Source organism: Gluconobacter cadivus (assembly GCF_015244745.1).
Lineage (GTDB): Bacteria > Pseudomonadota > Alphaproteobacteria > Acetobacterales > Acetobacteraceae > Gluconobacter > Gluconobacter cadivus.
In genome coordinates, this window is sequence record NZ_JABCQI010000002.1 from 401,818 (window position 1) to 458,390 (window position 56,573).

Consider the following 56,573-nt stretch of genomic DNA (forward strand, 5'->3'; position numbering starts at 1 on the left):
GCAGGAACAGCGCAACCGCCTCAACGCTCTGAGCAGCAAAACCCGCGGCGATGTCAGCAACTTCCTGAACGGCGGTCTCTGATCCGGTCACTCCGGCCCCTCTCGCGGGGCCGGAATTTCAGGGCGTCAAAGCGCCCTGAAGGCCTGAAGGGCGCGATCCCGCCCATCTTTCAGATCGACGATGGGGCGCGGGTAGGTTTTGCCCAGAATCACTCCCCCCTGCCGCAGATCCGCCTCCTTTGCGGCCCAGGGCTCGAACAGCGCCTTTCCTGACAGACGACGCAGTTCAGGCACCCACTGGCGGATATAATCGCCATCCGGGTCAAACTTTTCAGCCTGTCGCGTCGGGTTAAAAATCCTGAAAAACGGCGTGGCTTCGATGCCCGTCCCCGCAACCCACTGCCAGTTCATGGCATTATTCGCAAAATCCGCATCTACCAGCGTATCGCGGAACCACGCCTCCCCTTCCTTCCAGTCGATCAGCAGATGCTTCGTCAGGAACGATCCCACGATCATCCGCGCCCTGTTATGCATCCAGCCGGTCTGCCAGAGCTGACGCATCCCCGCATCCACGATCGGCACCCCCGTCTGCCCGCGCTGCCACGCCTTCAGATCTGCGGCACTGTTCCGCCAACGCATCCCGGAAAATTTCGGGCTGAGGTTTTCAAACGGCAGTTGCGGCAGGTGATACAGCGTGTAGCGGGCAAATTCCCGCCATCCGAGCTCTGACAGGAAAATCCGCGGGCCATCCGTATGCGCGCCATGTTTCTGCAACGCCGCCCAAACCTGACGGGGTGAGACCGCACCGGACGCAAGATAAGGTGACAGACGCGACGTTCCTTCCTCCGCCACCCTGTCCCGTCCTCTCGGATACTCTGCCACGGCATCTTTCAGAAAATCCTCAAGATGCTCCCGCCCTTCCGCTTCTCCCGGCTCCCAAGTTTTCCGGAACCCCGCCGCCCAGTCCGGAGCCTGCGGACAAAGATCCGCTTCATTCAGCCGTTTATTCGGCAGAACAGAGTCCGGAACGTCCTGAAATGACAGCCCGTCCGGCATTCGCAGCGGCTCCGGTACGGTGTGCGTCTGAAGCGCCTTCCAGAATGAACCGCAGACTTTATAGAATCCGCTCTGCTTCGTGCGCACAGTGTCCGGATCGAGCAGAACCGTTCCCCAGTGCGCCCGGACCTCACAGCCCTGCCGTTCCAGAGCCCGCCGGATCCGATCGTCCTGCGCCCGTTCGCGTTCATGCAAACGATGGTGCCAGTGCACCGATGCCGCATCTATGTGCCGCGCAAGCTGCGGAAGCAGATCCTCGGCAGACCCCGCAAGCGTCAGCAACGTCCCCCCCCGGCGTTCTAGGTGTGCCCGCAGATCGGCCAAAGCCCCATGAAGCCACCACCGCAACGCCGCTCCAGCCGGATGCAGGGCCGGGGTCACGTCATCAAGAACATACACACAGATGAGCGGCCGACCGGACGACGACGCCTCATGCAGCGCAGGATGATCTGCCAGACGCAGATCGTCCCGAAACCAGACGATGGCTGGCCGGGTCTGCCGGGGGGAAGAAGATTGGGTCCGGGAACGGGGCATGGATCCTCACAAAAAGGGGAAATTCTTCATAAAGCGCCCCACAGCGCCATTCGTTCAGAACGAATGAAACGACTTCAATCCGGACCGGAGAGAGCCCGAAAAAATTTCTCCCAAGGCCGCGAACCATTGTCATGAAATGTCGTTTAGATGGCGAAACGCTCTTCAAGAGGATTTTCTTCATGTCCACCAAGTTCATTGCACGTATTGCCCTTTCGCTGGCCCTGCTTTCGGGTTCGGCTGTCACGCTGTCTGCCTGCAACACCGTGCGCGGCGCTGGTCAGGACGTGAGTTCCGTCGGTCACAACGTTACCCGCGGCGCAACCGCAACGCAGGGCGCGATTGACCGTCACACGGGCGTTTCCCCCTGATTTTCGCGAAAACCCCACTTCGGGCTTTCAGAACCGCCGGTCCCCGACCGGCGGTTTTTTTGTATCGGCACGTTCTGACTGCGGCTTCGGAAACAGGGCTGTGTAGATTTTTGCTTGTCATTCCTGTCCGGACGGTTCCATAGTTCGAATTGAACACAGACGTTCTCAGGGCGGGGTGAAACTCCCCACCGGCGGTATTGGCGGATTTCTCCGCCTCAGCCCGCGAGCGCCTTCCGGATTTCGGTTCGGAAGGGACAAGCAGATCCGGTGAGACTCCGGAGCCGACGGTCATAGTCCGGATGGAAGAGAACGCAGCACTTGTCCGGTCGCGGGCAGGTTGGGCGCGTGTCGCCCCGCCTGTTTTCCGTTCCGGCTGAGGGCGGCGTGCGCCTTGCGGATGTCCCGATTGTAACGGGACCAGAAGACGCAACTTGCCTGACCAGACCACCCTTTCCGACACAGTAGCACCGAGCGCCATTCGCGACGGATTTCGCGCAACCATCTCGCAGGCTGTCGAGACCTTCGGAGCTACAGCACCCAACCCGTCCGTCGGGTGCGCGCTGCTGGATGCGGAAGGGCGTGTCCTGACGGTCGGCGTTCATCCACGGGCGGGGCAGCCCCATGCCGAAGCCATGGCTCTGGCGCAGGCCCGGGCGGCAGGCATTTTGGATCAGGCACGGGTGGCTCTTGTCACGCTGGAGCCGTGCAATCATACCGGGCGCACCCCTCCGTGCAGCGAAGCCCTTCGCAACAGCCCGGTTCAGGAAGTCTGGATTGGTGGAGCCGATCCAAACCCCCAGGCGTCTGGCGGAGCGGAGCGACTGCGCGAAATGCCCGGTGCAAAACGCGTGGTCATGCTGGCGGACCGGCCGGACATGGCCGATCTGGCGCGGGACTGCCGCGCTCTTCTGGCCCCTTTCGCAAGCCGCGTCGTCCGGCACCGCCCATGGATCAGCGTCAAGCAGGCGCTGGACGAACACGGCTCCATGGTGCCGCCGCCGGGGCAGAAAACCTTCACATCTCCGGACTCGCTCGTCCTCGCGCATCGCCTGCGCCGGGCGACGGATGCGATCATCACCGGGATCGGCACCGTTCTGGCAGACCGCCCGCGCTTCACAGTCCGGCATGTCCCGGACCATGAGGGGTGCAAGCCGCGCCTGCTGATCGTCTGCGACCGCCATGGCCGCCTTCCGGCGGACTGGGTTGCGGAGATGACGCAGGCCGGGTTCGAGGTCCTTACCAGTTCCGACCTGCTCTCTGTCCCGGCCCTGCTGGCAGAGCGGGGCGTGAACTGGGCGATGATCGAAGCCGGACCAGCCCTGCTGGCCTCCGTCGCCGAGGCCGGGCTGTGGGACGACTGGCTTACCATTCACAAAACTGCGGACGCTGACCGCATCGATCTGAAATCGCGGGACGAAAGCCCGCTGCGACTGCTGAGGGAAAACGCATGTTCTCTGGAATCATAGAGCGTCTGGGCACAGTCCGCTCAGCATCCGTCCGCGACAAGGCCATGGACCTGACCGTGGAGACCGGCTTTCCCGATCTGGAACTCGGCGAGAGCGTGGCGGTCAATGGCGTGTGTCTGACGGTCGAGACTTTCGATTCAGCGGGCGTGGCCACCTTCCATCTCAGCGGCGAGACGCTCTCCCGCACGCCGCTGGATCAGCTGAAAGCCGGATCCCGCGTCAATCTGGAGCGCGCCGTCGCGGCCAGCACACGCCTTTCGGGCCATATCGTGCAAGGCCATGTGGACGGCGTGGCGACCCTCGCAAGCATCGAGAAAGCAGGAGATTCCTACGCCCTGCGCGTGTTCGTCCCGCAGACGCTGCGCCAGTATGTCGTGGAAAAGGGCTCCATCACCTGCGACGGCATCAGCCTGACGGTGAATGATCTGCATGACAACATCACGCACGGCAATCAGCCCGGCTTCGAAGTCGGCCTGACGATCATCCCGCACACCTGGGAGCACACCAACCTCTCCACGCTGTCGGTCGGGGACCGGATGGATGTGGAAGTCGATGTGTTGTCCAAATATGTCGAGAACCTGCTGCGGTTCTCTCCCAGCCTTGGAAAGGTGGCCTCATGAAGCCGTCCCTGAAAGCCGCCATTGAGGCCATCCGTGCAGGCGGAATGGTCGTCATGGTCGATGACGAAAACCGGGAGAACGAGGGCGATCTGGTCATGGCGGCGCAGTTCGCCACGCCGGAAGCCATCAACTTCATGGTTCGTGAGGCGCGCGGCCTGATCTGCCTGCCACTGGAAGCCGAACAGGCGGACCGTCTGGCCCTGCCCCCCATGGTGGCCCGCAACCGCGACCCGCGTGGCACAGCCTTCACGGTTTCGATCGAAGCGGCAACAGGTGTGACGACCGGCATTTCTGCCGCAGACCGCGCCCGCACGATCGTCATCGCCGCCAACCCCGCGGCCAAGCCAGACGACCTCGTCTCGCCGGGGCATATCTTCCCGCTCCGCGCGCATCCCGAGGGCGTTCTGGGCCGCAACGGTCATACGGAAGGGTCCATCGACATCGCGCGTCTGGCCGGGCTGGAGCCCGCTGGTGTGATCTGCGAGATCATGGCCGATGACGGCAGCATGATGCGCCTGCCGGAACTGCGGAAATATGCCGCCCGCCACAACATGCCCATCGTCAGCATCGCGGACCTTCAGGACTGGTGCCGCGAGCATGGACGTGGCGCCATCACGGGCCACGACCTGATCTGCACGCCCGTTCCGGCTGCGGGCGAAATGGTGGCCGAATCTGCCCTTCCCAGCATTTTCGGCGGTCACGATCTGCGCATCCACGCCTTCCGCGCCGTCGATGGCGTAGAGCATGTCGCGCTGGTGAAGGGCGATCCATCCAAGGGCGTTCCGCTGGTGCGTCTGCATTCGGAATGTGTGACGGGCGATGCGCTCGGCTCCATGCGCTGCGACTGCGGCGCGCAGCTCCGTGAGGCTCTGGAGCGGATTTCGGCATCGGAATCCGGCGTTCTGGTTTACCTGCGGGGCCATGAAGGCCGCGGAATCGGACTGGCCAACAAAATCCGCGCCTACGAACTTCAGGATCATGGCATGGACACGGTGGAGGCCAACGAAGCCCTTGGCCTGCCCGCCGATGCCCGCGAATGGGACGCGGCGGCGGACCTGCTGCGGCATCTGGGCGTGAGTTCGCTCCGCCTTCTGACGAACAACCCGGACAAGGAATCCAACCTCGTCCGCTTCGGCTTTGACGTGCAGTCCAGCGAGCGGCTGGAAATCGCAGCCAATCCTTTCAACCGCGCCTATCTTGCGACCAAACGCACACGGATGGGCCATTTCCTCCAGGAACAGCCGGCATGAGCAAGCATATCCCCGTAGCCCCCGATCTGCGCCTTTCTCCCGCACCGAAAGTGGCCATCATCTCCAGCCGCTTCAACACGAGCATCACCGGCGGCCTGAAGAACGGCGCGCTCGAATGGCTCGAAGAGCGCGGCATCACGGACGTGGACGTCTATGATGCACCGGGCGCATTCGAACTCCCCATTCTGGCACAGCGTCTGGCAAAATCCGGCCAATACGAGGGCGTGATCTGCCTCGGCTGCGTCATCAAGGGCGACACCGCGCATTTCGAATTCATCTCGCTGGGGGCCACCATCGGCATCATGCAGGCCCAGCTTGCCACCGAAGTGCCGATCGCTTTCGGCATCCTGACAACCTACACCGAACAGCAGGCCGTGGACCGCTCCCGCGCAGATGCCGAAAACAAAGGCCGGGAAGCCGCAGCGGCCTGTGTCGAGACACTGGCCTTCCTGCGCAACGTGCCCGCCCGCTCCTGATCCCTGCGGGAAAAGCGCCGCCTGTCAGAAACGTCGGTACACAAGCTCCGGCTTTTCTGACGCTTCCGCCACGGCCTTTTCCACACGGTCATGAAACGGCGAAAGACTACAGACCGGGTCGGTGTTGGCGGCGTCGCCCGTCAGCGCCAGTGCCTGACAGCGGCATCCGCCCCAGTCCTGTTCCTTGCGCTCGCAGGAGCGGCAGGGCTCGGGCATCCAGTCCGTCCCCCGGAACATGTTGAACAGGGGCGAACAGTTCCAGATGTCCGACAGGGTCCCGTCCTGCACATTCGGGAATGCGACATCGGGGATGATCTCCGCCGCGTGACACGGAAGAACGCGCCCTGAGGGCGTGACATTCACGAAGCGCTGCCCCCAGCCGCCCATACAGGGTTTGGGCCGGTCCGCATGATAATCCGGCGTCACATAATCGACCGACAGACCACCTTTCGCACGTTCCGCCTCGACGGCGCGTGTGGCTTCCTGAAGCTGCTCACGACTGGGCAAAAGCGCATCACGGTTTTTCAGCCCCCAGCCATAATACTGGGTATGCGCAATCTCCACACGTCCGGCCCCAAGCTCCCGCGCCAGAGCAAACATCTCGGGAATACGGGCCACATTTTCCCTGTGCACCACGAAATTGAGCGTCATCGGAATACCGGACGCCCGAATAAGCCGCGCCGCCTCAATCTTGCGGGCCTGCGCCCCCTTGAGACCGCCAATCCGCTCGGCACCCGCCTCCGTCACGTCCTGAAAGGACAGCTGGATATGATCCAGCCCGGCCTTGTCCAGCGCCTCCAGCTTCGTTTCGTCCAGCAGAACGCCGGAGGTGATCAGGTTGGAATACAGGTTAAGCTTGCGTGCGAGGGACACCAGTTCGACGAGGTCGGGCCGGGCCATCGGCTCACCGCCGGAGAAATGAACCTGCAACACACCGAGTTCGGCGGCCTGTTCCAGCACGGAGCGCCAACCGACGGTGTCGAGTTCCGCCGCTTTTCGTTCAAGTTCAAGCGGATTGGAGCAATAGGGGCAGGAAAGCGGGCAACGATGCGTCAGTTCAGCCAGAAGGCTCATCGGCGGCGAAGGCAGTGTCATGTGTGCAGGACGTTCTTTTCTGTCAGTTCAGAAAGAAGCGCGAGGACATCCTTCGCGATGACCTCACGCGGGGCGGAAAATTCGTTTGCAAGCTGCTGGATGATGTCGCCGACGCTTCGCTCCCCATCCAGAAGCCGCAGAATATGCGGTGCGGAGCCCTCGATCACAAACGCTTTTTCAGGCGCCTGCACGATCCACAGGTCTCTCACGCGATCGTGCTGGAGCCGATGGCCCCGCGCGAAGGAGAGAACGCTCTCCTCCGCGACACAGGACTGGTCCGTCATGGAACGAAGGCGCCCGGCGGGATGTGGCCGTCCACATAGGCATAATCGAGCGCATCCAGCATGGTCCACAGCACGGAGCATTTGAACTCCAGAGCTTCCAGAACCTCTTTCTGCTGCTCGGGCGTGCGGGCGTTTTCGCGGACATAGGCCAGCGCGAAATCGGAATCCCGCGGCGCCTGCGTCAAACGGGGCGTGAAATAGGCCAGCGTCTTTTCCGACACGAAATCATAGTGCCGCAGCATCCCAGAGACGCGCTCGCTGATGATCGTGGGCGAAAACAGCTCCGTCAGCGAGGACGCGATGGCGGCCAGAATGGAGCGGTCCCGCACGAAGTTCACATAGGCATCGACCGAAAAACGCGTCGCCGGAAGCAGACCGTCGAGGCTTTCCACATAGTCGCGATCCAGCCCCAGACCATCCGTCAGCATCAGCCAGCGCGCGACACCACCCGTTCCGGGCTCCGTACCGTCATGATCCTCAATCCGGCGCCGCCATTCCCGGCGCAGCTCGGCCGTGGGCAGCCGTGCGAGGAGAGTCGCGTCCTTGGCCGGGATGCGAGCCTGATAATAATAGCGGTTCAGCGCCCAGGCCTGAACCTGCGCCCGGTCGAGCTTGCCGTCATGCAGTTTGCGGTGAAAGGGGTGCCGGTTGTGGTACCGCTCGGCACCGATCTGCCGAAGCCTCTCTTCAAGCTGGTCAGGGGTGAGGAGCGTCATGGTGTGTCCAGTCTGAAAGTCATGCCGTCTTCCGCAACCGTCCATCCGGCGCGTTCGACGCTTTTGCGTTCGGGGCTGTCTTCGAACAGAATCGGGTTGGAGTTGTTGATATGAATCAAGACCTTGCGAGGTTTTTCGCACATCGTGAAACATTCAACGGGGCCGCCGGCGTCATTGACCGAAACATGCCCCATCCGCTGGCCGCTCTTGGGACTCAGCCCGGCACGGATCATTTCGTCGTCCCGCCACAGCGTTCCGTCGAAGAAAACGAGATCCGCCGCAGCCACCCGCTCCACGATCTCTGGCGTGATATGCGCACAGCCGGGGATGAAAAGCAGCGTTTTCAGCCCGTCCGTTATAGACAGACCCAGCGTTTCGTCGGGCTTTGAGCCTGCGGCCTCTGCATAAAGCGGAGCCTTACCCGGCACGGCGAAGGCCGTCAGCAGCAGCCCCGAGGGAATCCCGTCCTTGTTCATCAGGGACATGGGCTCGTTGAGAAGCAGCGGGATGCGCGGCACGATCTCAGGGTCGAGCGCGCCGAACATCGGATTGTCCGCCAGTTGCCGAAGCGTCGAGTCGCTACCCATCAGTCTGAAGGGTTCGCGCTCGCGCAGCGTCAGAAGCCCCGTAATGGCGTCGATTTCGCCGCAGGTCAGAACGACGCCCTGAATAGGCGTTCCGCGCAGGCTGCCCTGATGATGCAGGGCCGGGGTCTCGATGATTTGCTGGCGCAGATCGGGCGCGGCGTTGAGAATGAACCAGCGTTTTCCGTCGGCGCTGACGGCGATGGAGGCCTGGGTCCGGGCTTTCGCGCCCTGTCGCGTGCGGGCGGCCACACAGCCGGGCGCTGCGGAATTCCACTGCGGAAAACCGCCCCCTGCCGCCGCGCCAAGCACGATGACATCAATCATTTTGTTACAAACCGTCTGAATCGGGCGCCCTGCGGCCCCCATGAATGAAAACGGCCGCTCCGAAGGGGAGCGGCCGTGCCATATTCCTCAAGGACGGGGCCTCGGGGAAGAGGCTTATTTCTTCTCGCCGCAGACATACGAGTTGATTTCTGCGCCCAGCGGGATTTCGGTAACTTTCGGTGTGTTCCAGGCCATGATTTTTCTCCTTGGTCTCCGATAACCGGCAGATGTGACAACAACACATCCACAGGCGCTCCTCATGATTTAGTGACCGGATGCCACTGGAGTTCAAGGGGTTTTTTGGGCAGAACACGTAACTGTGTCCTTTCGCGGACCGTTCTGGTCCGTAAGCTCCGTCTTCGTTGCAGGCAAAAAAACATGTCCGGCCGTCCCATTGCGTCCTCCGCCGACCCTGCCTGTAGCGATACCGCGTCCCCGTCTGGGAGAACTGGTGAAAAACTGCTGCCGGACGGCGATTTTCCGGACCCCACACTCGACCGGAACCTGCTGCGCGACCATCTGAACATCCGGGACATGTGCGTCCTGATCCTGACGATTCTCGCCGTATTCTATTCGCTGTATTTCACGGCCCCCATCCTTCTGCCCTTCGTCTTCGCGCTCGTGCTGAACCTGCTGATGATCGCACCCATGCGTTTCCTGACCCAGCGCCTGCGGCTGCCCCGGCATCTGGCGGGCCTGCTGCTGATTGTCATGATGTTCGGAATCGTGGGCGGAATCGCCACGACGATTTCCGTCCCGGCGGCTGGCTGGATCACCCGTGCGCCGCAGACGCTCCCCGCGTTGCAAAGCAAGCTGGCCGTTCTCAGCGGGCCGATCGACATGATCCAGCACGATTACATGCGTCTGTCGGCGATGTTCAGCGGCCATTCCGGCAACACACATACGGCACATGGCGTCACCGGACCGATCAGCGGGGAGACGGCGCTTTCGCGGCTCGGCTCTTCCGTTCTGGCCGGGACGCGGGAGCTTGCAGGCGGCTTCTTCTCGATGCTGCTGATGCTATTCTTCCTCATGACGGAAGGCGACACGCTTCTGCGCCGCTGCGTCGAGATCATGCCGACCTACGCCAAAAAGCGCCGCCTCGTGGAGATGGCGACGCAGATCGAGCAGAACGTCTCGCTCTATCTCGTGACAATCACCATGATGAATCTGGGTGTAGGGCTGGTGAACATGATCCAGTGCTGGGCGACCGGCATGCCCAACCCACTTCTGTGGGGCGTGCTGGCGTTCCTGCTGAACTACATTCCCATCATCGGGCCGCTCACGGGTGTGGTGGTCTATTTCGTGGTCGGGCTGTTCAGTTTTCCGTCCCTGCTTTACGCGCTCCTGCCGCCGTCGATCTATCTGCTGATCCATGTGCTGGAAGGCGAGACCATCACCCCCATGCTGCTGGCCCGGCGCTTCACGCTCAATCCCGTTTTCGTCATGGGATCGCTGCTGTTCTGGGACTGGATGTGGGGTATTTCGGGCGCCTTCCTGTCCGTGCCGATGCTCGCTGTCTTCAAGATTGTCTGTGACCATATCGAAGTTCTGGCCCCGCTCGGGCATGTTCTGGGTGGACCGACACGACGGACGATCAGTAGTGCTATTGTTGCGCAGCTTCAGTCCGAGCCGTGAGGATCGGGGCGTTGCCCCGCGCCCCACAAAGGGGCTCGCCCCTTTGATCCAGATTCCAAATAAAGCTGTTTCCAAAGGCCCCGGCCTTTGGCGGGTTTCAGGGCAGCGCCCTGAACAGGCTCTGAATATCTGGCCAGAACCGCCCCCTTTACGCTAGACGCTTCGGCAGAACATTCCTGTCCGGTTCATTCTTCCAAGGAGACCCCATGACCCAATTGCCCCGCCGTGGCGTCTGTCTGGTGATCTCGGCCCCGTCTGGCGCGGGCAAGTCCACCATTGCCAACGCCCTGCGCGCTTCAGAGCCAACCCTGCGCCATTCCGTCTCGGTCACGACGCGCGGGCCGCGTCCGGGGGAAGTCGAGGGTGTGCATTACCATTTCCGGGATATCGCGGAATTCCGCCGCATGGCTGCGGATGGCGAACTACTGGAATGGGCGGAAGTCTTCGGTCGGGGCTATGGCACACCGCGCGCACCAGTTGAGGAAGCGCTGAATGCCGGTCATGACATGGTGTTCGATATCGACTGGCAGGGGCACCGCCTTCTGCGCGCGGCCCTACCGGACGATGTGGTGAGCCTGTTCGTTCTGCCGCCGTCTCTGGAAGAACTGGAACGCCGCCTGAACAAACGCGCGTCAGACCATCCCGAAGAAATCGCCAAGCGCATGCAGGCGGCGCTGAACGAGATTTCCCACTGGTCCGAATTCGATCACACGATCATCAATTCGGACCTCGATACCGCTATCTCGCAGGCCCGCTCCGTCCTGACAGCCGCGCGGCTGGCTACGCGACGTCAGCGCAACCTGCCGGACATGGTCGCCAGCTTCAGCCGCTGACTCCACCAGTCTCAGCCGGGGCGCCTGCATCCGGCTGGACGGTCTGCATTGCGGCGGCAAAGGCCGTCGCGGAGGTCATGGCATCCGCCATGGTTGTCGGCATCAGGATGGTGGTGCCGCGGTTCTTGTTCATCTCAAAAATACGGTTGATCTGAAGGATCTGGAGCGCGATCGGCGAGGCTTCGTAAGTCTTGGCCGCCTGCGCCAGTTCATGCGCCACTTCCCGTTCTGCCGAAGCCAGCGTGACGCGGGCAGCACGCTCGCGCTCGGCCTGCGCCTGACGGCTCATGGCATCCTGAAGACTGTCGGGCAGTTGTACGTCGCGGATTTCGACAGCCTGAACTGTAACGCCCCATTCGCGCGTCTTGATCTCGATAAGATCGCGCAATTCGCCGTCGATACGGCGGCGGTCTTCCAGCAGCGTCGCCAGATCCGAACTGCCGACAACCTCGCGCAGCGTCGTGAGCGCGACCATCGAGACCGAACCCTCGTAATTGTCCAGCTCCGTGATGGCCCGCAGCGGATCATGCACCATCCAGAACACGACCGCGTCCACATCCACCGGCGTTGTATCGCGCGTCAGGGTCTGACGCGTATGGACGGGCACCGTGCGGATACGCTGGTCCACAACGGCGTCGATCTGATCGAGAAAGGGCACAATCAGAAACAGGCCCGGACCGCGCAGCCCCTGAATCTTTCCTGCCCGCAGAACCAGAACGCGCTGCCAAGAATTGCACATCTTGAGCGATAGATGCACGAGCAGGGCCAGCACGAAGCCACCGATGACCCAGCCGGGCTGCCGCGTCAGAGCCGTCAGTCCGGCCGAAAGCAAAAAAACGATCGCCGCGATGGAGGCGGAAATCGTGTTGAGAGGCAGTTTCCGATTCATGGATGGCACCAGCGACATGGAAGGAAGGACGGGGAAATCCGGCATGGACATCAGCCTTTGGCAGAGCCGCTCTCGGGCTCGGAGGGAGTGGGAGGCAGACCGAGAAGATCGCGCATGGCGATGACGACCGCTTCGGGATCAAGGCCCGCGGCCTGACTGCGGGCGATGGTGGAGGCCGCGAGCGCGCGGACTTCCGCGGCTTTGAGGGCGCCGTCCGGGTGTGGCGGTGTGGCGCTGACGAAACTGCCCCGCGCCCGCAGCGTCCGGATCGCGCCCAGCCGCTCGAGTTCCGCATAGGCCCGCTGGACGGTGTTGAGATCCACCCGCAGGTGAACGGCGAGCGCGCGCATGGTCGGCAGTCGGTCGTCGGGCTTCAGCAGCCCCGACCCGATAGCGGCCAGCACCCGCTCGCGGATCTGAACGCGCAACGGCAGGGCGCTGGCATCCGAAAGCGGCGTGGGAAAGAGGTATGTTTCTATGTCAGCAGACATGCATACAAGAGTGATCCGCTTTCGGAATGTTCGTCAAGAAGATTCCGTGTCAAAGCACTCTCAAGGCTGTTTGAAACCGCGCAAGGCTTGGGAAGACTCCGGCTTCGTGATATGCGCTGCCGTTCCCAGTGCCTGCGGACAGCCAAGGACCAGACGTCGCATGACAGCGCTCCAGACCGACCCCCCGATCATTACCCGGAACGGAACGGACACGACCGCGCATCATCATACGCCGCTCATCCTCGCCCTCCCGAAAGGCCGCATCCTCAAGGCGCTGGCTCCGGTCCTGACACGCACGGGCATCGAACCCGACCCGGACTGCCTGACCGAAAGCAGCCGCCGCCTGCGCTTTGGCACGTCCGATCCGAATCTGGATGTCGTGCGGGTCCGCTCCTTCGATGTCGCAACCTTCGTGGCCTATGGCGGCGCCGATATCGGCGTCTGCGGCGCGGATGTCCTGATGGAATTCGACTATCCGGATATCTATGCCCCGCTCGATCTGGGCATCGGGGGCTGCCGCATTTGCGTGGCACGCCCCAAGAGCATGGTCGAAGATCCCGCAACGGGTCAGTCCCGTCTGCGGGTTGCCACGAAATACCCGACTATTGCCCGCCGCCACTTCGCCTCCCGCGCCATCAATGCCGAGATCGTGCATCTGAATGGGGCGATGGAACTCGCACCGACGCTAGATCTGGCGAGCGTGATCGTTGATCTGGTCGATACCGGCTCCACCCTGCGCGCCAATGGCCTGATGGAAACCGAGACCATTGCCCATGTCACGAGCCGCCTGATCGTCAACCGCGTCGCGCTCAAGACCCGGCCTGAAGAAATCAGCGCCCTGATCGAGCGTTTCCGTACAGCCCTCGCCACGGAGGGCGCGGTCTGATGAAACGCCTCGATACAACTGCCGCCGACTTTTCCGCAGACTTCGCAACACTCCTCGCAGCGCGTGGAAGTGACGAACGCAGCGTGGCCGAACCGGTCCGTGCGATCCTCGCAGACGTCCGCAGCCGGGGCGACGAGGCCCTGTGCGACTATACCGCCCGGTTTGATCGGTTGACCCTGCCTGCTGAAAAACTCCGTATCAGTGCGGAAGAGATCGCGTCCGAAGCCACGCGCGTGCCCTCGGACCTGATGGACGCCCTCCGCACCGCCGCACGGCGGGTCGAAACGTTCCATGCCGCCCAGATGCCCAAGGATCTGGACTTCACGGACGAAGACGGCATCCGCCTCGGCATGCGCTGGACCCCACTGGATGCGGTCGGGCTCTATGTTCCGGGCGGCAAGGCGGCCTATCCGTCCTCCGTACTGATGAACGCCCTGCCCGCCCGTGTGGCGGGTGTGAAGCGGCTGGCCATGTGTGTCCCGGCCCCGGACGGCGTGCTGAACCCGGTGGTTCTTGCAGCCGCGCAGCTCTGCGGCGTGACGGAAATCTACCGCATTGGCGGCGCTCAGGCCGTGGGCGCCATGGCGTTCGGTACGGACCTCATCGCCCCGGTGGACCGCATCGTCGGGCCGGGCAATGCGTATGTTGCGGAAGCCAAACGGCAGGTCTTTGGACATGTCGGCATCGACAGCATCGCCGGGCCGTCCGAAGTCGTGGTCGTGGCCGATGGGCAGAACGATCCGCGCCTTGTCGCACTCGATCTGCTCGCACAGGCCGAGCATGATGAGCAGGCTCAGGCCATTCTCGTGACGACGGATGCTGCCTTCGCAGAGCGCGCCGCCGAGGCCGTCCGCAAAGAGCTGGAAACCTTGCCCCGTGCCGCCATCGCTTCGAAAAGCTGGGACGATCATGGCGCGATCATCGTCGTGCGTTCGCTTGAGGAAGCCGCCGAGATCGTCAACGCACTGGCACCCGAACATCTGGAAGTCATGCTCGACGCCCCGCGCGATTTCTCGGCGATGGTCCGCCATGCCGGTGCGATCTTCATGGGGCGCAACTGCCCCGAAGCCGTGGGCGATTATGTCGGCGGCCCGAACCACGTCCTGCCGACCAGCCGCACGGCGCGGTTCGCCTCCGGCCTATCGGTGTTCGATTTCATCAAGCGCACCACCACCATCGAAACCGATGCAGCCGGTCTGCGCCGGATCGGACCCGCGGGTGTGGCTCTGGCAACCGCCGAAGGACTGGACGCCCATGCCCTCAGCCTGTCAGCCCGACTGGAGAAGAACTGATGGCCCGCCTGTCGATCGGTGATCGTGTTTCGGACCTGAAGGGCGCGCATGACGGCAGGCTGGTCGATATCGACGGCACCACCGGCTATGTCGAGCAGGCCAATGGCGTGGAAGTCGAATTCCCGCTGAGTCAGCTCAAGCCTTATGAAGAACCGAAAATAGCCGAAGAGCGCACGCTCTCCGGCCCCCTGCGGGACCGCCTCCTGAACCCGGCGCAGAAAGCGCTTTTGGCCTCCATCCCCGCGACGCTGCTGGCCGCTATTGCAAAAAGCTATGACGCGGGGAGCGACGGTCCGGGATCGCGCACGCCGTTTGCGGCCCTTCCGGAGTCCAAACGGCTTGAGGCCATCCGCATCTATCTGCCGTCACTTCCGCAGAGGCTTCTGGCGTCACATATGAATCTGGTCGTCGCCATGCGCGATATTTCCAAACTGTCCTGACGGGCTGAGGCTGCATGCTTTTCGGTCGCGTTGACGGCGGGAAGCATCATTCGTACAAGCCCGCTTTCTGAATCCGCGAAGCCCCATCAGGCGCAGCTTTACTCAGCGCCGGAGGCGCCGCCTTATTATGTCCGTAACTTTTGCCGATCTCGGCCTTACGCCCACAATCCTTGGTGCTCTGGACGACGCAGGCTACGTCAAGCCGACGCCCATTCAGGCCCAGTCCATTCCGTTTCTGCTGGAAGGTCGCGATCTGCTCGGACTGGCGCAGACCGGCACGGGCAAGACGGCCTCTTTCGCGCTTCCTTTGCTGCACCGGCTTGCCGAAACCCCGCGCCCTGCCCCTAAAAATGGCGCGCGCATTCTGGTTCTGGCGCCCACGCGCGAGCTGGTTTCGCAGATTGCAGACGGGTTCGAGAGCTTCAGCCGTCACCAGCCCGTGCGCGTCACCACGATTTTCGGTGGCGTCAGTCAGGTCCATCAGGTCAAGGCGCTTGAAGAGGGCGTGGACATCATCGTCGCTGCACCGGGACGCCTGCTGGACCTGATCGAGCAGGGCCTGTGCGATCTGTCGCAGCTTGAGGCGCTGGTGCTGGATGAAGCCGACCAGATGCTCGACATGGGCTTTGCCAAGCCGATCGAACGCATTGTCGCAACACTCCCCGCAGACCGACACACGGTGCTGTTTTCCGCGACCATGCCGAAATCCATTACGGCCCTCGTCGAGAGCCTCCTGCGCGACCCGGCCAAGGTCGAAATCGCACCGCCCTCCACCACGGTGGACCGCATCGCGCAGTCAGTCATGTTCCTTGATGCGTCCAACAAGAAAGCGGCTCTCCTGTCCCAGCTTCAGACGCCGGGCATCGGTCAGGCCGTCGTCTTCACATTGCAAAAGAACATCGCCAACGAGGTCTGCACCTTCCTGACGGAGTCCGGCATCACGGCGGAAGCGCTGCACGGCAACCGGTCGCAGGGCCAGCGCGAGCGTGCGCTGAATGCATTCCGCGTGGGCGATGTTCAGGTTCTGGTAGCGACCGATATCGCGGCGCGCGGCATTGACGTCGATACGGTCACACATGTCATCAACCACGACCTGCCGAGCCTGCCGGAAAGCTATGTCCACCGGATCGGGCGCACGGGCCGTGCGGGCCGCAGCGGTTTTGCCATCACGCTGTGCGATGCCGAACAGCGCGCCTGGCTCCATGCCGTCGAGCGTGAGATCGGTCGGACTCTGGACGTTCATGACAGCCATGAATGGCACTGCGAAAAGGCCCGGAACTCCACCATGCGGCCGCCCGTGCTCGGCGGCGGTCCGGTCAAGCAGGTCAAGCCGCAGAAGGTGCGCGAACGCCGCATCTGGACTGAGGAAGAAAAGATGGCCGCCCGCGCCGCGGCTCAAGGCGGAGCGCAGGCTGCCGGTAAAGCCTCCTGAAAACCACGCCGAACCGGCATAAAAACCGCAAGAATCCCGGGACAGGGGCCGGTCGCGCTTGACCTTTCGGCTGACAGTCCGCACATAGCGGGCTGGATTTTCTGGCTCCGCACCGGAGCCACTGCCGCGCGCAGATCATTACCCTGTCCCTGAAGCAAGGATTCACATGTCAAAAGAAGACCTGATCGAGTTTACCGGCACCGTCATGGAACTGCTCCCCAACGCCATGTTCCGCGTCACGCTCGACAACGAGCACACCATCCTCGCCCATACGAGCGGCAAGATGCGCAAGAACCGCATCCGTGTTCTGGCCGGTGACCGTGTCAACGTCGAAATGACGCCCTACGACCTGTCCAAGGGCCGGATCACGTTCCGCTTCAAGTAAGACAGTCCGCCGCATGACCGCATCCCCGTCTTCCGCAGAAGGGTCATCCGGCCTTTTGGACCGTCCGAAGCTCGTTCTGGCCTCCGCCTCCCCGCGCCGCCTGAGCCTGCTGGAACAGATCGGCATCGTGCCCGACGCCGTCGTCAGCGCCGATATCGACGAAGAACCGCGCCCCGGCGAACTGCCGCGCCCGCTTGCGCAGCGCCTCGCCCGCCAGAAGGCGGAGCATGTGGCCGCGCAGCGCATGGACGCCGCATTGGTCCTCGGCGCGGATACCGTGGTGTCGGTCGGCCGGCGTGTCCTGCCGAAAGCCGAAGACGAAAAGACGGCCCGCGCCTGCCTGAAGCTGCTGTCGGGCCGTCGGCACAAGGTTCTGACGGCCGTGGTCCTGCGCCCGAGCGCGGGCTGGCAGCAGGGCAATTCCTGCGAGCGGCTGGTGGAAACCTCCGTCATTTTCCATCGCCTGACGGACGCGCAGATCGACGCCCTGATCGCGCAGGGGGACTGGAAGGGCAAAGCGGGCGGTTATGCCATTCAGGGCGCCGCCGCCGCCCATATCCGCCAGATTGGCGGCAGCTATTCCGCCGTTGTGGGGCTGCCTTTGTTTGAAACCGCGCAGCTCCTGCGCGGACAACCGGTGGGCAAGCCTTCAGGCGGCTGGATTGCATGACTGAAATCCGCGCAGCCTGTTCTCCGGGCGAAGTGCGGATTGCCGTCACGGATCATGACACGCTGCTGGACGTCGCACTCTGGCGTCCCGGCTGCCCGGATGGTCTGGAAGACTGGCACGTTGCCCGCGTTCAAAAGACCGCCCCGACCCTCGGTGGCGCATTCGTTCTGTTAGAAGATGGGCAGAGCGGTTTTCTCTCCACACGCGATGCCCTGATAGAAGGCACTCTGATCGCAGCGCGCGTCAGTCGCTCGGCACAGAACGGAAAAGGCCTGCGTCTGCGTCGGGCCGATATGCCTGCCGAAGCGCCTTCCGCTCCGAAACTTCTGGAACGCGGCCCGACCCCGCTGGACGAACTGGCGGACCGCTATTCTGATGCGCCAATTTTCGTGGATGATCCGGGTATTGCCGCAAAACTGCCTGTGCGGCTGCGTCCGCGCCTTCAGCGCTGCCAGCAGGCGTTCGATGGCGCGCTTGAAGCCGATTTCGACAGTCTTGGCAGTTCCGATGCCGATCTGGGCCTGCTGACCGCCAGTTTTTTTCCGACGCCTGCCTTGGTTGCCATCGACCTCGACAGCAGCGGCGCTCCTGACTTCAAGGGGAATGTCGCAGCTTTTCCAGACCTTGCCCGGCAGATGCGTTTGCGGAACCTCTCAGGCACGATTCTGGTCGATCCGGCAGGTGTAAAGACGCGCAAACGCCCCGCTCTGGTCCCCTTCCTGCGCGAGGTCCTGTCCGGCGACCCGCTCAAACCGGAAGTCCTCGGCGCAACGCCATCGGGTCTGCTGGAGCTAACGCGCCCGCGCCGTCGCCCGCCCCTTCATGAACTTCTGTCTTCCCCACAGGGTCTGGCTCTGTCCATCCTGCGGACGATCCTGCGCGAAGACCGCCCCGGACAGACGCTGACGGCCTCGATCAGCCTCATCAAGGCGCTGGAAAGTGATCCTGAAGCTCTCGCTGATTTCACGTCACGGCGCGCGCGGACGTTAGACCTTGTCCTTGACCCCAACGCCTCCCCTGCAAGCTGGAGCCTGTCATGAGCGAGTCCACCTGCCCGATCTGCCACCGCCCCACAGATCCCCAGTTCCGCCCGTTCTGCTCCCGCCACTGTGCAGATGTCGATCTGGGCCGCTGGTTCAGCGGAACATACCGCGTTCCGTCCTTTCGTCAGGACAATCACGAAGAACAGGACGAATATCGCGACGGAGAGGGTTGATCCCACCGCAATCATAAGCTACATCCCATCTCCGCAACGGGGTTCGCCCTGAAGCTCGGTGCCCAAGTAGCTCAGTTGGTAGAGCATGCGACTGAAAATCGCAGTGTCGGTGGTTCGATTCCGCCCTTGGGCACCATTTATTTCCCCTGAAATCGGGTGCATTCCGCCCTATCAGCAGATGGTCGCTCCTCAGAGCGTAGCGCCTGTCAATCCCCAGTTCCGTTCTGCCATATAAGTTGCTCGATCCCGCGTCGCGATCAGGCCATGCACAATGGCTCGCAACGCGCGGAACCAGTCGAGACCCTGCTCGGCGGCTGTGCGGGGGGAGCCAAGAGCAGACAACGTGACGGATTTGGATCAGGATCGGGCCGCAACGTCTGTTTTCGAACTCATCGCATCAGATCGTCAGCGAAGCGTCTCAGGAGCGCCCTCAACTGATCGAGGTCTTCGTCGGTCCAGTCGACGAGAATGCGGTTCGCCAGCCTCTCGCGCGCTGCGTTGAGCAGGTCGACCATTTCCTGCCCCTTTTCTGTCACTGTCGCTTCCCGAACACGCCTGTCCGTCATGGACGGCTTGCGCTCGATGAGGCCCAGTTCCTCCAGCTTGGTCATCTGTCGGCTGATGGTCGTATGATCGCGGCCCGTCCGATCCGCGAGTTCGACAACACCGATCGGACCATAACGCCATACGCGCGCCAAAAGCGGAAACAGGGCCCGATCCAGCGGAATACCGGCCTCTTCGATCAGGCGATCATCCCGACGCGGCCGGTTGATTTCATCGACCAGATCGATGATCGCGGCATGGAGTCCCCGCAGGATCTCAGAATCGTGTGCATTATTCACGTTTTTCGTTGCCTTCGACGCGGAGCCTATATATGTGAATATTACATATTGATTCGCGGAGCTGCCAGTGTCTTTCGATACAGACGTCCTGATCTCGGGTGCGGGGGCTGCGGGCCTGACACTTGCCATCGACCTCGCCCGACGTGGAATTTCGTTCCGACTGATCGAGCAGAATACGCAGCCGTTCAGCGGGTCGCGCGGCAAGGGCATCCAGCCCCGGACGATGGAGATTTTCGAGGATCTCGGCATCGTTGATCGTGTGGCTGCGGCAGGCGGCCCCTATCCGCCGCTGTGTCAGTATCGCCCTGATGGAACCCATAAAATGTCGCTTCTGACGGAAGCAGACGTCTTCCCGACCGCAGCCGAGCCCTATGCGGCGCCACTGATGCTGCCGCAGTTCGCCACCGAAGCCGTCATGCGGGAGCGGCTTGCCGAACTGGGCCATCATCCACATTTTGGGACGCGACTGACAGGGTTTGAACAGGACGCCCAGGGCGTTACGGCGAGGATCGAACAGGACGGCGGCGAGCAGGTTATCCGCGCCCGGTTCCTCGTCGGGACCGATGGTGGCCGCAGCTTCGTGCGTCATGCATTGGCGATCGATTTTCCGGGAGAAGCACTGGGCGTGCGTGCGATCGTTGCCGATGTGCGGCTGGAGGGGTTGGATCGGTCTGTCTGGCATCGGTTCCAGTTCGGCTCACCCGAAACACAGGTGATGATCTGTCCTCTGGCGGGGACGGCCCTGTTCCAGATTCAGGCTCCTGTGGCTCTCGACGGAGAGGTCGATCTGTCTCCGGTCGGGCTGACCGCGCTGATCAAAGACCGGACCGGCAGGGAAGACATTACGGTCCGTTCTGTGTCGTGGTCCTCGGTTTATACGATGAGTGCGCGTCTGGCCGATCGCTATCGGGTCGGGCACGTCTTCCTTGCGGGGGATGCCGCACATGTTCACCCGCCAACCGGCGGGCAGGGCCTCAATACCAGCGTTCAGGACGCCTATAATCTCGGCTGGAAGCTGGCGTCCGTGCTCGCGAGGGCGCCGGAGGCGCTGCTCGACAGTTACGAGGCGGAGCGGCGACCGGTCGCATTGAACATGCTGCGTCTCTCGACGCGGCTGCTTGGGGAAGTCAAGCAGGGCACCATGCGACGCGATCGCGAGGCGCGTCAGCTTGACCTCGGCTATCGCGGTTCATCATTGAACGTGCCCGGTTCGGTGAGCGGCAAAGTGCAGGCGGGCGATCGCGCCCCTGATGCGCCCTGTCGCGGACAGGCCGGGCAGCGGACGCGGCTGTTTTCGGTTTTTCAAGGAGCTCACTGGACCCTGCTCGGTTACGTGGTGCGTGACCGGTCGTTGGCCATCGCAGGTGTTCGGATCGTCACCATTGGCGCGGGGCATGAACTCGTCGATGAAGAAGGCGATATCGCCGAAGCGTACGGTGTCGAACCCGATCAGTGGGTCCTTGTGCGTCCGGACGGTTACATCGCCGGAATTATCCCTTCTGACAATTTGGAGGCGCAGCTTTCGCGCTACCTGGCACACATATTGCCCCCTCGTTGATCGATACATTCGAAAGGTCATGCCGGGGGCGGTTTTGGCATTCAGAAACGCGGTGTCAGATGCACTCCTGCCATCATGCAGCGAACGGAGCCGCCGGCCAGTTCGATGGTTGGGACATCCAGGGGCAAAAGCGTTGCCGAGCGTTCGATGATCCGGATCTGCTCTGGCCGCAGTGCCTTGAGGGCGCGTCGCGACAAGGCCAGAACGCGCCCCTGAGATCCTGAAAGTTCTAAAGCATTTCCAGCAAAATCATTGATTTGGTTAAAGGAGAGATCAATGATTTCACGACCATTTTCGGTCAGTCTGTTTCGGACTTCCTGACGACGGTGCAGGTTGCTGATTGTCTCCAGGCTGATCATTGCAAAACTGGTGCCCACACACATCAGCACATTTGTATGATAAATAAGGCGCCCGGCCTCATCTGCCGCATCAAAAACAATCGGTTCAAAATTGAAATGGGTGCAGAAGCGCTCCATGGCGACTTCGTTGGTCCGGTTGGATTTGGCCGCGTAGGCAATGCGGCTGATATGGTCGAGGACCATGGCCCCGGTCCCTTCAAGAGACAGACCGTCCTGCTCCAGTCCGGAATAATCAATGACATCCTGGACGCGGTATTCGTGTTTGAGCATTTCGATAACGTCTCCGCGTCGCTCACGGCGGCGGTTTGGAGAGAACATCGGGTAAATTGCAATATGGCCACCAGCGTGAGTGGAGAACCAGTTATTGGGAAAGACGGAATCCGGCGTTTCTATTGTTTCATCTTCGAACAGATGAACCTTCACACCGAGCTGTTCCAAGGCTTCTGCCGCCCGGGTGACCTCGGCATGAGCCTGTGTCGCAATTTCTGAAGTCGTCCGCGTACCGTCCCGCGTCTGAAAGACGTTATCCTGTTCCGTTTCCGGATTGGGATGGAAATGGTGCGGTCGGATCATGACCACCGCTCTCGGGGCCTGAACTGAGAAGGACGTCATGACAATATTCCCCTGAAATGCTCTGGAATGACTGAGTTCAGACCTGATTGAGAAGACCGAAGAGGTTACGGGGGTCTTCCGGCTCGGCCACAAGGTCGATTTCCGTATAAAAATCTGTGCCCAGAATTTTGTCTCTAAGGTAACGCAGTGCAGAGAAATCCTCCGTGGCGAAACCCACCGAATCAAAGATCGTGATGTCCTGTTCGGAGCGGCGGCCCTGAACGTCTCCGGTCATGACCTGCCAGAGTTCCGTCACGGGGAAATCTTGCGGCATCTGCTGAATTTCACCTTCAATACGGGTCTGTTCAGGATATTCTACAAAAACGCGTCCACGGTTCAAAAGCGCGGCCTGCAACTCGGTTTTTCCCGGACAGTCGCCACCGACGGCATTGATGTGAACGCCCGCGCCGATCATGTTATCAGACAGGATCGTGGCCTTCAGTTTGTCAGCCGTCACGGTCGTGATGATATCGGCGCTCGATACGGCATCCTGACTGCTGTTTGCGACGATGATATCGAGCCCACTGGTCTGCATGTTCCGACAGAATTTTTCCGTTGCGGCAGACTCCACATCGTAAACTCTGAGATGCGTAATGCCGCACAGCGCCTTGAAGGCCGTCGCCTGAAATTCAGACTGCGCGCCGAGACCGATGATGGCCATCACCCGGCTGTTGGGCCGGGCCAGGCAGCGAGCCGCCACTGCAGACGTCGCGGCCGTTCGCAGAGCGGTGAGCAAGGTCATCTCAGAAAGCATGAGCGGATAGCCGGACTGCACATCTGACAGCACACCGAATGCCGTAACGGTCTGGAGGCCTTTGCGCGTATTCCTAGGATGACCGTTAACATACTTGAAGCTATAGAGCGCATCATCGGCCGTTGGCATCAGTTCAATCACACCATCGCGGGAATGGCTCGCCACGCGCGGCGTCTTGTCGAATTCCGGCCAACGGCGGAAGTCTTCTTCGACATAAGTGGCCAGTTCCGTCAGAAATGTTTCTACCCCAACCGAACGTATCAGCTGGATAAGGTTTTCGACGCCGACATACTGGACCATGATCTCTCCTGCTTTCTGCTGTGGGATAATGGTGCCTTCACGATATGCTGGTTAACATGATCAATATGATATAAAATATGAAAAAAAATCAGTCATATTGCTCGATAGTATATAGCATAATAACGTATGTATATTTTTGACGACCTTGATCGTACCCTTATCTCCATTCTGCGTGAGGATGGGCGGGCACCTGTCGCCAAGCTTGCATCCATCATCGGCGTATCACGCGCGACTGTTCAGGCGCGGCTGGATCGCCTGTTGGAAAATGGCTCCATTTTAGGGTTTACCGTTCGAGCGCGTGAACATCACGACGACATCAGGGCCATTATGCTGATTGAGGTTTCTGGAAAATCGACCACCTCAGTGATCCGCGCCCTGCGATCCATTCCGGAGCTTTATACGCTTCACACAACGAATGGTGCTTGGGATCTTATTGCGGAAATTCGGACAGATACCCTTCAGAATTTCGATCGTGTTCTGAGGGAAGTTCGTATGACCGATGGTATTCTCAATTCAGAGACCAGCCTCATGCTCAGTTCTATTTAGGAGCAACAGTTCCTCAAGTTTATGGGGCTCGTTTATTTCGGCCCTCGTTCGCGGGAATCGTGGTTAGCGATGATGTCGCTTGGGTTGGCACGACAGGAGGTTGATACCAGCAGAATCGTCAAAACGGTCCGGATGCGCCGTGAGAGGCATGGACACGACATCGTTGATCCGATGATCAACATAGACGAACTTCCAATAATGAAGCCGGGCATCAAACCAAGGGTTGTCATCAAACATTTTGTCCCACTCCAGCAGATCACGCCGCAATGGCGATCCGACGCCGTTGCTCTGTGTCCAGACCGCCGACTTGCAAATCGAGACACGTTCGACGCGCACGATCAGCCGCCCGTTGAGAGATGCCTTTCCATCAAGCTCCTCGTTAAGCACAATGTTGAGGTTATGGGTTAACTCCTCCAACGATTCCGGCTTGGCTCCTGCGAAGGCCGTGCCGCCGATAGCAACGGCAAAAATCAGGCTGAGAAAAACGCGGATCATTGATTTTGTCCTTTCGGAAATAACATAGCCTCGTCATAGCGGCGCGCACCACCGGCCAGTGTTTATTCCCAAGAAGGCAAAAACAGCTAAAAATTATCCGCAAAACAGGTAAAAACCGTCATTCCGTTTTTTATCAAAATGGGCGACTTATCAAAGTTGCCTGCGCTCAGTCAGATTGCAAAGCCATAAAAACGGCGGTGTCGATCATCCTGTTCGAGAAACCCCATTCGTTATCATACCAGCTACAGACATGAACCATTTCACCGTTCCGGATGAGGGATGTCTGTGTCGCGTCGAAATTGGAGGATGCGAGACTGTGATTGAAGTCGCTGCTAACCAGCATGGCGTCGCTATAATCCAATATGCCTGCAAGAGCCCCTGTGGCCGCATCGCGGAAGACGGCATTGACCTCATCTACGGATGACGGCGCGCGCGACGGCATGAAATCGAGTGCGACCATCGAGACATTCGGTGTCGGCACACGCAATGACGATCCGGAAAGCCGGCCCTTGAGATGTGGCAGGACAAGATCGATCGCTTTGGCTGCGCCTGTGGAGGTTGGCACCATATTCAATCCGGCGGCGCGGGCGCGCCGCAGGTCCCGATGTCTGCGGTCCACGATCTGCTGGTCGCCGGTGTAGGAATGAACGGTCAGCATGTAACCGCATTCGATTCCGAATGCTTCGTCGACGATCTTTACAAGCGGCGCGAGACAGTTGGTTGTGCATGAACCATTCGAGACAACGGTCATGCCCGGCCTGAGAGCCTCATGATTTACGCCATACACGATCGTGGCATCCACATCACTCGCAGGCGCAGAGATAAGAACTTTTCGCGCTCCCGCCTGTAACAGGGGTTGTACGGCCTGTTTCGATGTAAACAGTCCCGAGCATTCCATGGCGACATCCACGCCATCAAGGTTCAGCGCCGCTGGATCACGCTCTGAGGAAATGCGGATCGGTCCGTAAGTCCGGCCCTGTGCCTCGATCGTCAGATGGTCGCCTTCAAGACGGACCTTCCCTGAAAACCTGCCGTGAATGCTGTCGTAAACCAGCATGTGAACCTTGTCTTCGACACTGCCAGGACCATTGATGACAACGGGAACGATGTCGGTCCGACCGCTCTCGATAATGCTTCTCAGGGTCAGACGCCCTATCCGTCCAAATCCATTGATCCCGATCTTGACTGTCACGATACCGTCTCCGTTTGGGGGCCCGATGTCAGGGCCTGTTTTTATGTGAGGGAGGAGGAACCTGTGCTTACAGGCCGATGCGGTTGAGGGGTTTGCCCGCCATGAGATTCCGCTCGATCTGCTCAAGCGAGACGCCCCGGGTTTCGGGAACGAACTTCATCGTCACGAAAATAAAGACGAGATTGAGCAGCGCGTAGAGCCAGAAGGTCTGGGCATTTCCCATCGCCGTGAGAAGCGACAGGAATGTAAGACCAACAATCATGTTGGTGCCCCAGTTGGTGAAGGTGGAGCAGGCGATACCGAAGTCTCGCCCCTTGATGGGCTGCACTTCAGAGCACAGGATCCACACCAGAGGCCCGGCGGAAAAGGCAAACCCGACGATGAAGCACAGCAGCATCGCAACGGCTGCGTAACGCGCCAGATCGCTGTCGCCCGTACCGAAATAGAGCAGCATGCCGACCGTAAACATGCCCAGCGCCATCATGACGAAGCCTGCAATCAACATCGGCCGACGGCCCCAGCGATCGACATATCCGATGGCGATAAAGGTGGAGAGCTCATTGACCAGCCCCACGATGACCGTGCCCCAGAGCGCGGCGCTGGTGCCGAAACCCGCCATCTCGAAGATGTGGGGCGCGTAATACATGACCACATTAATGCCGGTGAACTGCTGGATCGCCTGAAGCGCTACGCCCAGATAGACCGCACGGCGGAAATTGGGGTTCTTTTTGAAGAGTGTGTAGCCACCGTCAGACTGAGCAAGCTGCTCGCGGATCTCGACGATTTCGTCACGGGCATGCGCATCATTGCCGCGCAGACCGTGCAGGACGTCAAAGGCCTCGTCGTGCCGTCCACGCAGGACCAGCCAACGCGGGCTGTCCGGCAGGAACAACACGCCAATCAAAAACAGTACGCCCGGAATTCCCACAATTCCGAGCATCCAGCGCCACGACCCGGAATAGGCCAAAAGCGCATCGGAAATGAACGCCACCAGAATGCCGACCGTAATCATGAGTTGATAGACGGAAATCAGGGCGCCACGATGCTGCTGATGCGCGATTTCCGAAATATAGAGCGGTGCCGTAAAGCTTGCGACACCGATCGCCAGACCGAGGACAACACGTCCGCCGATCAGCAGGGCGACGGAAGGTGCCAGAGCGCACAGCGCCGAGCCGGAAATGAAGAGCAGCGCCGAAATGATCAGCAGCTTTTTGCGCCCTAAAACATAGGAGAGCCGACCGCCAAACAGCGCCCCCAGTGCCGCGCCGACCATCATGCCGGAGACGATGCACTCCTTGCCGAAATCATTGACCTGAAACTCGATCCCGATGAATTTCAACGCTCCGGATATAACTCCAAGGTCCAGCCCGAACATCAGACCCGCTACCGCAGCCAGTGTGGCTACGAGGGCACTTCTGCCGTTGAGTGAAACGCGCGGAATGCTTTGTACGACGCCAACGTCACTCATGACCATCTTCCTCTTCTTGATCGTCTTGTATGATCGGAAGAAATACTTCGGCAGGCATGGATTCCGAACCCTGCATGGATGCCGTTACTTTAATCTGAACTGTAAAACTTACATATTCGGGTAATTTGGACCGTCCCCGCCCTGCGGCGGTGTCCAGACGATGTTCTGGGATGGGTCCTTGATGTCGCAGGTCTTGCAGTGCACGCAGTTCTGGAAATTGATCTGAAAGCGCGGCTTCCCCGCGTCTTCGACAATCTCGTAAACCCCGGCCGGGCAGTAGCGCTGTGCAGGTTCGGCATAGACCGGCAGATTTACCGTGATCGGAAGATCAGGATTCCTGAGCTTCAGATGACAGGGCTGGCCTTCATGATGATTGGTGAACGAAAAGGCCACATTGGTTGCGCGGTCGAAGCTGAGCTTTCCATCTGGTTTCGGATAGGCAATGGGCGAAAAATCCGCAGCCTTTCCCGTCGCCGCGGCATCGGTTTTGTGATGGTGCAACGTCCCGAACAAAGGTGCTCCGGTCACGGACGCCGTCCACATATCCAGACCGCCCAGCACAATCCCGCCCACAAGCCCGTATTTTTCCCAGAGTGGCTTGACGTTGCGCACGCGCCTGAGGTCGCGGGCGATTGGTCCCTCCCTCAGGGCTGTTTCATAAGCTCTGAGTTCATCGCCGCTCCGCCCTTTTCGGATTGCCGCATAAGCGGCTTCGGCAGCATGTATCCCTGAATAAATGGCGTTGTGGCTGCCCTTGATGCGCGGAACATTTACAAGCCCCGCCGAGCAGCCCAGCAGCGCACCCCCGGGGAAAACGACTTTCGGGATGGACTGCCATCCCCCTTCCGAAATAGCGCGGGCGCCATACGCAATCCGCTTTCCACCTTCCAGCAGCCCGGCCATCAGCGGGTGATGCTTGAAACGCTGGAATTCCCGGTATGGGTCCAGATAGGGATTTTCGTAGCTCAGATGCACGACGAACCCGACACAGACCTGATTGTTGTCGAGGTGATAGATGAACGCGCCACCACCGGCATTGCGTCCCAGCGGCCACCCCATCGTGTGAACGACCGTGCCGGGTTTGTGCTTTGCGGGGTTCACCTCCCAGATTTCCTTCAGGCCGATCCCGAATTTTTGCGGTTCCCGACCGTCCGACAGGCCGTAACGCTTCATGATTTGAAGCGATAAAGACCCGCGCGCACCTTCGGCGATCAACACATATTTTCCGGCGATGATCATGCCGGGTTCGTAATTTTCTCCCGGCGTACCGTCGGCATTACGACCGAATTCTCCGGCGACCACGCCCCGGATCTCGCCACTGTCGCCATAAACAAGTTCACTGGCCGCCATACCGGGAAAAATCTCGACACCCAGCGCTTCTGCCGTCTCGGCAAGCCAGCGACAGACATTCCCCAGCGACACGATATAATTGCCGTGATTGTTCATGAAGGGCGGCATGAGCCAGTTGGGCAGACGTGTCTGTTCCTTCTCGCCGAGGACGTAAAAACTGTCTGTCTGCACCGGCACGCTGATCGGCGCGTTCATGTTCCGCCATTTCGGTAGCAGAACATCAAGCGCGCAGGGATCAATAATCGCCCCGGAGAGAATGTGCGCGCCAATCTCGGATCCCTTGTCTAGCACGACGACGGACATATTCGGATCAAGCTGCTTGAGACGGATGGCCGCGGACAGGCCTGCCGGGCCGCCACCGACGATGACGACGTCATACTCCATGCTTTCGCGTTCAATGGCCGTCATGAGCGTTCTCCCTGTCCGAAGGTGATGCCGAGGCTGCGCATGGTCAGATCTTTGCCGTCAGTTCGGGCAGGATGGTGAACAGATCCCCGACCAGTCCGTAATCGGCGACCTGAAAGATCGGGGCGTCCTCATCCTTGTTGATCGCCACGATCACGCGGGAATCCTTCATGCCGGCGAGATGCTGGATGGCGCCCGAGATGCCGACCGCAATGTAAAGGTCCGGCGCCACGACCTTGCCGGTCTGGCCGACCTGCCAGTCATTGGGCGCATATCCGGCATCAACTGCCGCACGACTTGCGCCAACGGCGGCGCCCAGCTTGTCCGCAAGGGCAGTAATGGCGTCAAAATTTTCCTTCGATCCGAGACCACGACCACCGGACACGATGCTTTTCGCCGATGTCAGGTCCGGGCGCTCGGAGACGATCGTCTTGTCTTCGACCCACTGCGACAGGCCGGGATCGGCCGGAACGCTGATGATTTCGACAGCAGCACTTCCACCACCCTGAGCGGCCGTGAAGGCCGCCGTGCGGATTGTGAAGACTTTCACCGGATCAGAAGACCGGATCGTCTGGATCGCATTGCCCGCATAAATCGGGCGCTCGAACGTGTCCGCGTCGTGTATGGCGGTCACTTCGGAGAGCACCATAACATCCAGCAGAGCGGCCACGCGCGGCAACACATTCTTGGAAAACGCTGTCGCCCCAGCGGCGATGTGGCTGTAATGCCCCGCCAGCGAAACGATCAGCGCACTTACGGGTTCGGCAAGCCCGTGCGCCAGAGACGCATCGTCCGCCAGAAGAACCTTCGACACACCCGCCAGCTTCGCCGCTTCATCGGCGGCTGCCGCACAGTTCTCTCCCGTGACGAGAACATGCACGTCACCCAGCGTGGCAACTGCCGTCAGGGCCTTGGCCACCGTATTCGTCCAAAGGCGACCCTCGGTGACTTCGGCAAGTAGCAGAACGGACATCACAGGACTCCTGCTTCATTTTTGAGTTTCGACACCAGTTCATCGACGGAGCCGACTTTCACACCCGCCTGACGCTGCGGCGGCTCGACCGTCTTCAGAACCGTCAGACGCGGGCGCACCTCGACGCCCAGCGTGTCGAGCGACAGCTCTTCAAGCGGCTTTTTCTTCGCCTTCATGATGTTGGGCAGCGCGACGTAGCGGGGTTCGTTGAGACGCAGATCCGTCGTCACTACCGCGGGGAGTTTCAGCCGCAGGGTCTGAAGACCGCCATCGACTTCACGCGTCACCACGGCGGACCCGTCCTCGACCGTCAGGGCCGAAGCAAACGTGCCCTGTCCCCAGCCCAGCAGGGCGGCGAGCATCTGGCCGGTCGCGTTCATGTCGTTGTCGATCGCCTGCTTGCCCGCGATCACCAGACCCGGCTTTTCGTTTGCGACGACCTTACTCAGGATTTGCGCCACCGAGAGCGGCTCCAGGTCCACGTTCACGTCATCGGTTGCTGTGACAAGAATGGCGCGGTCCGCACCCATCGCGAGGGCGGTTCGTAGTGTGTCCTTCGCCTGCGCGACGCCGATGGAGACGACGACCACTTCGGCCGCAACCCCTTTTTCCTTGAGACGAATGGCCTCTTCGACCGCGATTTCGTCAAAGGGGTTCATGGACATCTTGACGTTCGCCAGATCGACGCCAGACCCGTCCGGACGGACGCGGATACGGACGTTATAGTCGACGACCCGTTTCACGGGGACGAGGATCTTCATGATACTCTCCGTTCTCAGCAGATATCGCGGAAGCGCTGTATCATCACATCCAGCACTTCGGCCGGATCGCGCTTCCACCAGTTGTTTGCAGAAAAAATCTCGACTTCGCAGAACCCGGCGTAACTCGCGCGCTCCACACTTGCGCGCAGGGCTTTCAGATCCGCCACGCCGTCCCCCATCATCCCGCGATCCAGAAGAAAATCCGTCGTCGGCACGAGCCAGTCACACAGATGGAACCCCATGATGCGTGTCCCGGCCCGTTCGAGCTGACGCGGCAGGTCGGTGTCCCACCAGACGTGATAGACATCGACCGCCACCCCGAGCGTCTCGGAGTTGAGGACATCGCAGATATCGAGCGCATCGCGGACAGTCGGCAGGCAGGAGCGATCGCCGCCATACATCGGATGCAATGGCTCCAGCGCCAGCTTCACCCCCCGGTCAGCCGCGTAATCCAGCACCGCGGACAGGCGATCCGTGACGATGCCGAGGCTCTCCCGGACGCCCTTGGTGCCGGGCTCGACGCCTCCCACCACGATCGTCAGGATTTCCCCTCCCAGCTCCGCCGTTTCGTCGATCGACCGACGGAAATCATCCACGACCCCCTGCCGCCCCTGTGGCGCCAGAGGCCCCACGAGAAACGGCGAACGGCACAGCCCCACGACTTTCACCCCGGCCTGCCGGGCGTGCTGCCCGATGGCCGAAGCCCGGCCCTGAAGTTCCGGACGCCAGAAGACGATGCCGCCGATGCCACGCTCGGCGCAGGCATCGATCGTCCGTTCAGCGGACCATCCTGCCCCCGCGCCCGGGACGTTGTGACCGAGGGTCGCGGTGTTCAGGGCCAGCGCGGAATGATCGTGGGTGAAGTCGCGCATCAGTCGGCTCCATAGAGCGACAGAAGCGACTTCATGCGGCGGACGGCCAGTTCCGGATGCCGGAGCAGTCCACAACCATCCGCCAACCGGAAGATGTCTGTAAAATACGGCAGCGGCCGCATGGCCTGCGCGCCTCCCAGCATGACGAAATGATCCTGGAAACCGTTCAGCCAGGCCAGGAACACGACGCCCGTTTTGTAGTACTGAGTCGGAGCCTTGAAGATCACCCGGGCCAGCGGAACCGTGGGGTCCAGCGCCGCGCGGAAAGCGGCCTTGTCACCCTCACCGAGTTTGCTCACCGCATAGGCGGCCAGCGGTGCCAGCGGATCGAACACGCCCAGAAGCGCATGGCTGTAGCCCTGCTCGTCGCCTTCGATCAGTTCGGGGTAATTGAAGTCGTCCCCGGTATACATCTTCACGCCTGCCGGAAGCAGACGGCGCATCCGGATTTCCTTGTCCTTGTCCAGAAGGGAGATCTTGATGCCGTCCACCTTGGCGACGTTCTGACCGATCATCTCCAGCACGGTTTGCAGCGCCTCATCGAAGCTGTCCGTGCCCCAGTATCCGGCGAGGGCGGGATCGAACGCTTCACCCAGCCAGTGCAGGACGACCGGTTCGTCGCAGGCGGAGAGTGCTTCGCGATACACGCGCAGATAATCCGCCGGTCCTTTCGCGACCCGGACCAGAGCCCGGCTCGCCATCAGGATAATCCGGCCACCGACAGCCTGAATAGCTTCGACCTGTTCCAGATAGGCGCGGATAACCGCATCCACATCCCGCACGCTCGCGGGATCCAGATGGTCGGTGCCGCAGCCATTGACGACATCGGCATCCGGCAGTTCGGCTTTCGTGCGGCGGATCAGTTCCAGCGCCATGGGCCAGTCCAGCCCCATGCCACGCTGGGCCGTGTCCATCGCTTCGGCGATGCCGAGCCCAAGATCCACAAGGTGACGGCGAAACGCCATCGTCCCGTCCCAGTCTATGGCCCCGGGCCCGGACGGCGCGCTGCCCGTATAGGGGTTGGCGACGACATGCGCCGCCGAATAGACGATGCGGGCCGGATTGCGCCCCAGCACGCCTGTTGGCGCGGGGGTTCCGATCAGGTGATAGTCCGTCTTCCGGCCGGTTTCATCGGGAAGAATGATTTTCATGACCGCTCTCAGAAACGCGGCACAAGCATTCCGGCATCAGCCGAAATCACCTGGCCTGTGGTGTAGGGAAGTCCGCCCGAAGCGAGGGTTGCGATGATGCCGCCCATGTCTTCTGGCTCGCCGATACGCGGCAGCAGGGTCAGACCGTCTTCCGCTCTCTGGCGGTACTGGCCGATCACGGCGGCGGTCATGTCTGTCGCGATCAGGCCGGGCTGGACGTCATAGACCGCGATGTTTTCCGGACCCAGCCGCACGGCCAGAGCCTTGGACACCATCGCCGCCGCTGCTTTGGACGCGCAGTACTCCGACCGCTGGACGGCAACCGCCGTGGCGTTGGACGACGTGACATTCACGATGGAATGAAACACGCCGTCGGGACGCGACCGTGACAGGAGCAGCTTTGCAAAAGCCTGCGAGAGAAAGAACAGCGCCTTCGTGTTCACCGTCAGGCACCGGTCCCAGCTCGCTTCGCTCACATCCAGCAGGTCTCCTCGCTGAAGGACGCCTACGCCCGCGTTGTTGACGAGCGTTGTCAGCGGCCCGAGTTCTGCTTCGACCTGCGCCAGTTTTTCCGCATGCACGGCGAGATCCGTGATGTCGAACGGGAGCGCCATGACGGACGCTCCGGTTTCAGACAGACGGCTGACAGCCGAGCGCAGTTCCTCGTCATCGAACGGTCCGTTGACCGCCAGAGCGAAGCCCCGTTTCGCCAGCGCCTGTGCCGTTGCGAAACCGATGCCCCGTGAGGAACCGGTAACGAGGGCGACCTGTCTCATGCCCGTGCGCCTTTACGCAGGAGCTCACGGGCGATGATCATGCGCTGGATCTGGTTGGTGCCTTCATAGATTTGGGTGATCTTGGCATCGCGGTACAGACGCTCGACCTCGAAGCCACGGATATAGCCCGAACCACCGAAGACCTGGACGGCATCGGCGGTACGCGCCACCGCCATGTCTCCGGCAAAGCACTTGGCCATGGAGCAGGAGCGCGTGGCGTCCTGTCCGCGATCGATCTTCGTCGCAGCGGAGTGAACCAGAAGCCGCGCGGCCTCGATGTCCTTGGCCATGTCGGCCAGCAGCCACTGCACGCCCTGAAATTCCGAGATATGCTTGCCGAACTGCTTGCGGGTGCCAGCGTAATCGACAGCCGCTTCGAGACCAGCCTGCGCGATGCCGACCGCCAGAGCCGCGATACCGACGCGCCCCTTGTCGAGCACGCTCATCATCATATGGAAGCCACGGTTCATCTCGCCCAGCAGCGCGTCGCTTCCGAGGCGCACGTCCGAGAAGTCGAGTGCGCCGACCTGGCTCGCGCGCTGGCCCATCTTGTGTTCCTTGGGACCGCGCTCAACGCCCTTGGCATGCAGGTCCACGATGAAAATGGACATGCCCCGATTGCCCGCGTCCTTGTCCGTGCGAGCCAGAACAAAGCCCGTATCGGCGACCGGCGCGTTGTGGATCCAGATCTTGCCGCCATTAAGGACCCAGCCGTCACCGTCACGCACGGCCGTCGTGCGGATACCGGAGACATCCGTCCCGGCCTCGGGTTCCGTGATGCAGTAGGCGACCTTGCGTTTCAGGGAGAGGATATCGGGCAGCATTTTCTGCTGCTCCGGCGTTCCGTGACGCACCAGAAGCGTGGAGATCAGTTCCACCAGACCGCACTGATCCGCCACGCTGGCGTAACCACGGGACAGTTCTTCCATCACGACCGCGTAAGTCAGCGTGTCGAAGCCCGGTCCGCCCAGTTCCTCGGGCACCGCGATGCCGAACAGGCCCAGCTTGCCCATTTCCTCGTAAATTTCCGCCGGGAAGCGCTCCTCACGGTCCAGCGCCTCGGCGGCGGGACGGATGACGTTATCCACGAAAGACCGTGTCGTTTCGCGGACTTCTTCCTGCATTTCGTTCAGAAACATTGCCGACTCCACATGGGTAACTAACTAGATGGTTACTATTGAAAACTGTTAAAGACTACGGCTTTCGCCACACGCACCGATCAATCATTATTGAAGCTTTTCGGGCCGGTCCTAGCGAACCAGAACGGCCCGGAAATCATTGACGTTTGTGCCGGTTGGACCCGGAACAAACAGGTCTCCCAGCGCCTCGAACGCGGTATAGGCGTCGTTCTCCATCAGAAGATCCATAGGGTTGAACCCCCTCTCCCTCAGGCGCTCCATGCTGACACCATCAGCGAAGGCCCCGGCATTGTCTTCCGAACCGTCAATACCATCGGTATCCGCCGCGAGAGCCGCAAACGGCAGGCCCTCCGCCGCCAGCGCAAAAGCCAGAAGGAATTCGGTATTGCGCCCGCCCCGCCCTTTTCCGCGGATCGTCACCGTGGTTTCGCCGCCTGACAGGATCACGACCGGTCGGCGGAAAGGGCGCTTCCTGAGGATGATTTCCCGCACCAGTGCAGCATGAACCTTGCCGACATCCCGGGCTTCACCCTCGATCGCATCGGACAGGATCACAGGGTAGATCCCTGCCTGCCGCACCTTGTCGGCCGCCGCTTCCAGAGACAGATGCGCCGAGGCGATGACGCGAACCTCGTTCCCGCTGAACACCGGATCGGTTGCCAGAGGGGCGCGACCCTCGTCTCCATCCAGCCAGGACTGGATCTTTGCCGGGAGCCGCAGTTTCCACGTCTTTGCCAGAATACGGGCCTCCTCGCGTGTGCCCAGATCCGGAACCGTAGGGCCTGAGGCCACCTGCGCCGGATCGTCGAAAGGGACATCCGACACGACCAGAGACACAACCTTTGCCGGAGCCGCAGCGGCCGCAAGACGGCCGCCCTTGATGCCCGACACCTGCTTGCGGATACTGTTCATGACTGAAATCGGCGCACCGGATGCGAGCAGGACACGGTTGAGTTCGGCCTCGTCCGCAAGTGTCATGCCCGGCGGCGGCGACGGCAGAAGAGCAGAACCGCCCCCACAGATGAGCGCCACGACGAGATCATCCGGCCCCAGTCCCTTCACCGTTTCGAAAAGCACCTCCGTGGCCTTCAGACCCGCTTCGTCCGGTACCGGATGCGAGGCCTCCAGAACCTTGATGAACTGCGTTGGGCAGACATTGCCATAACGCGTGACCACGGCCCCGCTGAGTGGTCCTTTCCAGACGCGCTCGAAAGCCGCTGCCAATTGGGCCGCGCCTTTTCCTGCGCCGACGACAACCGTCCGGCCCTTGGGGGGGGCGGGAAGATGCGCTGCCAGGATCTGCTCCGGCTCTGCCGCGGCAACGGCAGCGTCGAAGAGTTCTGTCAGAAACATACGGTCCTGAAGCATCATGGTCAGTTCCTGTCTGGCTGGCTGGCGCGAGGGAGGACGGTCACAGGGTCAAACCCATGGGTTCATCCCGGAACAGGGCCGCATTCATGTATTTCAGATCTGGCGAAACCTCGAGATGAGCCGTCGCCTGACCCAGAATGTCCCGCTGCAAGTCGATCCCCGGCGCGATTTCAGTGACCGTCAGCTTGCCATCGAGCAGCCTCAGGACGCAACGCTCCGTCACATAAGTGATCTCCTGTCCGGTCTCGGCGGCACGGCGACCGGAGAAACTGACCTGAGACACTTCCGGCACGATTTTCGCGATCTTGCCTTCCCTGTCGATCACCAGACGTCCGTCTTCGATATGCATCTTTGCCCCGGCATTGAAATTGCCCGAGAAAATGATCCGTTTGGCGCGCGCCGTGATGTCAACGAAGCCGCCAGCTCCGGCCGTGCGATGCGGTGTGGCCGCCAGACGGCTGACATTCACCGAACCATTCTGTCCGATTTCAAGGAAGGACAGCAGGGAACAGTCGAAGCCACCCGCCTGAAAATAGGAGAACTGATGGGGTGAGGCGACGAAGGCTTCGGCATTGCTGGCGCAGCCGAACTTGAAGTCCAGCAGGGGGATGCCGCCTACGGCCCCCTGTTCGATCACCCACGTCACCGCGCCATGCCGCCCTTCTTCCAGAAGGATACGCGGAACATTGGCGGAAATACCAAAACCGATATTGACCGCCCAATCCTGTTTCAGTTCCTGCGCCACACGACGGGCCATGACTTTGGATGGTCCGAAATTCGGAATTTCGAACGTGGACAACGGACGGAAAATCTCGCCTGAAATGGCAGGATCATAGGCTGTTGCGGTTGTCTGAAGCTGCTCCGGCGCTTCGACGATCACGTCCACCAGAATACCCGGAACCTTGACGTCATGCGGCTTGAGCGTGCCCTGCGCAGCGACACGGCGGACCTGCGCGATCACCAGACCGCCATTGTTATGCGCCGCCAGGGCCATTTCCATGGCACCCAGCGTGGCGCCTTCCTGCTCGAATGTCAGATTGCCGTTCTCATCCGCCGTCGACGCCCGGATGATCGCCACGTCCGGACGAAGTGCCGGGAAATAGAGCCAGTCTTCGCCCTCGAAATCCATGTGACGGACCAGCGGGTTCTGACGGGCCGTCTCGTTCATCGCGCAGCCGTCGCGCTTGGGGTCCGCGAAGGTATCGAGGCCGACCTTGGTCAGCACGCCGGGGCGCTTCGCCGCACCCTCCCGCAACATGTCAAACACAATACCGGACGGCACATTATAGGCGGCCAGATCCTCTGCCTGAATCCGCTGCCAGATCAGCGGCGGTTCGGCATTGCTTGGGCCCGAGGGATAGGAGCCGCCAATGATTTTCGTGATCATGCCGGGACGGGCGAGATGGTCCACGCCCCTGGTCCCGAACATGTCTCCTGCGGCAATTGGATGGACGGTCGTCAGTTTCGCGGGGGATTTGGTGGCTTCGAAACGTTGTCCAAGGGCTTCGAGAACCGCATCGGGACACAAAAGTCCCGAGGACGAATTGACGGCAACCATGGCTCCGTCCCTGATGAGGCTCACGGCCTCGGTCGCTGTCCTGACTTTCGTCATGTTCCAATACCTTAGTATCTAACCAGTTGGTTACTATAAATTTCAACGAAAGAGTCCGGCATGACTGCGCGGCTTCTCCGTTATCCCGTAGTTTCAGAAGGTGCGGGCAGATCCCGGTTCAGGCATTCCCCTGAATGAAATCTGCCGCGCGCTCCCCGATCATGATCGTTGCGGCATTCGTATTTGACCCCAGCAGCGAGGGCATGACCGAACTGTCGCAGATCCTGATGCCCTCAAGACCATGAACCTTCAGGCGCGGATCGACGACGGACATCTCATCCCGCCCCATCTTGCAGGTGCATGTCGGGTGATAGGACGTCCGGCCATGTTCCCGCGCATAGTCACGATACATCTGCATCGTCGGCTGTTTACCGCTAAAGAAGCAGGTTTTTCTGATGTGCTTCTGCAAGGAGGGCTGGGAGAACATCTCATAACTCAGCCGAACGCCTTCCGCAGAGGTTTCCAGATCGGCGGGATCGCCCAGAAAATTGGGATCGACCAGTGGGTTAAGCCTCGGGTCCGCCGAGCGAAGCCGGACAGTTCCGCGCGACTTCGGCCGCAGCACATAGCTGTTGAGCGTAATACCGGACGTTCCTTTGGGAACGGACGTCACTCCGGCTTCTGCCCCGGCACCGGCGAGAAAATGGAACTGCAAATCAGGCACATCCGAAGACGGGTTCGAATACCAGAAGGCCCCCCCTTCAACCACGTTGGACGCAACAGGGCCGGAGTTGAACATCGTGTATTCAAGACCTGCCCAGAGCATCCAGTGCAGTTTGCGGTATTTGTCGAAGCTCTCATCCGTTTTGAGTTCCGCCACGATATCCACGCCGAAATGGTCCTGTAGGTTCTCGCCCACGCCCGGCAGATCCTGCACGACCGAAATTCCTTTGTCCCGCAGATGTGCGGCAGGGCCGACGCCTGACAACATCATCAGCTTCGGCGTGCCTATGGCACCCGCGGTCACAACGATTTCCTGCGTGGCCTCGGCTGTTTCAAGGGTGCCGTTGGCAATGTACTGCACACCCTTGGCGCGTGTGCCGTCGAACACGATCTTCAGAACCAGTGCCCGCGTTACAACCGTCAGGTTTTTGCGCCCCAGAGCCGGACGCAGATACCCCACGGCCGTGGAACAGCGCCGGTTGTTCCGGATGGTCATCTGGTAGATGCCAGCCCCTGCCTGTGACGCACCATTGAAGTCAGGATTGTAAGGCAGCCCCATTTCCTGACAGCTCTGCACGAACGCGCGGCTGGTCGGGTTTGGATCTGCGAGATTGGAAACGCCCAGCGGTCCGTTCGTGCCGTGCCAGTCCCCTGCAAAAATTGCGTTTCCTTCGGAACGGATGAAGTATTTCTGGATGTCCCGAAAGCTCCAGCCATCTGCGCCTTCCGCAGCCCAACGGTCGAAATCGGACGGATGACCGCGCGTGAAAACTTCCGCGTTGATGGACGAACCACCGCCCAGAACCCGTCCCTGCACATAAGGGATCTGACGGTTGTTCGCGTTCTTTTGCGGTTCCGTCAGAAGGTCCCAGGTGTGCGGGCCCGTGGTCATTTTCGCGAAGCCGACCGGCATGTGGATCAGTGGATGCGTATCCCGCCGCCCCGCCTCAATGAGGCAGACACGGACGGACGGATTTTCGGAAAGGCGGGCTGCGAGAACACAGCCAGCCGAACCGCCACCGACAACGATGTAATCAAAGCCGCGCGTCATCATGAAATCCAGTGCGAACGTTTGCCCGTCTCGATATGGACAGACTTGATCTGCGTGTATTCCTCGACGCCATACAGGCCAGATTCACGCCCCCATCCAGACTGCTTGAAACCACCCAGAGGCGTTTCCGGACCACCGCTCATGATGGTATTGACCCAGAAACGGCCCGCACGCACGCGACGGGTTACGGCCAGTGCCTTGTTGATATCCTTGCTCCAGACCGATGCGGCGAGGCCGTAGACCGTGTCGTTGGCAATCGCAATCGCCTCATCGACGGTATCGAAATGGAAGGATGCCAGAACCGGGCCGAAGATTTCGTCACGCGCGATGCCCATGGACGGCTTCACATCCGTAAACAGCGTGGGCTGAATATACTGCCCCTTGCCGAAATCTACGGCCCCGCCACCGCAAAGCAGTTTGGCGCCCTCTGCCTTGCCTTTCGCGATATAGTCCAGAATGGTTTTGTTCTGAGCTTCCGTCGTGATGGCGCCGATCTGCGTTTCGGGATCAAACGGGTCACCAACGCGGATCTTTTCCATTTTTGCCACAACCAGACGTTCGAACTTCTCAGCGATGGACCGCTCAACAATCAGACGGCTTGAAGAAACGCAGCACTGCCCGGTGTTGAAGCTGATCCCGAATGCCACCGCGTCAGCCGCGTCTTCGAGGTCACTGTCAGCAAACACCACAATGGGGTTTTTGCCGCCTAGTTCGAGGCCGAGTTTCTTGAGGTTACTGTCGGCCGCCGCATGGATGCAGGACTTGCCAACCCCCGTGGAACCAGTGAAGGACAGCATGTCGATATCCTGATGCTCGGTCATGGCCTGACCAACCGTGCGTCCTGTTCCTGTCACCACATTAAACACACCCTTTGGCAGGCCCGCATCCGCAAGAACCTCTGCCAGAAGCAGCGTCGTGGCACTGGTCACCTCGGCGGGCTTGACGACAAGAGTGCAGCCGGACGCGAGAATAAACGGTGCGCGCTCACACAGGATCATGAACGGAAAGTTCCACGGCGTGATTAGCCCGACAACACCGATGGGCTCACGCAGGACCATGCCGAACAGTCCCTCACCCAGATTGTTGAACGTATCGCCATGCAGCAGACGCGCAGCACCCGCGGCCATTTCAAAACAGGCGATACAATGGTCGATCTCACCCTTGGCCTGGCTAATGGGTTTTCCGTTTTCAAGAACTTCCCAATAAGCAATGTCATCCCGGCGCTCACGCAGCAGGCCCGCAACCTTCAGAAGAACCGCAGCGCGCTCCGAAGATGGAAGCCCCGACCAGCTTCCATTTTCGAAGGCGTGACGTGCAGCGGCCACAGCATCATCAAGATCTTCACGCGTGCATCGTGGAATGCGGGTAACGGGAACATTATGTGCGGGCGAAGAGCGGTCGAAGAATTCCTTACCTGCGCGCCATTCTCCATCAACAAAGAATCCGAATGTACGAGGCTTTGACGGTAAAGAAATATTCTTTGCAACAACATTCATGAGACTTATTCCTGCCGACTTTGGAGCTGTCATTCCTTTTTCCAAGGTGCAGCCCGGTTTTTACTGTTCTGAAGTGGATGATCCGGGAAATATCGAAACGTATAATTTCCGTTCTCGGATGCTCCTCGCTTTCATTTGACCGGAGACGCTCAGGCTCCAACTTCCCAACGCATAACGCACCGTTTAGTTACTTACACATATCTCAGGGGTGTACCACCATGAAATCACGTTACGTTGATATTTTTATTCATTTTATATGTGATTTTAGGCGCTACTTTTCTTTTGGGACAGATTCCCTCAAAAAGAACGTCCATATTGAGTGCGGAACAGGCCCTGATGCCCCTTGAGAAAAGCAGATTGTCCCAGGCGACGAAAAAACGTGTCAGGGACGCGGACGCCACAAAATTGCGCATTCTCGAAGCCGCCAAAAAGGAATTTTCAAAGAATGGTCTTGAAGGCGCACGGGTCGATGCCATCGCCCTGGATGCCAAAGCCAATAAGAGAATGCTCTACCATTATTTCGAAAGTAAGGACGGTCTCTTCAGAACGGTACTGGAACGGGAATATCTCAAAATCCGCGCTGAAGAGAATTTGCTGGATCTGGAGAACCTCCCTCCAAGAACCGCTCTTGAGACGCTCGTCCGCTTCACATGGGAATATTACATTGCAAATCCCGAGTTCATCACGCTCGTGAACAGTGAAAACCTTTGCAAGGCCGCCCATATCAAAAATTCGGCTACCTTGAAAACGATCAGCCAGAAATTCGTTCGCCGTATCCAAACGCTTCTGGATCGGGGGGTTCGGGAAAATGTTTTCCGTGACGGCATTGACGCAGCACAGTTAAACATCACCATTGCCTCAATAAATTACTATTATTTTACCAACAGATTTACCGGATCGGTCATATTTGAACGCGACTTTACAGCGCCAGAAGCGCTTGAAGAGAGAATTTATTTTAATATTGAAACCATATGCCGCCTCGTATGTAAGTAATTATAAAATATACCCTCTCTGTCGTGTGGTCAGTTGGTTCAGTATGATTTTTTGGGGGGCGGGCTGTCTGCCGATATCAGGCCAGATTTCGGCTGAAATTATTCTGTCTTCCCGAAACCCCGTAGAAGATATTGACCCGTCCGACGACCAGACGCATGAATGACAGATGACCGTTTCAACCAAACAGATGCTTGCCAGACGCACCATTGTGGATGCGGCCCGCCCCCTGATCGGAAGTCAGGGTTTTTCGGCGGTTGGTATTTCTCAGATCATTGAGATCGCCGGGATTCCAAAAGGCTCTTTTTATCATTATTTCGAGTCCAAAGAGGCGTTTGGCGAAGAGCTTCTCCATCTTTATATCTCGGATTATCTGGCCAAGATGGACGTCATGTTCGGTGCCTCCCAGAAAAATGGCCGGGAAAAAATTCTCGCCTACTGCCAGTTCTGGTGGGAAACACACGTCGATGGAAAAACAGGCGACAAATGTCTGATCGTTAAGCTGGGAGCCGAGGTTTCCGATCTTTCCGAGCGCATGCGGCATATCCTCAAAAAAGGAACGGAACAGGCTGTCGAGCGCATTACGGCGATCATTCGGGCAGGCCAGGAGGATGGGTCCATCCAGTCCGCCATGAATTCCTATATCCTCGCACAAGCACTTTATCAGCAATGGCTTGGCGCAACCCTGATGGTCAAAATCACGAGGGACTCACATCCATTTGATAATGCATGGGTAGCGACGAAGAGCTTTCTCGATCATACCTGAAGCCAGCAGCGAGGCCCTGCCTCCTGTTGGCTCGATTCTGTAGACGACCGGTCTAATAATAGTCGACCGGTCTAATTTTGTGGGAAAGACCGCCTGAGAAGGGAGTTTTCTTGATGCCGTGCTCTGCCCGTTCAGCAGAGAGCCATATGTTTCGTATCCGGATCGGTTGGAACTTGATGGTCATCTGTATGACGGTGGCCTGCTCTGCTCAGCGTCACTTTTTCCACATATGCAACACGAGGTAAGAATGGCTTACGCAAGTACCAATCCTTTTACCGGCGAAGTGCTGGCAACTTTCCCGAATGCAACAGATGCGGAGGTTCAGACTGCTCTGACGCAGGCCAATGCTGCCTACGAAAAATGGCGTGAGACGTCATTTGCCGAACGCGCACGAATCATGAAGGCTGCAGCTGACATTCTGCGTCGTGACGTCGATAAATATGCCCGTCTCGGAACACTGGAAATGGGCAAGCTTTTCTCGGAATCGAAGAAAGAGGTCATTCTTTCCGCCGAAATCTTCGAATATTACGCCCAATATGCCGAAGAGTTGCTGAAACCGGAATCTCTGCCAGTTGCCGATCCTGCCGAAGGCAAGGCTGTTCTGGTGCATGAGCCGCTTGGAATTGTTCTTGCGATCGAGCCGTGGAATTTCCCATTTTATCAGGTTGTCCGCATCATTGCGCCGCAGCTGTCTGCTGGTAATGCGGTCATTCTGAAGCATGCGTCGAACCTGCCGCAATGCGCTGCCATCTGCGAAGAACTGATGAAGGAGGCAGGTCTTCCAGCGGGACTTTTCCGTAATCTCTACACGGCCCGTCATCATACCGAGATGATCCTGAGTGATCCTCGTGTTGTCGGTGTTGCGCTGACGGGCTCCGAAGGGGCCGGTACCATCATCGCCGCCACGGCAGGCAAGGCGCTCAAGAAATCCATGATGGAACTGGGTGGGGCAGATGCTTTCATCGTTCTGGAAGATGCAGACGTTGAAAAGGCAGCAAAGTTTGCGGTGATTGGACGCCACTGGAATGCCGGTCAGGTCTGCGTTTCCGCCAAGCGTCTTATTGTGGCTGATGCCATTTATGATCGTTTCCTGGAATTATATAAGAAGGGTGTTGCCGAACTGAAGGCTGGCGACCCGATGGACCCGGCAACAACCTTGGCACCCGTCTGCTCCCAGGGCGCGAAGGAAGATCTGGAACGCCAGGTTAAAGAGGCCAAGGAACATGGTGCGAAGGTTGAGGTCATTGGGGCACCCGTGCCCGAAAAGGGTTCTTTCTTCCAGCCGCTCCTGATGACGGGACTGGACAGCAACAACGCCGCCCGGCACTGGGAATTTTTCGGGCCGGTAACGCAGCTTTATCGTGCCAAGGATGAAGATGATGCGGTGCGCATCGCAAATGACTCCCCCTATGGGCTGGGTGGTGCCGTTTTCACGAAGGATGAAACCCGTGGCGCCCGTGTGGCATCTCGCATCCGCACGGGCATGGTGTTCGTCAATCATCCGCTCATTCCCAAGGCAGACCTGCCATTCGGGGGGATCAAGAATTCCGGCTTCGGTCGTGAACTGATTGGTCTGGGCATCAAGGAGTTCGTCAATCACAAGCTGATCAACATCGTTGATATTGACGCTCCGCTGTAATGAAAAAAGGGTAATGGAATTATTCCCATTGCCTTCTGACCTCGGCGTCTGATCACGCATGACGCCGGGAGTTGGCTGACGGACCTTTCTCAAGAAAAACGCATGAATCTTGAAGCCAGCGGATAACACTTCGTCATCCGGAGCTTTCAGTGTGTCAGAAAACCCTGTTTGATTCAGACAAATATGGTTTTTCTGACAGGAGCCGTGCAAACAGAGGCTTGTAAACCAATGACGTCTCGTCCTGAAATTCTGATTGTTGGCGGAGGTGTGGCCGGACTTTCTCTGGCAACCCAGTTGGGAAAGTCCCTCGGTAAGCGTGGCAAAGCCCGGATTACCCTTATCGACAAAAGTTTTTCCCATGTCTGGAAACCGATGCTGCACTGTTTTGCAGCAGGAACGGTTTTAAACGAAAACGACCGTGTCAGTTTTATCACGCAGGCCAGCCGGTATCATTTTGAATTCTGGCCCGGAGAGGTTGTCTCGGTTGACCGGTGCAAGAAGGAAGTTGTTCTCAGCCCATTTTATGCGTCTGATGGCACGCTCGTACTGGATAGTCGTACCCTGCGCTATGATGCCATGGTGCTGGCGATTGGTAGTTGCGCCAATGATTTTGGTACACCAGGTGTAAAGGAACATTGTCTGCCGATCGATAATCTGGTCGATGCCAACCACTTCAATGAAAAATTCCGCATGGAGTTACTCAAAGCATTCGCCAACACCTCGGAACTGGATATCGCGATCGTTGGCGGAGGGGCAACAGGGACGCAGCTTGCGGCGGAACTGCACAAAGCACTTGATATTGTAGATCCCTACAGCCTGCATGCTTTCGGCCGTACCCCCCCCAAGCTGCATGTCACGCTCCTGCAGTCCGGGGCGCGTATTTTACCCGCCTTCCCTGAATCAGTTTCCGAAGCGGCCAAAAATGAACTGGAGCGGATTGGCGTCACGGTCAGAACTGGTGCCCGTGTTGCCCGCGCGGATGCGGACGGTTTCATTCTCAAGGATGGCACACATGTTCCGGCCAAGCTTCGTGTCTGGGCTGCTGGCGTGAAAGCCCCCCAAGTCACGCAGACTTATGGCGGCCTGCCACTAAACCGGTCCGGGCAGATTCTGGTTCATGACAATCTTTCATCGAAAGATGATCCGAATATCTTTGCCGTGGGAGACTGCTCGTTTATCGAAGACGATCCATTACCAGCGACAGCACAGGTTGCGCGCCAGCAGGCCAATCATCTGGGGCGACATCTGCCGGCCTGGATCGAGCATGGGCGGGACGTGCCAGGATGCATCTTCCACAACAAAGGGGCGATCGTGGCGTTGGGTAAATACAACGGCTGGGCGGCTTTACCGGGTGGGACTGTCTGGGGTGGTGGCTTTTCTCACGGCCTGTCGGCAAGACTGGGGCATATTATGTTGTATCGACAGCATCAAATCGAATTGTTTGGATACTATCGCGGTTTGATTTCCTTTTTCTCCGACTGGGTGGAAGGGTTTGTCCGTCCCTCCATTCGGCTGGACTGATGAGGTATCCGGTCTGTCTGAAGTTATGGATTTCCGACAGACCAAAACCTGTCAAACGGAAAAACATTCATGTGTTTTTCTGCGCAGAATGTCTGCTGATGTGAGCGATTATCAGTCAGCGAAACCAAGGGTTCACGCAACAAGGACATTCAAACTGTTTTTCCTCATTCGGCACGCTGTCCTGCGGATTATCGCACCTTATAGAGGATTCATGCTGCTGACCCTCATGTGTTGCATTCAGGGTTGGAACATCTCCAGGCAAACCAACGTCCTCGTTTTGTGTATGATCAGACCTCATCATCGTTTCCATAATAGAGTTTACCAAGCCCGATCAGTGGAGAATTCTTATCGCGGCGATGAGCGCTGGTATCTCGCAGTGAGTGGGTTTGGCTATGAGTGCCGCGTCTAGATAAGGGCTTTCATATCCTTGGTTAGGTTTTAATTCAGGACCAAAGATATGGAAATATTAAAACCGACGTTTCAGACTGGCCCTCATAGGAGGCTGGATAACAGGCGCATCTGGATCTACCAGAAAACGTAGATTACTTTCGTTAGAATAATATTGGGTTAAATCGCTTGGGGAGTGAACAACAAGATCTCTACGTGGTGTATTTTTATACGTATCATAGAACTGCGAAATCAATTCAGCACGATTTATAAATCTACGCCCCAACGAATTGATGCGCCAATAGCCCGACCCCCGATAAGGGAGGTTTCGCATTTCAGCAACCAGATTATCGATCGGTGTTGTATCATGCTCTTCCAGAGGATCTTCGATAATAACAGGGTTGATACTTCTGTAGATCACACCAGAATGCAGAAAAACCTTCTCAAGATATTCTGACATCAAGGCAAGAGAAGGGTGATTCATTGTGATGAACGCGGGATAGCGCAAACAGGCCTGTTCCATGAGGGCAGCGCCTGGAACATCGACGCTATTGCTCCCTTCGCGGCGAAACATTTCCGCCATACTGTTTTCCCATGCCTGCAGGAGACCAAGCCGACTATAGTTTTCCCTGTTAAAACAATGGGCAGCATTTTCTTCGCTTTCTCCCCGTAGGAAGGCATCCAGAATAACAATGCTGTTAATAGCCGTAGGTTTATCCAAGCGATTTCCAAAGCTGCCTATCATACAGCTATCGGGAAAAAGCCCTCGAAAATAGAAGTTTGCAATTGTTTTGACTTTAGAACCAAAACGTTCACGCAGAGCTGTTTCGTTTGTGATCGAAAAGGACGCTGTTTGGGTAAAAATATAATCGCAGTCTTCCAACTGCTCAACAAACCGCTCACGAACAGTCTCTTCACGGGTTTCGGGCCGTGAATAATCCAGCGCTACAACTTCAGCTCCGGCGACCATAAGGGGCGTTAAAGCACTGTAGGATTGTACCTGACAGTTCCCTAAAAAACCTATGCGACATGTCATGGATACAATTTCCCGTCAGAATCTAAAACAGCCAAGATAGAAGTCTGCACGCCCTTCCTGATTGGGCATGTCGAGTACCTGCGGGAAAAGTTCATCAGTCTCTTCGGATGAATAAAGGTCTTTTCGGGCAAAACTGATCTCAAGAGATTCCGGCAGAATAATATTCTGCACATTTACGAGATTGCCGCAGTTGTTCCCGTGGACGTGAAAAACAAAGAATTTCTCTGCCAGCTTCTTAAAAACCCTTTCTGCTCGCGCACGGAATTCTGGCTCTGCAAGGCGCTCGCAATGATGGAATTCCACAACAATCTGAGTGAACCGTTCAAGGATATCCAAGGAGGTTGTATCAAAAACCGACCATTCATCTCCCTCGATATCCATTTTCAGAATGATCGGGACATTTTGAGGAATAGCGTTATCCGAAATTACATCCCGAAGGAGACGCCCCTCCTCTTCTTCGTGGGCTGTAATACGCTGGGAGTAGAAATGAAAACGTTCATGCGACTGCGGTAATGCGCTAATAGTATGGTCGTACTGAAAGACCTCACAACCGCGTTCTGCAACAGCGAGGTCCCAGGAAACATCATCATTGATGCCCAGGGAAATTGCCACGCTTCCCGATGGAAAACTGTCAAGCATGACATACCCGCCATCGTAATCACGTCCAACACGGCATTTTTCGACGTCTTTTGCTCTCCTTGGGGCAAGAAAGCGGAGAATATGGCGTATTTCCTCCGCCCCTTCAGGCGTCGCGTTCCAGCTTGGAAAGACTGTTTCTTGGGCGCGCGCCAGACTTTCCAAAACCTCCAGCTTCTGATTTTGAGTTTCAGAAAGGCGCGCTAACCTGTCGATCTGTTCCTGAACGATGGATGGGATACTCTGCTCCATTGCAGGTACAATGATTCTGGCCAGAGCTTCTGTATTGGTGCTTTGCTCCAACAGCTTTTTCTGGGTATTCAGCAAATTGGTGATATCGCGATGCTGCTCGATCAGAAACTGAGTTGTTTCATCACAGAACTCGTTTACGGAAGACATACCCGAAGTCATTTCACGGATAAGAGACTGCGGTATGATGATTTTCTTTCTCTCAAGAACATCCACTCTGTTTGAGAGTATATCCAGTCTATCAAGAATAATTTTAAGAACGCTGAAAACATCGCGTGGAAAACTGCGAATATTTTTTGCCATCTGAAACATGTGAAATCCTTATGCCCCTATTACGCCGGTCGTCATGCGGCGTCGATGGGCCGCGATAATCTTGTTTCTAACAGCCGCCCGCACATCTTCCTGAGTGATATCGAGAATACAGCTATGATTGTGGTTACAGTCTTTCAGCTGCAAAATATGGCAACTTGAACAGGGTGTGGGAACGCGCAGAACGGTAACGTCTTCCCCGACAGGTGCCCACATAGCGGTAGGATCAATGCCGGAAAAAATACTGACCGATGAGACTCCCATCCTCGCCGCCATATGGGTCAGGCCCGTGTCATTGCCGATATATAAGTCAGCGCGAGTCAGCAGATCCATAGATTCTCTTAAAGTCGTTTGACCAATAAACGACGCAAGAAAAGGTGTTCGGCAGGTTTCCAGAAGATAATCCGAATCTTCTTTCTGATCCGGCCCTCCCAAAAGAAAAACCGCTACTTTCATTTTGTTGCAGAGCCATGAAATCAAAGACTGATAACGACTCAGAGGCCAGTTTTTTACCAAACGCCCGGACGAAGTATTTATAGCGACAACGATGCGCCCCTGAGCAAATCCCAAATCGACAGCAGCAGGTTGCGCAAGGCGTTCCCTCAAGAGTCGACCGATATCTGGAGAGGTCCGGAACAGGCCGATAACACTGTCAGCCAGTCTTTTCATCAGAAGGGTCTGATGCATGCCCAGGTTCATGTCTGTTCCTGGAGGCATGGCATGTGGGAGCCACATGGTCATCATCTGATTTAACTTATGCGAGCCTGAATCAAAGCCACATTTATAAGTTGCCTGAAGATGAGGAAACATGACCCGTGTATCGATATCGATACGCACATCCACGATAAGATCGAAAAATTTCTTTTCGAGGCCATTAAGGAGCTTAACGGAGAAAGGCGGCCTGGGTATGTCTGCACGGGATTCGAAGAAATTTACGACATGGATTTCGTCAAAGAAATCCAGTGCCCGTGCAATTTCTACATTCCAGGGTCCGCAAGCTAATGTCAGATGTGCGTTAGGAAATGCCTGACGCATGGCAAGCATAGCATCAAGCGATAAAATGAAGTCACCTATGGCATCTGCCTTGATCAGCAAGATGCGCTCAAGAGGCACTTTTTTGTTGAAGGCCTGATAGGCGGCCAAATCAGACCAACGCTCTGCAATGCCGAATAGAGAACGACTGCCATTGCCGTACTGCCAGTCATGAGAGTGCAATATGTCATCTGAATGCACGGCGAGACAATCCTACTCTAAATTCCATAGTGAAAAATGGACAATGCAGCTTAACGATAAGGGTCTTCAGAATTGAGATACGTTTCGATGCAATGACGTACCGCTGTCTCCAAAGAAGTGGACGGCACAGGATAACCTGCTGCTCGCAGACGCTTCTGATCAGCTTTGGTATAATACTGGTAACGCTCACGCATTGTTTCGGGCATTTCAACAAAACGGATCCGTCTTTCCAGACCCAGCGTATCGAAAATGGCATACATAAGATCCAGGAAGCTCCGCGCTTCGCCGCTCCCAAGATTGTAAAGAGCGACGCCCTGAGCGTGTTGCAGTAACCATTCGATAGTGCGGGTTATATCCAGGACATAGACGAAGTCACGAAGCTGCTCTCCATCTTTGTAGTCAGGTTTGTAGCTTTTAAACAGGTTTACGGTTTCGCCATTTCGGATGAGGGGAAAATATTTAGAGACCAGACTCATCATTCCACCTTTGAACTGCTCATTGGGTCCAAAGACATTGAAAAATTTCAGTCCGATGCAGACGGGAGGCAATTTTTCCCCGTTCTCAAGACGGGTAGCGATAACCTGATCGAAGAGATGCTTGCTCCAGCCATAAAGGTTGAGAGGCCTCAGCTGACGCAAATACGAGAGAGAAATATCATCGTCGAAGCCATGGCTGCCATCACCGTAGGTCGCAGCCGATGAGGCATAAATAAGCTTGACTTGATGCTCCGTACACCAGTCAAGCAGCTTCAGGGAGAACCGAAAATTACTTTTCATGACCTCATCCCCATCCTGAGCCAGGGTGGATGAATTGGCGCCCATGTGAACAATGGCTTCGATGTCTGTGCGGCCCTGTAGCCACGACATCAGTTCATCCGGAGGAATGACGTCTTGCACGATTCGTCGCCCAAGGGTTTGCCATTTTCCTTCGGACCCGAGAGTATCGCAGACGACAATATTATTTTGGCCAGATTCGTTAAGAGACGCAACGATATTAGACCCAATAAATCCGGCTCCTCCGGTAACAACAATCATTCTATATTCCTGCTCTACTAGAAATTACCGTATGTGTAACTTACGAACCAAAAGCGGTTTATATACTGAAACCCTTATAGCTAACACTCCTCCAATACGCGAACTTTCCTCAATTTTTCAGTGTGTGAAGAGATTTTTGAAACCCCATGGATGAGCAATTCGGCATATCATCAGGCTTCCCATGAGGATGTGGATCATGATTTCTGCAACGTTGATTCATTGCTCACAACGTTTCACCAACCAGCGCGACAGAAGATCGTCAATGATCGTTTGATTTTTCCGTCAGATCGGAGTGCATTCACTGCTCTTCGTAAAGAGCAGTTTTGAATTACGCCCATTCTTGCCAAAAACTGTCTTTTATCACACAGAATCAAGAAACCCTTTGTATGCCGACCGCATTGCGGCGACGGCATACAGGCAATAGATTACAATTATTATTTCGAAATTCAGTTAAATGTTAGTCCTGTATACGGCACGATATGTTCAAATTCCTGAACATTTGATTCCATGCTTCCTGTTCTCTTTCGACTTCGCAGATATCTGGGACATCGGTGTTATAAAATAGCATTCTAGGATCAGCCTTAGCCGAAGAGCCAAAATTAACGAACAAGACTTTAAAGTCCAGATTAGGATAGCGGGCAGATATAGCTTTAATAAGACGCTGAAAATCAGCTGGATTAGAGCCTTCAGGACGATGACTTCCCGCGTACAGATAACTGTCCCGCCAGTCCCTTACAAATAGAACCTTTTTGGAACCATCACACGCACTATCCATCTTCTCGATTAGAGAACGATAATTTTTTCTTGTATCATCTATATTTGAGACAAAACTTCCAACTCTTTCCGCTGGCTCTACAATATTGTTAATATTTTTATGATAAATCAATAATGTTTCACGGCATCGTAGGGCATCGTAATATCCATACAGGCATACCGTAGAAAGGAGATGCTCAAAATTCGTTTCAAATAGCGATATCAGTGTATGAAAAGGCGTAATAAACTGTCCAAACAGGTCCGAACCTGTTTTATGAAAGAAATTTTCTACAAACAAGGAAGAGCGATGGTCTCCTCCCAACGAAATTATGGAATCGAATTCTTTGTGTTCGAACTCGTTATTCGCTGAAGGACGATTCAGTGAAGAATTAATTTCTTCTCTGAATAAAAACATTTGCTCGTCCGTTCTCCAGGGTGAACGGTATATGGGATCCTTTTTGATCTCTTCATGAACACGCTGATTATAGCTGGCAATTTCATGATCTCCATGACTTTCGGAAGGCATAACACTGAGCCCGCCGCGAAGATAATAAACCTGCCCCCGTTCCGGAGTGAGGTATTGAGGCAGACCTCCGTAGCCTGCTCGGAGAAACCGGTGTGTATGTTCAACGTGCTCTTCGCCATATTTCTTAAATCTGACATCCAAGAACCCGACGTAATCAAGAGCTTTTGCGTGATATCCCACACATAATGCCTGATGCATGGGCGCAATATAAGGATCGACGGCTGTTCCCGATCCGGAGGAAATATCATTGTCTATTTCGATGGTGATCTCAGGCATATAATTGATGTGCCCAAAGGACTCTAACGCATCAATCCATTGTTGCTCCCACCCGAATTCTACAGGCTTGCAGTCATCTTCAAAGATGATGATATTATCACATTTTCTTTCATTTTTAAGAAACCAAATAGCTCTATTTCTATTCCACGCGATTCCTCTATTATCTCCGGTAACACATGTGATCCGCATCTCTTTTAGGGTTTTCTGAGTGCCATCAGAAGACCCGTCATCAGCCACAACAAAATCAAACGGTACTTTTGTAAAACGGAAGATATTTTGGATTGTCTCTAAAAGAATATCTTTTCTATTATAGGTAATAATCCCAATACCTAACTTGCCAGCCATAGAAATGTAACTCCATCGAAGATGGAAAATAACATATCGTTGGTTTGTCTGTTGGAAAAGATCTGCACGGTAAGAATTAAGGATTTTGTAACAACCTGATGAGGCAAGATAAAATGTCCGAAGGGCCTTCCAGATACCAGCAGGTGTCAAACATGTCCCTAGGGGGCACCGATCAAATCCCGACACGGTTTGGAACCCCTCATTTCCCGAACCGTTGCATGTTCAGGGTGAATACGGACATAGTGCGGCATGAAGCGCCTTGACCCTTTCCTCTTTTCCCTGATCTGCGCGATTGCGCTGGCCTCCATCCTGCCCTGCCGCGGACAGATGGAGCATCTTCTTCAGCATGTCGTGACGATCCTCATCACCTTCATGTTCTTCTTTCAGGGCGCGAAGCTCGAACGTCACGCTATCGTGGACAGCGTGAAGGACTGGAAACTTCAGGGCAGCGTTCTGCTCTGCACGTTCGCTCTGTTTCCTCTGCTCGGGGTCGGGCTTCATCTGCTGTTCCGGGCGATCTTTCCCGATGCGCTGTTCGGCGAGGAACTGTGGTCGGGCGTGTTGTTCCTGTGCTGCCTGCCGTCCACCGTGCAGTCTTCCATCGCATTGACCTCCATTGCGAGGGGGAATGTTACGGCGGCAATCTGTGCCGCGACGGTCTCCAACATTGCAGGCATCGCAATGACACCGCTGCTGACCGGGCTGGTGCTCGGGCATGTGGGGGCGGAGCATTCCCCGCTGGGGTCCATCCTCGACGTGAGCAAAGAGCTTCTGCTGCCCTTCGCGCTGGGACAGATCCTTCAGAAATGGGTCGGGCCGATCGTGCGCAAGCACAAGATCCTAATCTCATTTACCGACCGCGGGTCTATCGTCGTTGTGGTCTATACCGCGTTCAGTTCCGCCGTGGTGGAGGGGATCTGGCATCGTGTTTCGGGCGCGCATCTTCTGGAAGTCGCATTGCTCGACAGTGCCATGCTGGCGCTGGTTCTGGGTCTGTCGCATTTGATGGGCAAGGGGCTTGGACAGACAACATCAAACTGCATCGCGCTTCAGTTCTGCGGATCGAAGAAGTCTCTGGCTTCAGGCGTGCCGATGGCGAGCGTCATTTTCCCGGCGGCGTCGGTAGGCATTATTGTACTGCCGCTCATGATCTATCACCAGATCCAGCTTTTCACCTGCACGCTGCTGGCCCGACGCTATAGCACGCGATTTCTTGACACCAGCGACCAGGGGACAGCGACCTCTCCGCAGCGCCGCACCGCCACACCGTAAACCTCGGCAAAGAGCGCGTCTGTCAGCACGTCTGATGGCGTGCCGATGCTGACGAGAGCACCTTCCGACAATACGGCGATCCGGGTGCAGAAACGGGCTGCAAGCGCCAGATCGTGCAGGACGACGGCCACGGCCTGACCCTGAGCCGCATACCGGTTAAACAGTTCCATGACCGTCAGGGCCTGAGCGGGATCGAGCGCTGCGACCGGCTCATCTGCCAGCAGGAGGGGAGCCTGCACCGCAAGCGCCCGGGCGAGCAGAACACGCGCGCGTTCTCCCCCCGATAGACTGACGCAGGAGCGGTTGGAAAACGCGCTCATTCCCACGGCATTTAGCGCCTGCTGAACGGCAGCCATATCCTGTTCCGCCGAGGCTGTGCGGCGATGGGGCAGACGACCGAGCGTCACAACGTCCCGCACGCTCATGCCGATGGCGGCCGGGGCGTCCTGCGGCAGATAAGCCAGATGCCGCCCGCGCTGATCGGGCGGCATGGAGAACAGGTCCTGCCCGTCCAGCAGGACACGCCCGGTCTCGGGACGAAGCAGCCCGGCCATGACGCGCAGGAGCGTGCTTTTACCTACGCCATTCGGGCCGATCACGCCAAGCACTTCGCCGGGGCGGACGTCGAGCGTGATGTCATGCAGAAGCTTGTTCCCCTGAAGGGTCAGGCTGAGTGTGTCGGTCTGGAGGATCATGATCCGCGCCTCATACCGGTCGTCCGCGCAGGCGCCAGACCTGCCAGAAGAAAACCGGCGTTCCGATCAGGGAGGTAACGACGCCGAGTTGCAGTTCGGTGCCACTGACAGGCAGGCGCACGAACAGATCAGCCGCCAGCAGCAGTGCGGCCCCTCCCAGCACGGACGGCAACAACAGACGTGAGGGTCGCGCTCCGACGAACGGGCGCAGCAGATGCGGCATGACGAGGCCGATGAACCCGATCCCGCCCGCGACCGCCACACCGCTTCCAACAGCCAAGGCCGTTCCGATCACGACGCGCCATTGCACGGCGCGCAGGGAAAAACCCATCGTATGGGCTACGTCTTCACCAAGGGTCAGGGCATCCAGCGAGCGTCCTGTCCCGAGCAGAAACGCCGACCCAATCAGCAGGCCGGGCAAGGCGATCAGAACGTCATGCAGGCTCGCACGGGACAAGGAGCCCATCAGCCAGTGCATGATTTCGTAGGAGGCATAGGGGCTCGGCACGAGATTGAGCGTCAGGGCCAGAAGCGCGGCACTCATGGAGCCCAGTGCCGCACCGGCCAGTACCAGAACGAGCGTCCCGCCGCGCGTGAGGGCCAGAAGCAGAAGCGTTGCCAGCCCGACGCCGGACAGCGCCGCCAACGGGAGTGCGGGCGCCCACACGGCCGAGACGCCGGTATAAAAAACGAGGACCGCCCCAAGCGCCCCGCAGCCCGAAATGCCCAATACTCCCGGATCGGCGAGCGGATTGCGGACCAGCCCCTGAAGCGCAGCTCCCGAAAGACCAAGTGTTCCGCCAACCAGCAGGGCGAGAATCATGCGCGGCAGGCGGATCTGGCCGATGATGGTCGCGGCGATCGTCTCGCGGCCATGCAGCATGTCGGACAGCCCCTGAAGGACGCCGATCCCCGCCGGGCCCGCGGCAAGCGACACGATGGCGAGGGTCAGAACCAATACCCCCAGAACAGCAACGGTCAGGGCATAACGGCTCATGGTGAAGGCTCCGCTGCGGTTAGACGATCATGCGCGGCGATCAGGGCCTCCAGCGCAGCGAGTGTTTCGGGCGTGCCGCACATCGTCAGACGGCCGGGAAGCGCCAGACGATGTGCGCCCGTAAAACGTCCCTGTAGCGCGGGATGGCGAACGACATTTTCGGCCAGAGACGCGCCTTCGGAAATCATGCCGGTCACCAGAAGGTCTGGCGGATGGGCGATCAGGGTTTCCAGCGCGATGGTGCCGTCCGGCCGTTCGGAGGCGGACAGGCGGAACCCGGCGCGTTTGAGAAGATCGGAGATCAGCCCGCCCTCTTCTCCTGCAAGGTTCGCGCCGATAACCGTTGCCGTCAGGATTTTTTCAGGCTGGGCGGGATGGAGGCTTTCAAGCCGGTCCGCAAACGCGCGGATCATGTCCTCGCCGCGCGCCTCTTCGCCAATGGCGTGGGCGACGGTCCGGATCTGAACGGGAATATCCGCAAGGGACGCGATAGAGGGAAGCTGGACGAACGGAACATGCAGGGCGTCCGTCACGAGCGCGGCGGTCGGGCGGTGCCATGTGCCGTCCAGTACAAGATCGGGACGCGTGGCGACGAGGTTCTCCCCGTCAGGGCGCTGCACGGGGTAGGTTTGTGCCAGTTCGCAACGGACGGATTCCGCGCAGTCCGTTGCCAGCGGGCTCAGACCGAGAATATGGGACGGGTCCGCCAGTTCGAGCAGCAGTTCGTCCGTACACAGATTAAGCGAGACGATACGGGTCCGCACCGGACCGGCACAGGCCGATCTGGCAAGAGCGCCCGACAGCAGAAGCACTGCCGCCGGGGCTGAGAGGACGTGAAGGAACGCCTTAAAGGCCAAACGTCACACCGCCGTAGAAAGACCGGCCCGGCTGGAGGTAGCCGACCGGGTTTTCATAATAGCGGTTCCCCAGATTGTCGCCACGCGCAAACAGCGTGACGAAGTTCGCCAGCTTGTATTCCGCGGCGATGTTCACCGTCACGTAATCATGGCCGATCGTGCTCATGGATGTGTAGCGGTCGAGATCATGCCAACCGCTGACATAGAGCAGGCTCGGTGTGATACTCAGGCGCTTGGTCGGCGTCCAGATAACGCTGGCCGTCGCCTTGTGACGGGGACGACGAACGAGGGCCGCGCCCGTGCTGCGGTCCGTGGCATCGGTCCAGGTGTACGTGCCGCGCAGATCCACGCTCTTGAT

58 protein-coding genes, 1 tRNA gene and 1 riboswitch (2 of these 60 only partly in view) are annotated in these 56,573 nt (G+C 58.3%); of the genes, 24 read left to right on the forward strand and 35 right to left on the reverse strand.

Annotated features, from left to right (window positions below):
* On the forward strand, positions 1-82 hold the final stretch of the coding sequence (locus HKD28_RS04695) for a hypothetical protein (RefSeq protein WP_194267233.1). The gene continues 374 nt to the left of window position 1, outside the view; only the last 82 of its 456 coding nucleotides appear in the window; its start codon lies beyond the left edge, outside the window; its stop codon occupies positions 80-82.
* A gap of 44 nt (positions 83-126) precedes the next feature.
* Here the strand turns inward: HKD28_RS04695 and HKD28_RS04700 are convergent, their stop codons facing one another.
* Positions 127-1,590 carry a cryptochrome/photolyase family protein gene (locus HKD28_RS04700; protein ID WP_194267234.1) on the reverse strand — a complete coding sequence of 488 codons (1,464 nt, stop codon included), beginning with the start codon at positions 1,588-1,590 and terminating at the stop codon, positions 127-129.
* Positions 1,591-1,769: 179 nt separating this feature from the next.
* On the opposite strand from HKD28_RS04700, the gene HKD28_RS04705 reads away from it, so the two are divergent.
* From HKD28_RS04705 to ribH, 5 genes are all read left to right on the forward strand, one after another.
* Entirely contained in the window at positions 1,770-1,958 is a 189-nt protein-coding gene (locus HKD28_RS04705; protein WP_099285974.1) for an entericidin A/B family lipoprotein, read from the forward strand.
* 157 nt (positions 1,959-2,115) lie between these two features.
* Positions 2,116-2,273: riboswitch (FMN riboswitch) on the forward strand.
* A 116-nt stretch (positions 2,274-2,389) separates the two neighbouring features.
* The gene (gene ribD / locus HKD28_RS04710) at positions 2,390-3,424 is read left to right on the forward strand and encodes a bifunctional diaminohydroxyphosphoribosylaminopyrimidine deaminase/5-amino-6-(5-phosphoribosylamino)uracil reductase RibD (RefSeq protein WP_207728848.1); all 1,035 of its coding nucleotides are present in this window, start codon (positions 2,390-2,392) and stop codon (positions 3,422-3,424) included.
* Positions 3,406-4,044 (forward strand): riboflavin synthase, encoded by a 639-nt coding sequence (locus tag HKD28_RS04715; protein WP_194267235.1) that lies wholly within the window; start codon positions 3,406-3,408, stop codon positions 4,042-4,044. The genes ribD and HKD28_RS04715 overlap by 19 nt, the downstream gene beginning before the upstream one ends.
* On the forward strand, positions 4,041-5,294 hold the full coding sequence (gene ribB / locus HKD28_RS04720) for a 3,4-dihydroxy-2-butanone-4-phosphate synthase (RefSeq protein WP_194267236.1): 1,254 nt from the start codon (positions 4,041-4,043) through the stop codon (positions 5,292-5,294). The genes HKD28_RS04715 and ribB overlap by 4 nt, the downstream gene beginning before the upstream one ends.
* Positions 5,291-5,770, forward strand: a complete 480-nt coding sequence (gene ribH / locus HKD28_RS04725; RefSeq protein ID WP_194267238.1) for a 6,7-dimethyl-8-ribityllumazine synthase — start codon at positions 5,291-5,293, stop codon at positions 5,768-5,770. Before ribB ends, ribH begins: the two co-directional genes overlap by 4 nt.
* Before the next feature lie 24 nt (positions 5,771-5,794).
* On the opposite strand, the gene pqqE is transcribed toward ribH, so the two are convergent.
* The 5 genes from pqqE to pqqA form a co-directional block, all read right to left on the reverse strand.
* Positions 5,795-6,865: a pyrroloquinoline quinone biosynthesis protein PqqE gene (gene pqqE, locus HKD28_RS04730; protein ID WP_194267241.1), complete on the reverse strand. Its 1,071-nt coding sequence runs from the start codon at positions 6,863-6,865 to the stop codon at positions 5,795-5,797.
* Entirely contained in the window at positions 6,862-7,149 is a 288-nt protein-coding gene (gene pqqD, locus HKD28_RS04735; RefSeq protein WP_194267244.1) for a pyrroloquinoline quinone biosynthesis peptide chaperone PqqD, read from the reverse strand. Before pqqD ends, pqqE begins: the two co-directional genes overlap by 4 nt.
* Entirely contained in the window at positions 7,146-7,865 is a 720-nt protein-coding gene (pqqC, locus tag HKD28_RS04740; protein WP_062027332.1) for a pyrroloquinoline-quinone synthase PqqC, read from the reverse strand. Before pqqC ends, pqqD begins: the two co-directional genes overlap by 4 nt.
* A complete protein-coding gene (gene pqqB, locus HKD28_RS04745; protein WP_077803979.1) occupies positions 7,862-8,776 on the reverse strand; it encodes a pyrroloquinoline quinone biosynthesis protein PqqB in 915 nt (304 codons plus the stop codon). The genes pqqC and pqqB overlap by 4 nt, the downstream gene beginning before the upstream one ends.
* Positions 8,777-8,890: 114 nt before the next feature.
* Positions 8,891-8,971: a pyrroloquinoline quinone precursor peptide PqqA gene (pqqA, locus tag HKD28_RS04750; RefSeq protein ID WP_010502998.1), complete on the reverse strand. Its 81-nt coding sequence runs from the start codon at positions 8,969-8,971 to the stop codon at positions 8,891-8,893.
* 183 nt (positions 8,972-9,154) lie between these two features.
* Between pqqA and HKD28_RS04755 the strand changes: the two genes are divergently transcribed.
* Together HKD28_RS04755 and gmk are read left to right on the forward strand one after the other, a co-directional pair.
* Entirely contained in the window at positions 9,155-10,414 is a 1,260-nt protein-coding gene (locus HKD28_RS04755) for an AI-2E family transporter (protein WP_194267247.1), read from the forward strand.
* A gap of 206 nt (positions 10,415-10,620) precedes the next feature.
* Entirely contained in the window at positions 10,621-11,247 is a 627-nt protein-coding gene (gmk, locus tag HKD28_RS04760; protein ID WP_194267248.1) for a guanylate kinase, read from the forward strand.
* Here the strand turns inward: gmk and HKD28_RS04765 are convergent.
* Positions 11,237-12,136 (reverse strand): slipin family protein, encoded by a 900-nt coding sequence (locus HKD28_RS04765; RefSeq protein WP_235993299.1) that lies wholly within the window; start codon positions 12,134-12,136, stop codon positions 11,237-11,239. The genes gmk and HKD28_RS04765 overlap by 11 nt on opposite strands.
* Positions 12,137-12,186: 50 nt before the next feature.
* A complete protein-coding gene (locus tag HKD28_RS04770; RefSeq protein WP_194267249.1) occupies positions 12,187-12,627 on the reverse strand; it encodes a GntR family transcriptional regulator in 441 nt (146 codons plus the stop codon).
* A gap of 160 nt (positions 12,628-12,787) precedes the next feature.
* Here HKD28_RS04770 and hisG point away from each other — a divergent pair, with 160 nt between their 5' ends.
* From hisG to HKD28_RS04815, 9 genes are all read left to right on the forward strand, one after another.
* Positions 12,788-13,513 carry an ATP phosphoribosyltransferase gene (gene hisG / locus HKD28_RS04775; RefSeq protein WP_194267250.1) on the forward strand — a complete coding sequence of 242 codons (726 nt, stop codon included), beginning with the start codon at positions 12,788-12,790 and terminating at the stop codon, positions 13,511-13,513.
* Positions 13,513-14,805, forward strand: a complete 1,293-nt coding sequence (hisD, locus tag HKD28_RS04780) for a histidinol dehydrogenase (RefSeq protein ID WP_194267252.1) — start codon at positions 13,513-13,515, stop codon at positions 14,803-14,805. Before hisG ends, hisD begins: the two co-directional genes overlap by 1 nt.
* Complete coding sequence (locus HKD28_RS04785; protein ID WP_194267254.1) at positions 14,805-15,245, forward strand: hypothetical protein; 441 nt, start codon at positions 14,805-14,807, stop codon at positions 15,243-15,245. Before hisD ends, HKD28_RS04785 begins: the two co-directional genes overlap by 1 nt.
* Before the next feature lie 127 nt (positions 15,246-15,372).
* Entirely contained in the window at positions 15,373-16,677 is a 1,305-nt protein-coding gene (locus tag HKD28_RS04790) for a DEAD/DEAH box helicase (RefSeq protein ID WP_194267257.1), read from the forward strand.
* 166 nt (positions 16,678-16,843) lie between these two features.
* Positions 16,844-17,062 (forward strand): translation initiation factor IF-1, encoded by a 219-nt coding sequence (gene infA / locus HKD28_RS04795; protein ID WP_007282896.1) that lies wholly within the window; start codon positions 16,844-16,846, stop codon positions 17,060-17,062.
* 13 nt (positions 17,063-17,075) lie between these two features.
* Positions 17,076-17,732, forward strand: coding sequence for a Maf family protein (locus tag HKD28_RS04800; protein WP_194267259.1), 657 nt, complete (start codon positions 17,076-17,078; stop codon positions 17,730-17,732).
* Positions 17,729-18,772 (forward strand): ribonuclease E/G, encoded by a 1,044-nt coding sequence (locus tag HKD28_RS04805; protein WP_194267261.1) that lies wholly within the window; start codon positions 17,729-17,731, stop codon positions 18,770-18,772. The genes HKD28_RS04800 and HKD28_RS04805 overlap by 4 nt, the downstream gene beginning before the upstream one ends.
* Entirely contained in the window at positions 18,769-18,948 is a 180-nt protein-coding gene (locus HKD28_RS04810; RefSeq protein ID WP_194267264.1) for a DNA gyrase inhibitor YacG, read from the forward strand. The genes HKD28_RS04805 and HKD28_RS04810 overlap by 4 nt, the downstream gene beginning before the upstream one ends.
* A 60-nt stretch (positions 18,949-19,008) precedes the next feature.
* Positions 19,009-19,084 (forward strand) — tRNA-Phe (locus HKD28_RS04815).
* 53 nt (positions 19,085-19,137) lie between these two features.
* Here HKD28_RS04815 and HKD28_RS15570 read toward each other — a convergent pair.
* Positions 19,138-19,290, reverse strand: a complete 153-nt coding sequence (locus HKD28_RS15570) for a hypothetical protein (RefSeq protein ID WP_207728849.1) — start codon at positions 19,288-19,290, stop codon at positions 19,138-19,140.
* A gap of 47 nt (positions 19,291-19,337) precedes the next feature.
* Positions 19,338-19,790 (reverse strand): MarR family winged helix-turn-helix transcriptional regulator, encoded by a 453-nt coding sequence (locus HKD28_RS04820; protein WP_194267267.1) that lies wholly within the window; start codon positions 19,788-19,790, stop codon positions 19,338-19,340.
* 67 nt (positions 19,791-19,857) lie between these two features.
* On the opposite strand from HKD28_RS04820, the gene HKD28_RS04825 reads away from it, so the two are divergent.
* Positions 19,858-21,348, forward strand: a complete 1,491-nt coding sequence (locus HKD28_RS04825; RefSeq protein ID WP_194267270.1) for an FAD-dependent oxidoreductase — start codon at positions 19,858-19,860, stop codon at positions 21,346-21,348.
* Positions 21,349-21,389: 41 nt separating this feature from the next.
* Here the strand turns inward: HKD28_RS04825 and ctlX are convergent, their stop codons facing one another.
* Positions 21,390-22,319, reverse strand: a complete 930-nt coding sequence (ctlX, locus tag HKD28_RS04830; RefSeq protein ID WP_194267273.1) for a citrulline utilization hydrolase CtlX — start codon at positions 22,317-22,319, stop codon at positions 21,390-21,392.
* A 37-nt stretch (positions 22,320-22,356) separates the two neighbouring features.
* Complete coding sequence (locus tag HKD28_RS04835) at positions 22,357-23,373, reverse strand: ornithine cyclodeaminase (RefSeq protein ID WP_194267276.1); 1,017 nt, start codon at positions 23,371-23,373, stop codon at positions 22,357-22,359.
* 126 nt (positions 23,374-23,499) lie between these two features.
* Here HKD28_RS04835 and HKD28_RS04840 point away from each other — a divergent pair, with 126 nt between their 5' ends.
* The gene (locus HKD28_RS04840) at positions 23,500-23,919 is read left to right on the forward strand and encodes an Lrp/AsnC family transcriptional regulator (RefSeq protein WP_194267278.1); all 420 of its coding nucleotides are present in this window, start codon (positions 23,500-23,502) and stop codon (positions 23,917-23,919) included.
* A 63-nt stretch (positions 23,920-23,982) separates the two neighbouring features.
* Here HKD28_RS04840 and HKD28_RS04845 read toward each other — a convergent pair whose 3' ends face one another.
* From HKD28_RS04845 to HKD28_RS04910, 14 genes are all read right to left on the reverse strand, one after another.
* Positions 23,983-24,414, reverse strand: a complete 432-nt coding sequence (locus HKD28_RS04845) for a hypothetical protein (protein ID WP_194267280.1) — start codon at positions 24,412-24,414, stop codon at positions 23,983-23,985.
* 166 nt (positions 24,415-24,580) lie between these two features.
* The gene (gene gap / locus HKD28_RS04850) at positions 24,581-25,606 is read right to left on the reverse strand and encodes a type I glyceraldehyde-3-phosphate dehydrogenase (protein WP_194267288.1); all 1,026 of its coding nucleotides are present in this window, start codon (positions 25,604-25,606) and stop codon (positions 24,581-24,583) included.
* Between the two features lie 67 nt (positions 25,607-25,673).
* A complete protein-coding gene (locus tag HKD28_RS04855) occupies positions 25,674-27,074 on the reverse strand; it encodes a sugar porter family MFS transporter (protein ID WP_194267289.1) in 1,401 nt (466 codons plus the stop codon).
* 108 nt (positions 27,075-27,182) lie between these two features.
* A complete protein-coding gene (locus HKD28_RS04860) occupies positions 27,183-28,832 on the reverse strand; it encodes an electron transfer flavoprotein-ubiquinone oxidoreductase (protein WP_194267290.1) in 1,650 nt (549 codons plus the stop codon).
* Positions 28,833-28,875: 43 nt separating this feature from the next.
* A complete protein-coding gene (locus HKD28_RS04865; RefSeq protein WP_194267291.1) occupies positions 28,876-29,802 on the reverse strand; it encodes an electron transfer flavoprotein subunit alpha/FixB family protein in 927 nt (308 codons plus the stop codon).
* Complete coding sequence (locus HKD28_RS04870) at positions 29,802-30,563, reverse strand: electron transfer flavoprotein subunit beta/FixA family protein (protein WP_194267294.1); 762 nt, start codon at positions 30,561-30,563, stop codon at positions 29,802-29,804. Before HKD28_RS04870 ends, HKD28_RS04865 begins: the two co-directional genes overlap by 1 nt.
* Before the next feature lie 14 nt (positions 30,564-30,577).
* On the reverse strand, positions 30,578-31,435 hold the full coding sequence (locus HKD28_RS04875) for a sugar phosphate isomerase/epimerase family protein (protein ID WP_194267295.1): 858 nt from the start codon (positions 31,433-31,435) through the stop codon (positions 30,578-30,580).
* Positions 31,435-32,586, reverse strand: coding sequence for a dihydrodipicolinate synthase family protein (locus HKD28_RS04880; protein WP_194267296.1), 1,152 nt, complete (start codon positions 32,584-32,586; stop codon positions 31,435-31,437). Before HKD28_RS04880 ends, HKD28_RS04875 begins: the two co-directional genes overlap by 1 nt.
* Positions 32,587-32,594: 8 nt before the next feature.
* Positions 32,595-33,362, reverse strand: coding sequence for a 3-ketoacyl-ACP reductase (locus HKD28_RS04885; RefSeq protein WP_194267297.1), 768 nt, complete (start codon positions 33,360-33,362; stop codon positions 32,595-32,597).
* A complete protein-coding gene (locus HKD28_RS04890) occupies positions 33,359-34,501 on the reverse strand; it encodes an acyl-CoA dehydrogenase family protein (protein ID WP_194267298.1) in 1,143 nt (380 codons plus the stop codon). Before HKD28_RS04890 ends, HKD28_RS04885 begins: the two co-directional genes overlap by 4 nt.
* Positions 34,502-34,612: 111 nt before the next feature.
* On the reverse strand, positions 34,613-35,872 hold the full coding sequence (locus HKD28_RS04895; protein WP_194267300.1) for a glycerate kinase type-2 family protein: 1,260 nt from the start codon (positions 35,870-35,872) through the stop codon (positions 34,613-34,615).
* Positions 35,873-35,912: 40 nt separating this feature from the next.
* On the reverse strand, positions 35,913-37,484 hold the full coding sequence (locus tag HKD28_RS04900; RefSeq protein ID WP_194267302.1) for an acyl CoA:acetate/3-ketoacid CoA transferase: 1,572 nt from the start codon (positions 37,482-37,484) through the stop codon (positions 35,913-35,915).
* Between the two features lie 118 nt (positions 37,485-37,602).
* Entirely contained in the window at positions 37,603-39,198 is a 1,596-nt protein-coding gene (locus HKD28_RS04905) for a GMC family oxidoreductase (RefSeq protein ID WP_194267476.1), read from the reverse strand.
* Positions 39,198-40,694, reverse strand: a complete 1,497-nt coding sequence (locus HKD28_RS04910; protein WP_194267304.1) for an aldehyde dehydrogenase family protein — start codon at positions 40,692-40,694, stop codon at positions 39,198-39,200. Before HKD28_RS04910 ends, HKD28_RS04905 begins: the two co-directional genes overlap by 1 nt.
* 336 nt (positions 40,695-41,030) lie before the next feature.
* On the opposite strand from HKD28_RS04910, the gene HKD28_RS04915 reads away from it, so the two are divergent.
* The 4 genes from HKD28_RS04915 (at position 41,031) to HKD28_RS04930 (ending at position 45,610) form a co-directional block, all read left to right on the forward strand.
* Positions 41,031-41,687: a TetR/AcrR family transcriptional regulator gene (locus HKD28_RS04915; RefSeq protein WP_194267307.1), complete on the forward strand. Its 657-nt coding sequence runs from the start codon at positions 41,031-41,033 to the stop codon at positions 41,685-41,687.
* A 166-nt stretch (positions 41,688-41,853) separates the two neighbouring features.
* Positions 41,854-42,450 carry a TetR/AcrR family transcriptional regulator gene (locus HKD28_RS04920; RefSeq protein ID WP_194267309.1) on the forward strand — a complete coding sequence of 199 codons (597 nt, stop codon included), beginning with the start codon at positions 41,854-41,856 and terminating at the stop codon, positions 42,448-42,450.
* Positions 42,451-42,697: 247 nt separating this feature from the next.
* On the forward strand, positions 42,698-44,089 hold the full coding sequence (locus HKD28_RS04925; protein WP_194267311.1) for an NAD-dependent succinate-semialdehyde dehydrogenase: 1,392 nt from the start codon (positions 42,698-42,700) through the stop codon (positions 44,087-44,089).
* 228 nt (positions 44,090-44,317) lie between these two features.
* Positions 44,318-45,610 (forward strand): NAD(P)/FAD-dependent oxidoreductase, encoded by a 1,293-nt coding sequence (locus HKD28_RS04930; protein ID WP_194267313.1) that lies wholly within the window; start codon positions 44,318-44,320, stop codon positions 45,608-45,610.
* Between the two features lie 466 nt (positions 45,611-46,076).
* Here HKD28_RS04930 and HKD28_RS04935 read toward each other — a convergent pair whose 3' ends face one another.
* From HKD28_RS04935 to HKD28_RS04955, 5 genes are all read right to left on the reverse strand, one after another.
* Positions 46,077-47,033 carry a WcbI family polysaccharide biosynthesis putative acetyltransferase gene (locus HKD28_RS04935; RefSeq protein WP_194267316.1) on the reverse strand — a complete coding sequence of 319 codons (957 nt, stop codon included), beginning with the start codon at positions 47,031-47,033 and terminating at the stop codon, positions 46,077-46,079.
* 15 nt (positions 47,034-47,048) lie between these two features.
* A complete protein-coding gene (locus HKD28_RS04940; RefSeq protein WP_194267318.1) occupies positions 47,049-48,230 on the reverse strand; it encodes a class I SAM-dependent methyltransferase in 1,182 nt (393 codons plus the stop codon).
* A gap of 9 nt (positions 48,231-48,239) precedes the next feature.
* Positions 48,240-49,460, reverse strand: coding sequence for a glycosyltransferase family 9 protein (locus HKD28_RS04945; RefSeq protein WP_194267321.1), 1,221 nt, complete (start codon positions 49,458-49,460; stop codon positions 48,240-48,242).
* 50 nt (positions 49,461-49,510) lie between these two features.
* The gene (rfaD, locus tag HKD28_RS04950; protein WP_194267323.1) at positions 49,511-50,494 is read right to left on the reverse strand and encodes an ADP-glyceromanno-heptose 6-epimerase; all 984 of its coding nucleotides are present in this window, start codon (positions 50,492-50,494) and stop codon (positions 49,511-49,513) included.
* Positions 50,495-50,951: 457 nt separating this feature from the next.
* A complete protein-coding gene (locus HKD28_RS04955; RefSeq protein ID WP_194267326.1) occupies positions 50,952-52,394 on the reverse strand; it encodes a glycosyltransferase family 2 protein in 1,443 nt (480 codons plus the stop codon).
* A gap of 249 nt (positions 52,395-52,643) precedes the next feature.
* Between HKD28_RS04955 and HKD28_RS04960 the strand changes: the two genes are divergently transcribed.
* Positions 52,644-53,666 carry a bile acid:sodium symporter family protein gene (locus HKD28_RS04960; RefSeq protein ID WP_194267329.1) on the forward strand — a complete coding sequence of 341 codons (1,023 nt, stop codon included), beginning with the start codon at positions 52,644-52,646 and terminating at the stop codon, positions 53,664-53,666.
* Here HKD28_RS04960 and HKD28_RS04965 read toward each other — a convergent pair.
* The 4 genes in view from HKD28_RS04965 to HKD28_RS04980 are tightly spaced (at most 10 nt apart) and all read right to left on the reverse strand, a layout consistent with a single transcriptional unit that may run on beyond the window.
* On the reverse strand, positions 53,591-54,361 hold the full coding sequence (locus HKD28_RS04965; RefSeq protein ID WP_194267331.1) for an ABC transporter ATP-binding protein: 771 nt from the start codon (positions 54,359-54,361) through the stop codon (positions 53,591-53,593). The two genes, HKD28_RS04960 and HKD28_RS04965, sit on opposite strands and share 76 nt — an antisense overlap.
* A 10-nt stretch (positions 54,362-54,371) precedes the next feature.
* On the reverse strand, positions 54,372-55,358 hold the full coding sequence (locus HKD28_RS04970) for a FecCD family ABC transporter permease (protein ID WP_194267334.1): 987 nt from the start codon (positions 55,356-55,358) through the stop codon (positions 54,372-54,374).
* Complete coding sequence (locus HKD28_RS04975) at positions 55,355-56,215, reverse strand: ABC transporter substrate-binding protein (RefSeq protein ID WP_194267337.1); 861 nt, start codon at positions 56,213-56,215, stop codon at positions 55,355-55,357. The genes HKD28_RS04970 and HKD28_RS04975 overlap by 4 nt, the downstream gene beginning before the upstream one ends.
* Positions 56,205-56,573: the end of a TonB-dependent receptor plug domain-containing protein gene (locus tag HKD28_RS04980; RefSeq protein WP_235993301.1), read on the reverse strand. The gene runs 1,590 nt beyond the window's last position; only the last 369 of its 1,959 coding nucleotides appear in the window; its start codon lies off the right edge, out of view; the stop codon is at positions 56,205-56,207. Before HKD28_RS04980 ends, HKD28_RS04975 begins: the two co-directional genes overlap by 11 nt.

Bases quoted from the DNA above. Each gene is read 5' to 3' on its own strand.
- HKD28_RS04840 (WP_194267278.1), top strand. From the start codon at position 23,500: ATGTATATTTTTGACGACCTTGATCGTACCCTTATCTCCATTCTGCGT.
- HKD28_RS04905 (WP_194267476.1), bottom strand. From the start codon at position 39,198: ATGACGCGCGGCTTTGATTACATCGTTGTCGGTGGCGGTTCGGCTGGC.
- HKD28_RS04910 (WP_194267304.1), bottom strand. From the start codon at position 40,694: ATGAATGTTGTTGCAAAGAATATTTCTTTACCGTCAAAGCCTCGTACA.
- HKD28_RS04700 (WP_194267234.1), bottom strand. From the start codon at position 1,590: ATGCCCCGTTCCCGGACCCAATCTTCTTCCCCCCGGCAGACCCGGCCA.
- HKD28_RS04810 (WP_194267264.1), top strand. From the start codon at position 18,769: ATGAGCGAGTCCACCTGCCCGATCTGCCACCGCCCCACAGATCCCCAG.
- HKD28_RS04960 (WP_194267329.1), top strand. From the start codon at position 52,644: ATGAAGCGCCTTGACCCTTTCCTCTTTTCCCTGATCTGCGCGATTGCG.
- HKD28_RS04930 (WP_194267313.1), top strand. From the start codon at position 44,318: ATGACGTCTCGTCCTGAAATTCTGATTGTTGGCGGAGGTGTGGCCGGA.
- pqqC (WP_062027332.1), bottom strand. From the start codon at position 7,865: ATGACGCTCCTCACCCCTGACCAGCTTGAAGAGAGGCTTCGGCAGATC.
- HKD28_RS04920 (WP_194267309.1), top strand. From the start codon at position 41,854: ATGACCGTTTCAACCAAACAGATGCTTGCCAGACGCACCATTGTGGAT.
- HKD28_RS04770 (WP_194267249.1), bottom strand. From the start codon at position 12,627: ATGTCTGCTGACATAGAAACATACCTCTTTCCCACGCCGCTTTCGGAT.
- HKD28_RS04935 (WP_194267316.1), bottom strand. From the start codon at position 47,033: ATGACATGTCGCATAGGTTTTTTAGGGAACTGTCAGGTACAATCCTAC.
- HKD28_RS04785 (WP_194267254.1), top strand. From the start codon at position 14,805: ATGGCCCGCCTGTCGATCGGTGATCGTGTTTCGGACCTGAAGGGCGCG.
- HKD28_RS04955 (WP_194267326.1), bottom strand. From the start codon at position 52,394: ATGGCTGGCAAGTTAGGTATTGGGATTATTACCTATAATAGAAAAGAT.
- HKD28_RS04860 (WP_194267290.1), bottom strand. From the start codon at position 28,832: ATGACGGCCATTGAACGCGAAAGCATGGAGTATGACGTCGTCATCGTC.
- HKD28_RS04890 (WP_194267298.1), bottom strand. From the start codon at position 34,501: ATGTTTCTGAACGAAATGCAGGAAGAAGTCCGCGAAACGACACGGTCT.
- gmk (WP_194267248.1), top strand. From the start codon at position 10,621: ATGACCCAATTGCCCCGCCGTGGCGTCTGTCTGGTGATCTCGGCCCCG.
- hisD (WP_194267252.1), top strand. From the start codon at position 13,513: ATGAAACGCCTCGATACAACTGCCGCCGACTTTTCCGCAGACTTCGCA.
- pqqE (WP_194267241.1), bottom strand. From the start codon at position 6,865: ATGACACTGCCTTCGCCGCCGATGAGCCTTCTGGCTGAACTGACGCAT.
- HKD28_RS04915 (WP_194267307.1), top strand. From the start codon at position 41,031: ATGCCCCTTGAGAAAAGCAGATTGTCCCAGGCGACGAAAAAACGTGTC.
- HKD28_RS04970 (WP_194267334.1), bottom strand. From the start codon at position 55,358: ATGAGCCGTTATGCCCTGACCGTTGCTGTTCTGGGGGTATTGGTTCTG.
- HKD28_RS04715 (WP_194267235.1), top strand. From the start codon at position 3,406: ATGTTCTCTGGAATCATAGAGCGTCTGGGCACAGTCCGCTCAGCATCC.
- hisG (WP_194267250.1), top strand. From the start codon at position 12,788: ATGACAGCGCTCCAGACCGACCCCCCGATCATTACCCGGAACGGAACG.
- HKD28_RS04790 (WP_194267257.1), top strand. From the start codon at position 15,373: ATGTCCGTAACTTTTGCCGATCTCGGCCTTACGCCCACAATCCTTGGT.
- HKD28_RS04885 (WP_194267297.1), bottom strand. From the start codon at position 33,362: ATGAGACAGGTCGCCCTCGTTACCGGTTCCTCACGGGGCATCGGTTTC.
- rfaD (WP_194267323.1), bottom strand. From the start codon at position 50,494: ATGATTGTTGTTACCGGAGGAGCCGGATTTATTGGGTCTAATATCGTT.
- HKD28_RS04835 (WP_194267276.1), bottom strand. From the start codon at position 23,373: ATGGTCCAGTATGTCGGCGTCGAAAACCTTATCCAGCTGATACGTTCG.
- HKD28_RS04940 (WP_194267318.1), bottom strand. From the start codon at position 48,230: ATGTTTCAGATGGCAAAAAATATTCGCAGTTTTCCACGCGATGTTTTC.
- HKD28_RS04855 (WP_194267289.1), bottom strand. From the start codon at position 27,074: ATGAGTGACGTTGGCGTCGTACAAAGCATTCCGCGCGTTTCACTCAAC.
- HKD28_RS04870 (WP_194267294.1), bottom strand. From the start codon at position 30,563: ATGAAGATCCTCGTCCCCGTGAAACGGGTCGTCGACTATAACGTCCGT.
- HKD28_RS04925 (WP_194267311.1), top strand. From the start codon at position 42,698: ATGGCTTACGCAAGTACCAATCCTTTTACCGGCGAAGTGCTGGCAACT.
- pqqA (WP_010502998.1), bottom strand. From the start codon at position 8,971: ATGGCCTGGAACACACCGAAAGTTACCGAAATCCCGCTGGGCGCAGAA.
- HKD28_RS04765 (WP_235993299.1), bottom strand. From the start codon at position 12,136: ATGAATCGGAAACTGCCTCTCAACACGATTTCCGCCTCCATCGCGGCG.
- HKD28_RS04875 (WP_194267295.1), bottom strand. From the start codon at position 31,435: ATGCGCGACTTCACCCACGATCATTCCGCGCTGGCCCTGAACACCGCG.
- HKD28_RS04895 (WP_194267300.1), bottom strand. From the start codon at position 35,872: ATGATGCTTCAGGACCGTATGTTTCTGACAGAACTCTTCGACGCTGCC.
- HKD28_RS04705 (WP_099285974.1), top strand. From the start codon at position 1,770: ATGTCCACCAAGTTCATTGCACGTATTGCCCTTTCGCTGGCCCTGCTT.
- HKD28_RS04845 (WP_194267280.1), bottom strand. From the start codon at position 24,414: ATGATCCGCGTTTTTCTCAGCCTGATTTTTGCCGTTGCTATCGGCGGC.
- HKD28_RS04865 (WP_194267291.1), bottom strand. From the start codon at position 29,802: ATGTCCGTTCTGCTACTTGCCGAAGTCACCGAGGGTCGCCTTTGGACG.
- HKD28_RS04900 (WP_194267302.1), bottom strand. From the start codon at position 37,484: ATGACGAAAGTCAGGACAGCGACCGAGGCCGTGAGCCTCATCAGGGAC.
- ribB (WP_194267236.1), top strand. From the start codon at position 4,041: ATGAAGCCGTCCCTGAAAGCCGCCATTGAGGCCATCCGTGCAGGCGGA.
- pqqD (WP_194267244.1), bottom strand. From the start codon at position 7,149: ATGACGGACCAGTCCTGTGTCGCGGAGGAGAGCGTTCTCTCCTTCGCG.
- HKD28_RS04755 (WP_194267247.1), top strand. From the start codon at position 9,155: ATGTCCGGCCGTCCCATTGCGTCCTCCGCCGACCCTGCCTGTAGCGAT.
- pqqB (WP_077803979.1), bottom strand. From the start codon at position 8,776: ATGATTGATGTCATCGTGCTTGGCGCGGCGGCAGGGGGCGGTTTTCCG.
- HKD28_RS04800 (WP_194267259.1), top strand. From the start codon at position 17,076: ATGACCGCATCCCCGTCTTCCGCAGAAGGGTCATCCGGCCTTTTGGAC.
- infA (WP_007282896.1), top strand. From the start codon at position 16,844: ATGTCAAAAGAAGACCTGATCGAGTTTACCGGCACCGTCATGGAACTG.
- ctlX (WP_194267273.1), bottom strand. From the start codon at position 22,319: ATGACGTCCTTCTCAGTTCAGGCCCCGAGAGCGGTGGTCATGATCCGA.
- HKD28_RS04965 (WP_194267331.1), bottom strand. From the start codon at position 54,361: ATGATCCTCCAGACCGACACACTCAGCCTGACCCTTCAGGGGAACAAG.
- ribH (WP_194267238.1), top strand. From the start codon at position 5,291: ATGAGCAAGCATATCCCCGTAGCCCCCGATCTGCGCCTTTCTCCCGCA.
- HKD28_RS04805 (WP_194267261.1), top strand. From the start codon at position 17,729: ATGACTGAAATCCGCGCAGCCTGTTCTCCGGGCGAAGTGCGGATTGCC.
- HKD28_RS04880 (WP_194267296.1), bottom strand. From the start codon at position 32,586: ATGAAAATCATTCTTCCCGATGAAACCGGCCGGAAGACGGACTATCAC.